This window comes from Mucilaginibacter gossypiicola, from assembly GCF_900110105.1.
Classification (GTDB): domain Bacteria; phylum Bacteroidota; class Bacteroidia; order Sphingobacteriales; family Sphingobacteriaceae; genus Mucilaginibacter; species Mucilaginibacter gossypiicola.
Genome location: NZ_FOCL01000009.1, coordinates 57,672 through 115,342 on the forward strand (window position 1 = coordinate 57,672; position 57,671 = coordinate 115,342).

43 protein-coding genes and 2 tRNA genes (1 of these 45 only partly in view) are annotated in these 57,671 nt (G+C 43.2%); 23 read left to right on the plus strand and 22 right to left on the minus strand.

Going from position 1 to position 57,671, the window contains the following annotated elements; translation table 11 throughout:
* From BMX50_RS25080 to BMX50_RS25095, 4 genes are all read right to left on the minus strand, one after another.
* Nucleotides 1–1,465 carry the 5' end (the start) of a sensor histidine kinase gene (locus BMX50_RS25080; protein WP_143065258.1) on the minus strand. Its footprint begins 2,270 nt before the window's first position, so the window shows 1,465 of its 3,735 coding nt (coding positions 1–1,465); the start codon lies at nucleotides 1,463–1,465; its stop codon lies off the left edge, out of view.
* A gap of 83 nt (nucleotides 1,466–1,548) precedes the next feature.
* On the minus strand, nucleotides 1,549–2,436 hold the full coding sequence (gene fabD / locus BMX50_RS25085) for an ACP S-malonyltransferase (RefSeq protein WP_091216343.1): 888 nt from the start codon (nucleotides 2,434–2,436) through the stop codon (nucleotides 1,549–1,551).
* Between the two features lie 145 nt (nucleotides 2,437–2,581).
* Entirely contained in the window at nucleotides 2,582–3,223 is a 642-nt protein-coding gene (gene folE / locus BMX50_RS25090; RefSeq protein ID WP_091216347.1) for a GTP cyclohydrolase I FolE, read from the minus strand.
* Nucleotides 3,224–3,232: 9 nt separating this feature from the next.
* Complete coding sequence (locus BMX50_RS25095; RefSeq protein ID WP_090534603.1) at nucleotides 3,233–3,649, minus strand: 6-pyruvoyl trahydropterin synthase family protein; 417 nt, start codon at nucleotides 3,647–3,649, stop codon at nucleotides 3,233–3,235.
* A gap of 76 nt (nucleotides 3,650–3,725) precedes the next feature.
* Between BMX50_RS25095 and mqnB the strand changes: the two genes are divergently transcribed.
* The 3 genes from mqnB to BMX50_RS25110 are packed head-to-tail and all read left to right on the plus strand — an operon-like array spanning nucleotide 3,726 to nucleotide 5,665.
* Nucleotides 3,726–4,346 carry a futalosine hydrolase gene (gene mqnB, locus BMX50_RS25100; protein ID WP_091216351.1) on the plus strand — a complete coding sequence of 207 codons (621 nt, stop codon included), beginning with the start codon at nucleotides 3,726–3,728 and terminating at the stop codon, nucleotides 4,344–4,346.
* A gap of 13 nt (nucleotides 4,347–4,359) precedes the next feature.
* Nucleotides 4,360–4,758 carry a hypothetical protein gene (locus BMX50_RS25105; protein WP_091216354.1) on the plus strand — a complete coding sequence of 133 codons (399 nt, stop codon included), beginning with the start codon at nucleotides 4,360–4,362 and terminating at the stop codon, nucleotides 4,756–4,758.
* 1 nt (nucleotide 4,759) lies between these two features.
* Nucleotides 4,760–5,665: a menaquinone biosynthesis family protein gene (locus BMX50_RS25110; RefSeq protein WP_091216359.1), complete on the plus strand. Its 906-nt coding sequence runs from the start codon at nucleotides 4,760–4,762 to the stop codon at nucleotides 5,663–5,665.
* A gap of 75 nt (nucleotides 5,666–5,740) precedes the next feature.
* Here BMX50_RS25110 and hflX read toward each other — a convergent pair whose 3' ends face one another.
* Nucleotides 5,741–6,922 carry a GTPase HflX gene (hflX, locus tag BMX50_RS25115; RefSeq protein ID WP_091216362.1) on the minus strand — a complete coding sequence of 394 codons (1,182 nt, stop codon included), beginning with the start codon at nucleotides 6,920–6,922 and terminating at the stop codon, nucleotides 5,741–5,743.
* Between the two features lie 175 nt (nucleotides 6,923–7,097).
* Between hflX and aat the strand changes: the two genes are divergently transcribed.
* Together aat and ruvC are read left to right on the plus strand one after the other, a co-directional pair.
* Nucleotides 7,098–7,736 (plus strand): leucyl/phenylalanyl-tRNA--protein transferase, encoded by a 639-nt coding sequence (aat, locus tag BMX50_RS25120; RefSeq protein WP_091216367.1) that lies wholly within the window; start codon nucleotides 7,098–7,100, stop codon nucleotides 7,734–7,736.
* Between the two features lie 19 nt (nucleotides 7,737–7,755).
* Nucleotides 7,756–8,346: a crossover junction endodeoxyribonuclease RuvC gene (gene ruvC / locus BMX50_RS25125; protein ID WP_091216371.1), complete on the plus strand. Its 591-nt coding sequence runs from the start codon at nucleotides 7,756–7,758 to the stop codon at nucleotides 8,344–8,346.
* A gap of 190 nt (nucleotides 8,347–8,536) precedes the next feature.
* Here the strand turns inward: ruvC and BMX50_RS25130 are convergent, their stop codons facing one another.
* From BMX50_RS25130 to BMX50_RS25150, 4 genes are all read right to left on the minus strand, one after another.
* Entirely contained in the window at nucleotides 8,537–10,876 is a 2,340-nt protein-coding gene (locus BMX50_RS25130) for a glycoside hydrolase family 3 protein (protein WP_091216963.1), read from the minus strand.
* A 66-nt stretch (nucleotides 10,877–10,942) separates the two neighbouring features.
* Entirely contained in the window at nucleotides 10,943–13,321 is a 2,379-nt protein-coding gene (locus BMX50_RS25135; RefSeq protein WP_208864793.1) for a glycoside hydrolase family 3 C-terminal domain-containing protein, read from the minus strand.
* A gap of 320 nt (nucleotides 13,322–13,641) precedes the next feature.
* The gene (gene recO, locus BMX50_RS25145; protein ID WP_091216385.1) at nucleotides 13,642–14,367 is read right to left on the minus strand and encodes a DNA repair protein RecO; all 726 of its coding nucleotides are present in this window, start codon (nucleotides 14,365–14,367) and stop codon (nucleotides 13,642–13,644) included.
* Nucleotides 14,357–14,728 (minus strand): diacylglycerol kinase family protein, encoded by a 372-nt coding sequence (locus BMX50_RS25150; RefSeq protein WP_091216390.1) that lies wholly within the window; start codon nucleotides 14,726–14,728, stop codon nucleotides 14,357–14,359. Before BMX50_RS25150 ends, recO begins: the two co-directional genes overlap by 11 nt.
* Before the next feature lie 155 nt (nucleotides 14,729–14,883).
* Here BMX50_RS25150 and BMX50_RS25155 point away from each other — a divergent pair, with 155 nt between their 5' ends.
* Complete coding sequence (locus BMX50_RS25155; protein ID WP_091216398.1) at nucleotides 14,884–17,223, plus strand: efflux RND transporter permease subunit; 2,340 nt, start codon at nucleotides 14,884–14,886, stop codon at nucleotides 17,221–17,223.
* Nucleotides 17,224–17,233: 10 nt separating this feature from the next.
* Here BMX50_RS25155 and BMX50_RS25160 read toward each other — a convergent pair whose 3' ends face one another.
* Nucleotides 17,234–20,152 (minus strand): hypothetical protein, encoded by a 2,919-nt coding sequence (locus BMX50_RS25160; protein ID WP_091216405.1) that lies wholly within the window; start codon nucleotides 20,150–20,152, stop codon nucleotides 17,234–17,236.
* Between the two features lie 81 nt (nucleotides 20,153–20,233).
* Between BMX50_RS25160 and BMX50_RS25165 the strand changes: the two genes are divergently transcribed.
* The 5 genes from BMX50_RS25165 (at nucleotide 20,234) to BMX50_RS25185 (ending at nucleotide 28,378) form a co-directional block, all read left to right on the plus strand.
* Entirely contained in the window at nucleotides 20,234–20,719 is a 486-nt protein-coding gene (locus tag BMX50_RS25165) for a hypothetical protein (protein WP_091216411.1), read from the plus strand.
* A 75-nt stretch (nucleotides 20,720–20,794) separates the two neighbouring features.
* On the plus strand, nucleotides 20,795–24,361 hold the full coding sequence (locus BMX50_RS25170; protein WP_091216414.1) for a sensor histidine kinase: 3,567 nt from the start codon (nucleotides 20,795–20,797) through the stop codon (nucleotides 24,359–24,361).
* Between the two features lie 280 nt (nucleotides 24,362–24,641).
* Complete coding sequence (locus BMX50_RS25175) at nucleotides 24,642–25,700, plus strand: sensor histidine kinase (RefSeq protein ID WP_091216418.1); 1,059 nt, start codon at nucleotides 24,642–24,644, stop codon at nucleotides 25,698–25,700.
* On the plus strand, nucleotides 25,697–26,395 hold the full coding sequence (locus BMX50_RS25180) for a LytR/AlgR family response regulator transcription factor (RefSeq protein ID WP_091216423.1): 699 nt from the start codon (nucleotides 25,697–25,699) through the stop codon (nucleotides 26,393–26,395). The genes BMX50_RS25175 and BMX50_RS25180 overlap by 4 nt, the downstream gene beginning before the upstream one ends.
* 279 nt (nucleotides 26,396–26,674) lie before the next feature.
* Nucleotides 26,675–28,378, plus strand: coding sequence for a CocE/NonD family hydrolase (locus BMX50_RS25185; protein ID WP_091216428.1), 1,704 nt, complete (start codon nucleotides 26,675–26,677; stop codon nucleotides 28,376–28,378).
* A gap of 182 nt (nucleotides 28,379–28,560) precedes the next feature.
* Here BMX50_RS25185 and BMX50_RS25190 read toward each other — a convergent pair whose 3' ends face one another.
* The 6 genes from BMX50_RS25190 to BMX50_RS25215 form a co-directional block, all read right to left on the minus strand.
* On the minus strand, nucleotides 28,561–29,319 hold the full coding sequence (locus tag BMX50_RS25190; protein WP_091216433.1) for a 3-keto-disaccharide hydrolase: 759 nt from the start codon (nucleotides 29,317–29,319) through the stop codon (nucleotides 28,561–28,563).
* Between the two features lie 25 nt (nucleotides 29,320–29,344).
* A complete protein-coding gene (locus tag BMX50_RS25195) occupies nucleotides 29,345–31,060 on the minus strand; it encodes a GMC oxidoreductase (RefSeq protein WP_091216439.1) in 1,716 nt (571 codons plus the stop codon).
* 182 nt (nucleotides 31,061–31,242) lie between these two features.
* Nucleotides 31,243–31,977, minus strand: coding sequence for a glucosamine-6-phosphate deaminase (locus tag BMX50_RS25200; protein WP_091216444.1), 735 nt, complete (start codon nucleotides 31,975–31,977; stop codon nucleotides 31,243–31,245).
* A gap of 3 nt (nucleotides 31,978–31,980) precedes the next feature.
* On the minus strand, nucleotides 31,981–33,066 hold the full coding sequence (locus BMX50_RS25205; protein WP_091216449.1) for a Gfo/Idh/MocA family protein: 1,086 nt from the start codon (nucleotides 33,064–33,066) through the stop codon (nucleotides 31,981–31,983).
* A gap of 426 nt (nucleotides 33,067–33,492) precedes the next feature.
* Nucleotides 33,493–33,738, minus strand: coding sequence for a hypothetical protein (locus BMX50_RS25210; RefSeq protein WP_091216455.1), 246 nt, complete (start codon nucleotides 33,736–33,738; stop codon nucleotides 33,493–33,495).
* Between the two features lie 273 nt (nucleotides 33,739–34,011).
* Nucleotides 34,012–36,528, minus strand: a complete 2,517-nt coding sequence (locus tag BMX50_RS25215; protein WP_244281099.1) for an OstA-like protein — start codon at nucleotides 36,526–36,528, stop codon at nucleotides 34,012–34,014.
* Nucleotides 36,529–36,630: 102 nt separating this feature from the next.
* On the opposite strand from BMX50_RS25215, the gene tilS reads away from it, so the two are divergent.
* The 3 genes from tilS to BMX50_RS25230 all read left to right on the plus strand — a co-directional run bounded on the left by tilS (nucleotide 36,631) and on the right by BMX50_RS25230 (nucleotide 39,112).
* On the plus strand, nucleotides 36,631–37,968 hold the full coding sequence (gene tilS, locus BMX50_RS25220) for a tRNA lysidine(34) synthetase TilS (RefSeq protein WP_091216460.1): 1,338 nt from the start codon (nucleotides 36,631–36,633) through the stop codon (nucleotides 37,966–37,968).
* Entirely contained in the window at nucleotides 37,965–38,447 is a 483-nt protein-coding gene (locus tag BMX50_RS25225) for a hypothetical protein (protein WP_091216463.1), read from the plus strand. Before tilS ends, BMX50_RS25225 begins: the two co-directional genes overlap by 4 nt.
* A gap of 122 nt (nucleotides 38,448–38,569) precedes the next feature.
* Nucleotides 38,570–39,112 (plus strand): transposase, encoded by a 543-nt coding sequence (locus BMX50_RS25230; protein ID WP_143065259.1) that lies wholly within the window; start codon nucleotides 38,570–38,572, stop codon nucleotides 39,110–39,112.
* Nucleotides 39,113–39,180: 68 nt separating this feature from the next.
* On the opposite strand, the gene BMX50_RS25235 is transcribed toward BMX50_RS25230, so the two are convergent.
* Nucleotides 39,181–40,062 carry a LysR substrate-binding domain-containing protein gene (locus tag BMX50_RS25235; RefSeq protein WP_091216469.1) on the minus strand — a complete coding sequence of 294 codons (882 nt, stop codon included), beginning with the start codon at nucleotides 40,060–40,062 and terminating at the stop codon, nucleotides 39,181–39,183.
* Between the two features lie 143 nt (nucleotides 40,063–40,205).
* On the opposite strand from BMX50_RS25235, the gene BMX50_RS25240 reads away from it, so the two are divergent.
* Together BMX50_RS25240 and BMX50_RS25245 are read left to right on the plus strand one after the other, a co-directional pair.
* Nucleotides 40,206–41,444: an MFS transporter gene (locus tag BMX50_RS25240; protein ID WP_208864794.1), complete on the plus strand. Its 1,239-nt coding sequence runs from the start codon at nucleotides 40,206–40,208 to the stop codon at nucleotides 41,442–41,444.
* A gap of 373 nt (nucleotides 41,445–41,817) precedes the next feature.
* A complete protein-coding gene (locus tag BMX50_RS25245) occupies nucleotides 41,818–46,281 on the plus strand; it encodes an FG-GAP-like repeat-containing protein (protein ID WP_143065260.1) in 4,464 nt (1,487 codons plus the stop codon).
* 78 nt (nucleotides 46,282–46,359) lie between these two features.
* On the opposite strand, the gene BMX50_RS25250 is transcribed toward BMX50_RS25245, so the two are convergent.
* Nucleotides 46,360–47,322 (minus strand): isopenicillin N synthase family dioxygenase, encoded by a 963-nt coding sequence (locus tag BMX50_RS25250; RefSeq protein ID WP_091216474.1) that lies wholly within the window; start codon nucleotides 47,320–47,322, stop codon nucleotides 46,360–46,362.
* Nucleotides 47,323–47,526: 204 nt separating this feature from the next.
* Here BMX50_RS25250 and BMX50_RS34340 point away from each other — a divergent pair, with 204 nt between their 5' ends.
* Nucleotides 47,527–49,203, plus strand: a complete 1,677-nt coding sequence (locus tag BMX50_RS34340; protein WP_143065261.1) for a DUF6600 domain-containing protein — start codon at nucleotides 47,527–47,529, stop codon at nucleotides 49,201–49,203.
* A gap of 82 nt (nucleotides 49,204–49,285) precedes the next feature.
* Nucleotides 49,286–49,732, plus strand: coding sequence for a thioredoxin family protein (locus tag BMX50_RS25265; RefSeq protein WP_091216483.1), 447 nt, complete (start codon nucleotides 49,286–49,288; stop codon nucleotides 49,730–49,732).
* A 76-nt stretch (nucleotides 49,733–49,808) separates the two neighbouring features.
* Here BMX50_RS25265 and BMX50_RS25270 read toward each other — a convergent pair whose 3' ends face one another.
* Both BMX50_RS25270 and BMX50_RS25275 read right to left on the minus strand, forming a co-directional pair.
* A complete protein-coding gene (locus BMX50_RS25270) occupies nucleotides 49,809–50,654 on the minus strand; it encodes a ferritin-like domain-containing protein (protein ID WP_091216485.1) in 846 nt (281 codons plus the stop codon).
* A gap of 12 nt (nucleotides 50,655–50,666) precedes the next feature.
* Nucleotides 50,667–51,359 (minus strand): ferritin-like domain-containing protein, encoded by a 693-nt coding sequence (locus BMX50_RS25275; RefSeq protein WP_091216487.1) that lies wholly within the window; start codon nucleotides 51,357–51,359, stop codon nucleotides 50,667–50,669.
* Between the two features lie 1,479 nt (nucleotides 51,360–52,838).
* On the opposite strand from BMX50_RS25275, the gene BMX50_RS25280 reads away from it, so the two are divergent.
* From BMX50_RS25280 to BMX50_RS25305, 5 genes are all read left to right on the plus strand, one after another.
* Nucleotides 52,839–53,156 (plus strand): hypothetical protein, encoded by a 318-nt coding sequence (locus BMX50_RS25280; RefSeq protein ID WP_091216493.1) that lies wholly within the window; start codon nucleotides 52,839–52,841, stop codon nucleotides 53,154–53,156.
* 99 nt (nucleotides 53,157–53,255) lie between these two features.
* A tRNA-Val gene (locus BMX50_RS25285) sits at nucleotides 53,256–53,330 on the plus strand.
* A 214-nt stretch (nucleotides 53,331–53,544) separates the two neighbouring features.
* Nucleotides 53,545–53,619, plus strand: a tRNA-Val gene (locus tag BMX50_RS25290).
* A gap of 53 nt (nucleotides 53,620–53,672) precedes the next feature.
* Nucleotides 53,673–53,915, plus strand: coding sequence for a GIY-YIG nuclease family protein (locus BMX50_RS25295; RefSeq protein WP_091216494.1), 243 nt, complete (start codon nucleotides 53,673–53,675; stop codon nucleotides 53,913–53,915).
* A 490-nt stretch (nucleotides 53,916–54,405) separates the two neighbouring features.
* Nucleotides 54,406–55,629: a glycoside hydrolase family 27 protein gene (locus tag BMX50_RS25305; protein WP_091216497.1), complete on the plus strand. Its 1,224-nt coding sequence runs from the start codon at nucleotides 54,406–54,408 to the stop codon at nucleotides 55,627–55,629.
* Nucleotides 55,630–55,768: 139 nt separating this feature from the next.
* Here the strand turns inward: BMX50_RS25305 and BMX50_RS25310 are convergent, their stop codons facing one another.
* Entirely contained in the window at nucleotides 55,769–56,422 is a 654-nt protein-coding gene (locus BMX50_RS25310) for an NAD(P)-dependent oxidoreductase (protein ID WP_091216500.1), read from the minus strand.
* A gap of 240 nt (nucleotides 56,423–56,662) precedes the next feature.
* On the minus strand, nucleotides 56,663–57,436 hold the full coding sequence (locus tag BMX50_RS25315; protein ID WP_091216503.1) for a M17 family peptidase N-terminal domain-containing protein: 774 nt from the start codon (nucleotides 57,434–57,436) through the stop codon (nucleotides 56,663–56,665).
* Nucleotides 57,437–57,671: the final 235 nt, after the last annotated feature.

Here is a 57,671-nt window from a genome sequence, read left to right on the forward strand (position 1 = left end):
CCGGGATCTCCAGCTTTTGTATCAGCGCTTTTCGGGTTTCATGCTCCTTCAGATCTTCAAAATGATTAAGCTTAATTGCCGCTATCAGGGCGCAAACGAACACAATGCCTAAAAAAGAAGTAGCAAAAAGCTGCTCTTTATGGTATATAAAGTTATAGGCCCTTACCAATACCAGCAACGTCCATAACAGGTAAAACAGTGTAAATTCGTGGTAATAAGAAAATACAACTGTAGTTATGGCAATTCCAAACAAAAACAGGAACAACTGGTGAGTTCGGGGAACATTAAGCTTCAGGCATATGGTTAAAATAATTTCATTAAGCAGGTAAAATATCAAAAAACTAAAGCATAACATTAACACCCCCAACAAGCTGAAACCAGTTAGGCTAAGTACATTATTTACATCAAAATTGATTTTTGAGTTGATAACCAGGCCATAAAACAAACTTAACAATGAAGTTGAAACTAGTATAAGCGTTAAAATAGAAACAACAACTATAATATAACCGGTAGTTTTGCTTTGCACATCATTTAAAAACCGGCGCCGTTGCCTGTACGCAAATGTTATAAACCAAAAAATAACCAGGATATTGATGCAAAAATCGCCGAGTGAAGGATAAACCAGGCTTGAGCCATAAAATATGGGGTTGAAAATGCTGAGCTTATACGTAAAGTCGGGCAGGTTATAATGCAGGTTAACAAACCTGAACAATACAATGTATAAAGCCAGGAAAATGATAGATAGCACTACGTACCCTTTTGATGCTACATAATTGCAAATATTATGCATCAGGACACAAAGCGTTATGGCCGTCAGGATCCAAAATGAAAGTTCATAATAAACAAAATCATTATTGGCGCCATTATTTTTAAGCTTTACCGAAAACAGGTAATTGTTATCGCTGCTATGAACTTCGTAGACGTTAATATCTGTAAAATCGGCTATATCAATGTTATCATCGTCCAGCAGATCTTTAGCAAATTTGTTTTGGAGATATTTGTTCTGGAAGGCATAATTGATTTTTACCGGGATAAAGAAAATAACAGAAAAATTCCCCTCAGTTTTCCGGAACGTTTCATAATACCCGTTAGGTTGCTGAATAAACGAGTAGCCTTCCTTAATAGTGTTGGTGCTATCGGGCAACACCTTTATACCGCTCCAAAAGCTTAATTTGTTATTGGTTAAGGTTATAAACCAAATACCGTTTTGGGTGGTAAAATCTTCAATAGCATTAATGGCATCCTGCTCGTTGTTGCGCAGGTTCATCATCTTTTTAAAACGCCCCGTGCCGTTAAGCTGCTTATTTATAAAAGCTTCTTTGTTATGAAGATTATTCTCCAACACCCGGGCAGATTGCACAAGACTGTTTACCGGCGTGTACGTTTTTTGTACAATAATGGCCGTAAGCAGCAAACTAAGCCCTAAAAGAGCAAGCAATAGGCGTATTTTTCCGGATGTAGTCAAGATATTGCTATACTATGGATTTTTTGATTAATACAAGCCTATAACAAAAATAAAAGCCACATGTTGTATGTGGCTTTTAAAAATTATTGCGGTAATGCGGCGCTTGCTGTTATCGCGGTTTTATCAACCTTTTTAACAAGTCCCTGCAGCACGTTACCCGGCCCTACTTCGGTAAATGAGGTAGCACCGTCTTCAAGCATGTGCATTACGGTTTGGGTCCACCTAATAGCACCGGTTAATTGGGCTATCAGGTTTTTCTTGATCAGCTCCGGATCGGTATATGGCTTGGCATCTATATTTTGATAGATAGGGCACACCGGCGATTTGATTTCGGTAGCCACAATAGCTGCTTCCAGTTCAACCCTTGCTGCTTCCATTAACGGTGAATGAAATGCGCCGCCTACTTTAAGTTTTAAAGCACGTTTAGCTCCGGCTTCGGTCATCTTAATACAAGCCTCGTCAATACCGGCAATTGAGCCTGATATTACCAACTGGCCCGGGCAGTTGTAATTTGCAGGCACAACTACTTCACTTATACGCTCGCAAATATCTTCAACAGTGAAATCATCCAATCCTAAAATAGCAGCCATGGTTGATGGCTGTATTTCACAGGCTTTTTGCATAGCATTGGCACGTGCAGCAACTAAACGTAAACCATCTTCAAATGATAAAGCACCTGCTGCAACCAAGGCCGAAAACTCACCTAATGAATGACCAGCAACCATTTCCGGTTGAAAATCATCGCCCAAAACTATAGCCAAAATGGTTGAGTGTAAGTAGATAGCAGGTTGGGTAACGTTAGTTTGCACCAGGTCTTCGGCAGTTCCTTCAAACATCACATCAGTAATGCGGAAACCTAATATTTCGTTAGCCTTTTCAAACAGCTCACGCGCTTTTTCTGACTGATCGTACAGGTCCTTGCCCATACCCGGAAACTGGGCACCCTGGCCCGGGAAAATATATGCTTTCATTGTTTTAGTTTATTGGTTGATTGAGTTGATTAGGTGAGTGGTTGACCAACAGCTACTCATCTAATCAACTTGGCATTTTATTACTTGTTGATTAATATAAATGGTTGATTAGTTTAACTACTCACTCAATCAACCATTCACCTAATCAACTGAGTTTAGACGAAATCAAATTCAAAAACTCAGTCCTGGTTTTCTCTTTCAGGAACTCGCCGGTAAAGGCCGATGTTGTGGTTACCGAATTTTGTTTTTGTACGCCACGCATGCTCATACACAAGTGACGGCATTCAATTACCACGCCAACACCAATCGGGTTCAGGGTTTGCTGAATACAATCGCGAATTTCGTTGGTTAAACGTTCCTGCACCTGCAGACGGCGGGCAAACACATCAACCACACGGGGGATCTTACTTAAACCTACTACGTGTCCATTGGGAATGTAGGCAACATGTGCTTTCCCAAAAAACGGCAGCATATGGTGCTCGCACATGGAATATACTTCAATGTCTTTCACTACCACCATCTGGCTATAATCCTCCTTAAACTTGGCCGAGTTCAGGATCTCTTCGGCATTGAGCTCGTAACCGTGGGTTAAATAAAGCATGGCTTTGGCTACACGCTCAGGGGTTTTTAACAGCCCTTCACGTTCAGGGTCTTCGCCTATCTGCTTTAAAACATTTTGATAATTGTCTTTCAGGCTATCGATCCGGTCGTGGTTATAACGGTCGATCTTGATGTATCCGCCGAAGTCGTCATCGTCGGTATCCTGGCTAAATTGTGAATCGCTCATTTTATAAAATTAACCGCCAAAATACTCGGCAGAATTATTTTCGGTTTCGTACAGCTTCACGGAGTGCAAAAATACACCTTCGTAAGCTTCAATAGGTCCTTTTAACTGGTTAAATATCTCAATACAGAGCAATTCGGTCGATGCCATTTTGCCTGCCATAAAATCAACATCTTTATTAATGTTTTTATGGTCAAGCTTTTCGATAACGTACTCGTTGATAATTATCTTCAGCTCTTTTAAGTCGATAAGATAGCCTGTGGCGTGCGTGACCTCGCCCTTTACAGTTACAAACAGGTTGTAATTGTGACCATGCCAGTTGGGGTTTGCGCATTTGCCAAACACCTCAAAGTTTTTTTCAGCGCTCCATTCCTCACGGTACATCCGGTGAGCGGCATTAAAATGTTCCTTGCGCGTTATATGTATCATCATAACAAAAGTGGGTGCAAATATACAAAACAAAAACAGGTGAGTTGTTTTATATTAGCCGTCAAAATAATGCAATATGCTTATACTCATTGTTGCAGCTACCAAATTTGAAGTTGAGCCTTTAGCTAATGCCTTCGGCAGTAAGGTTGATATAGTTGTAACCGGCGCGGGCATGGTGCCAACAGCTTTTGGCATGACCAGGCAATTAAGCAACCATACCTACGACCTGGCGATTAACCTTGGCATTGCAGGCAGTTTCGACCGTAATTTTCATTTAGGTGATGTGCTGGAGGTTACCGAAGATACATTTGCCGAACTTGGGGCCCAGGATGATGAGGATTTTATCCCTATTAATACCCTTGGTTTCGGCGAAAGCGTTTTTACCCCAACAACATCGCTTGACCAGGTTTATCCTAACTTTTTCCTAAAAAAAGCAAAAGCTATTACTGTTAATACGGTTCATGGCCATGAACCATCTATCCAAAAAATACAGCAACGGTTAAATCCGCAACTGGAAAGCATGGAAGGTGCGGCTTTCTTTTACGCCTGCCGGCAGATGAACATACCGGGTATGCAAATCAGGGCAGTGTCAAATTATGTTGAGAAACGTAACCGGGAGGCCTGGAACATTGGGCTGGCCATTAAAAATCTGAATACATTTGCCGTCGACCTGGTGAGCCAGATCATTAACAATTAAATAAAAGTGAATTATGGGCCTCTTTGATTTTTTTTCAAAAAGCAAACCTGTTTACACACCCTCTACCTACTTTTTAAATCACGATTTAAAAGACAAGTACTTTTTTCGCAAAATGCCTTTTTATTACTTAAACGATGAGGTTGGAATTGTAGCTATGGATAATAAAGCGCCAAGGCTGATTACTTTTGATCCTTGGCCCCAACAGATTTTTTTGCATGCAACAGGCAAAATAACCACCCATGATTTTCTGATTGAAATGGCAAGTGTATATCGGGGCAAGGTTCCTGAACGTCTCGATAAAACTATTATTGAAGAATTAGAGCGACTTATCAAAGAAGAAATCGTTGATATTGCCGACGAACCTAATAAAATCAATCCCGAATATCTGACTCCTATAAAATTTAATAAATAACATGAAACTTACGCTCGGATTTTCGCCCTGCCCTAACGATACTTTTATTTTTGATGCACTTATTCACCATAAAATTGATACCGAAGGCCTGGAGTTTGAAGTATTTTATGATGATGTGGAAACGCTTAACCAAAAAGCTTTCCGCGGCGAACTGGATATTACCAAACTCAGCTACCACGCTTTTGCTTACGTAACAGATAAGTATGTACTGCTTGACTCGGGGAGTGCATTAGGATTTGGCGTAGGCCCCATGCTCATTTTTAATCCACCGATTACTCGTTTCTTTAAAGATGATGACGATAAAGAAGTTTTTAGGGGCGAATCGGGCACAAGCGAAAAAGTTGACTTAATACCTATCGTTTCGCGGTCAAAAATTGGCATTCCAGGTAAATATACTACAGCTAACTTCTTGTTGAGCCTTGCTTTTCCTGATGCAACCAACAAAACAGAGTTTGTTTTTTCTGAAATAGAAAATTCGGTATTAAACGGAACTATTGATTTTGGATTGATCATCCATGAAAACAGGTTTACTTATCAGGACAGAGGTCTTGCCAAACTAATCGACCTTGGCGATTACTGGGAAAAGCGTACAGGCTGCGCTATACCGCTTGGAGGCATTGTAGCTAACCGTAATTTACCATTGGATGTTCAGCATAAAATTAACCGGGTATTGCGCAAATCAGTAGAGTTTGCTTTTGCCAATCCAAAGTCAGGATTAGAGTTTATCAAGCAACATGCCCAGGAAATGAGCGAAGAAGTAATGTACAAACACATCGAGCTGTATGTAAACCAATACTCGGTTGAGCTTGGCGAAGAAGGCCGCAAAGCTATCAACCTGATGTTTGATACTGCTTTGGAGAAAGGGATTATACCAGAGGTGAAGCAAGGGATATTTTTGACCGATTAACCCTCACACAGGTGTACTCATAAAAAGAAAGGGATGCGTTAAAACGCATCCCTTTCTTTTTAGCGGAGCAAGTTATCAATACAATAAAGCATCATACGGATACCTCTCCGTATGTATCGCCTTCACTTCTTTATATAGTAAAGCCCTGAATTCTTCAACGTTTTCTTTTTTAGTTGCCGAGATAAATATAGCTGGTGCGTTGTTTTTAGCCATCCAGCTTTGTCTAAAATCTTCCAATGTTAATGGCTCTTCCTGCGATACCTGGTGATCTTCGGGTTTAAATGCATCTATCTTATTAAATACAGTGATGATACGTTTATCTATCGCACCTATATCTTTTAGGGTTTCGTTAACCGTACGGATCTGATCTTCAAAATTAGGATGTGAAATATCCACCACATGGATCAGGATATCTGCTTCACGGGTTTCATCAAGTGTTGATTTAAAACACTCAACCAAATGGTGAGGCAGCTTGCGGATAAACCCTACAGTATCCGACATCAGGAAAGGCAGGTTTTCTATCACAACTTTCCTTACCGTGGTATCTAAAGTAGCGAACAGTTTATTTTCGGCAAATACTTCCGATTTTGCTATCATGTTCATGATAGTTGATTTACCTACGTTGGTATAGCCTACCAGTGCCGTACGTACCAATTGATGACGGTTTTTGCGCTGGGTTTCGTTCTGCTTATCTATCTGCTTCAGTTTATCCTTTAATAATGATATCTTATTCAGGATCAAACGGCGGTCGGTTTCAATTTGCGACTCACCCGGTCCACGCATACCAATACCACCCTTCTGGCGCTCAAGGTGGGTCCAGAGGCGGGTAAGGCGGGGCAGCAGGTATTGTAACTGTGCCAGTTCAACCTGGGTTTTGGCCTGGGCCGTTTGTGCACGGCTCGCAAAAATATCCAGGATGAGGTTATTCCGGTCCAGGATCTTTACCTGCAGTTCATTCTCAATATTACGCAATTGCGAGGGCGACAGGCCATCGTCAAAAATAACTATATCAATTTCTTCTTCTTTAACGTAAGCCTTAATGTCTTCCAGCTTTCCCGAGCCAACAAAGGTTGCCCTGTCCGGGCGCTGCAGTTTTTGAGTAAAGTGGGTTACTGTTAACGCCCCCGCGGTGCTGGCCAAAAACTCCAGCTCTTCAAGGTGCTCCTTCTCTATCTCGTCGGTTTCATTAGGAGTTATTACACCAACAAGTACAGCTTTTTCCTGCTTCACAGCAGTATCATAAAATTTTTGCTTCATTAATTACAATATATCAATCCAAATGCCAATTAAATAAATGTACGTAAACAGGGTTGTGAAATAAAATTTTAATGTCAAAATAACATGGTTAAGGCTAATTGATGACAGTACAGTAATTATGCAATATCCAAAATAAAAAGCTGGTGATACGCCGTAAAGCATAAATTTGCGCCTGATGATATTCAGGCTCGACGAACGTTTAATATTTCCAAAGCCCGATCTGGCAGAACCAGACGGGCTTTTGGCTGTTGGCGGCGACCTGAGCACTGAGCGCTTGTTGCTGGCCTATCAAAACGGAATTTTTCCGTGGTATAGCGATGATACGCCTATCCTGTGGTATTCGCCCCATGAGCGTTTTGTGTTATACCCTGATGAATTAAAAGTATCCAAGTCCATGCGGCAGGTATTACGGTCGGGTAAACTGAGGGTTACGGTTGATACCTGTTTTAATGAGGTTATAACAGCTTGTTCAACCGTGCCGCGTGAGGGTCAGGACGGCACCTGGATAGTGCCCGATATGATAGCCGCTTATAACCGCCTGCATGCGGAAGGCTACGCCCATTCGGTTGAAGTATGGCAGGAGGAAAGTCTTGTTGGCGGCCTGTATGGCGTACATGTTGGTGATGTTTTTTGTGGCGAAAGTATGTTTAGTCACGTTAGCAACGCTTCAAAAACTGCACTTATCCACCTGTGCCAAACAGGGCTTTACCAACTTATAGATTGCCAGGTACATACCGGTCACCTCGAATCGATGGGCGCAAAGATGATAAGCAGGGAGCAATATATGGACGTATTGCTAAATAATTTAGTTTGATTAACTACCTTTGATCCATATGCAACAAGCAGTAAGTTTAAAGGAAAGGATCATTTTAGGCATCGACCCGGGCACAGCGGTTATGGGCTACGGAATACTTAAGGAAACCGGCCCCAAAATTGAACTGCTGGCTATGGGCGTCGTTAAAATGCCCGCCACAGATGACCATATGCTCAAACTGCAGCGTATCTTTGAAAAAACTGTTGCACTTATTGATAACTACCATCCCGATTGCCTGGCCATCGAGGCACCTTTTTACGGTAAAAATATACAGGTAATGCTTAAGCTCGGTCGCGCCCAGGGCATGGCGATAGCAGCAGCATTATCACGTAATGTAGAGATCACGGAATACGCCCCCCGTAAAATAAAGCAATCCATAACCGGTAACGGCAGCGCTACCAAAGAGCAGGTTGCAGCCATGCTGCAAAGCTTGTTAAAATTTAAAGAAACTCCTGATTTTCTGGATGCAACTGATGGCTTGGCGGTTGCTGTTTGCCATTCATTTCAACGGATCCCAACTGGTTCGGGGTCAAGCAAGGCGGGTTCTAAAAAATCTTACTCTGGCTGGGATACTTTTGTAAAGGATAATGCCAAACGGGTTGTGAAGTGAGGTGATTCTGTCAAAGCAGAATACTTACGAAGTTTTGAAAACTTCGTAAGTCCGGATTCTACAGTTTCCCAAAATACTGAAAACGTCATTGCGAGGAACGAAGCAATCCCCGACTTTACAGGGCGGACCTGAAAGTCGGGGATTGCTTCGTTCCTCGCAATGACGTCGTTATGTTTTGAATATTTGGATCTTATGGCTTCACCACGCTCTTCACATACTTATCCACGCGCCCGTCTTTAATCACCCCTTTCCAGTTTAAACCGAAACCAAAATCATATTTATTGCCTTGTTCATCAACATAGCATTTCATATCGTGTGGTACATCTTCAAACTGTGCTTCAACGGTTTTCATATCTGCAGGCATTTGCAGCGGTAACAATGCAGAAGGTTCAGCTTTACCTGTCATGATATCAAGCGAGGCTTGGCCTTGTACACCAAAATCAACGATAATGGCGCTGGCATCCTTTTCAAATTCCGAAAACACCATCGGGTTGCTCATGTTAACAGATACAATAACCGGCTTGCCTTTCATTTTGGCATACGTGTCGGTCACCATAGCCAGATCGGTAACATTGATAGCGGTGCTTGATTTGCCCTTGTAAGTACGGTTGGTAAATTTCTCCAGCGGGTCGCCGCCTGCTATACTGGTGGTACGGGCATCGGTAGCTGTGTATGAGCCATATTGAAGATTAACCGGCACATAGCCTGTTCCTCCATTTTTCGCATCGGCGCTATTATAGCCGCCACCGCTGTTGGGGCTGGCAATGAATACTAAGGCATAATCAGCTTCATCCGGATTGTCTGTTACTTTAAAATACTTTTTAACAGTTTCCATATTTACTGGGTATTCCAGCTTTTCGGGAGTTTCCATCCCTAAGAAATTCCTGCCGGCCGGGGTGAACTTTTTAGGTACATATACAGTTTTGCCGCTTTGCAAAGGCAAAATATTAGCCTTGTTTTTCAACATCACTATCGATTTAAGCTGCGCCTGGTAACCGGCATCCATAAACTCAGGCTTACCCACAACTTGTTTGGAAACTTCAGGTTCCAGGTAAGGGTTTTCAAATAAACCTGTTCTGAAAATATTGCGCAGCAACCTCACGGCCGACTGCTCAAACCTTGCCCGCATAAATGCTTCGCCATGCTCTTTTACGCCGATTTGGTAAGCTTCGGTAACCGGGGCTACTTCGTTGTTACCCCCAAACTGATCAACACCGGCCATGAGCACCTTGTAATGGCGCTGCGCAACGGAAAGCCCTTCAACACCCCATGATTTGCCCGAAAGGAACGAATCTACAGTAGTTTCATCGCCGGTAACCAGCCAGTCGGTACAAACAACGCCATCGTATTTATATTTTTTACGGAGCAGATCATTAATGATGTACGAATTGTAGTTATTGGCTACATTTTCATGGTTTTTGGTATCCTGGTTATAGGAGATGGTATAGTAAGGCATTACCGCAGCCGCCATGCCCGTTTTACCATTCAACTTAAATGCGCCTTCGGTAAAAGGGATCAGGTGCTGCTTAAAATTATTGCCAGGATAAACCGCATACTTGCCATAAGCATAATGCGCATCCCTGCCACCTTCACCTGCACCGCCGCCGGGCCAGTGTTTCACCATGGCGTTTACGCTGTTGTAACCCCATCCATTTTTAATTTCTTTTTCGGCGGCCGAAGTCTGGAAGCCATCAATATAGGCGCGGGCCATGTCGGCAGCCAATTGCGGATCCTCACCAAAAGTACCGCTCACACGTGCCCAGCGTGGGTCGGTAGCAATATCAACCTGTGGTGAAAGCGCTGTTGAAATGCCCAACGCCCTGTATTCCTGAGCTGCGATATGACCGAAGTTTTTTACCACTTCCGGATCAAAGGTTGCGGCCAACCCAAGCGAGCCCGGCCACATGGAAATAGCGCCACCCGCACCTGCATTATATTCAGCAGTAGCTACGGTGCCATGACGAGGATCGGAGCTGTTATTGTTGGGAATACCCAAGCCCAGGCCTTCAACAAATGCCTGCGCGTTGTTGTTCCATTGAGCTGCTATTTCGGGGCTTTGTACCGATGTTACCAGTACATGCCTCACATTATCCTTTGCTAAAAACTGCTTTTGCTGATCGGAAAGATCAGACGCCTTAGCACCGCTTTCAGCAAAAACTTTATTGTTATAAGTACCGGCAAACGGGCCGCCCGCCGCCGCGGGAATAGGCTGGTGACGGCTGTACAGCATCAAGCCTGCAATTTGCTCAACGCTCATTTTTGAGGCGAGGTCTTTAGCACGTTCATCAACCGGCAGGCGCCAGTCTTCATATTTATCCAGCTTACCGTTCTTGTTGAGGTCTTTAAACGCGAAGCCATCAACAGTTAATATTTTTACGCCGGACGTGGTGGCGTAGCCCAGGTTTTGCCCTCCGGTATTGGTAACAAAAGCAATATCACCCGCTTTTCTTTCTGTCCACTTGGTTTGTGCTATAGCAACGGTTGCCGGCAGCAGGGCCAGCAGGGTTATCAATTTAATTGGTTTGGCCATGATCATTCATGATTCTGGTTAAAGAAAAAAGCCCCTGCAAAAAATATTGCAGAGGCCGGGTTGGTTTTACTTTAGTTTTAGTTCGTTTATGGTTTGTTGAGGCACCAGCGCCTTGTTTACTTTTTCGACAGTGATATCTTTAGCCAGGCTAAAAGACGCGGTTTCCTCTATTTTGCGTGATGATGAACCTATTTTCACTTTGTAGCTTCCTTCGTCGGCTATCCAGGCTTCCCTGTCGGTATAGAACGAAGCCAGATCTGATGCCTTGATGGTAAATGTTAATGTTTGTGATTGGCCCGGAGCCAGCAGTTTGGTTTTGCCGAAAGCTTTCAACTCATCCTCTGGTTTATCCAAATCTTTTTTAGGGGCTGCAAGGTATAACTGTACAACCTCTTTACCTGCTACATCGCCGATATTTTTAACGGTTACGGTTGCCGTGATTACGTTTTTGAAAACCTTTGAGCTCAGTTTCAAATCGCTGAATTTAAAGTTGGTGTATGACAAGCCATAACCAAACTCATAGGCCGGGGTAACTTTAGCTGCATCGTAATAACGATATCCTACGTAAATACCCTCTTCATAAATAACCTGTGTAGGTTTTCCTTCAGGTGTGCCGGGGAAGTTATTTGCCGATGGTACATCTTTATAATCGGCAGGGAAGGTGGTTGCCAGCTTACCCGATGGATTTACTTTTCCGCTCAGCACATCGGCAATAGCATTTCCTGCTTCCAGACCAGGTTGCCAGGCTAATAAAATACCGTCGACTTTGTCTCTCCAGGCGGTAACGTCAATTACGCCACCAATATTTAGTACAACAATTACTTTTTTGCCTTTTGCATGAAAAGCATTGGCAACACTGTTGATCAATCCTTTCTCGGCATCGTTCAGATAATAATCGCTTTCCAGTTTACGATCGGCGCCTTCACCAGCGTTACGGCCTATCGTAATCAACGCCTCATCTGCCCCGTTGGCTTCCTCAGCAACAATGGCGTTCACATCCATTTCGGGAATAGGCGCCGGATGATCAAAAAAGTTTTTAGGCTTAGGCTGTTTAGCCTTCATATCAACCAGGTACGCCTTATAATTATTAGACAGCGTTTCCTGTAGTTTAAAGCTGGCATTGGCCAAACCCTGCATTAATGAAATGGTGTATGCTTTATTCACGTCGCCGCTTCCGGTGCCACCAGCAATAATATCATATGAGGTATTGCCGAAAACTGCTATCCTTTTACCTGCGCCAAACGGAAGCGCATGGTCGTCATTTTTTAGAAGTACCATACCCTGAGCCGCAGCTTCACGGGCAACTACAGCATGACCAGCCAGATCCGGAGCATCAGAGTATTTATATTTTTTGAAGGTTGGTGACTGAACTATCACATTCAGGATACGCTCCACATTGGTATCAAGCTGCTGAGCGCTAAGCGTACCATCTTTTACCGCAGCAACTATGGCCTCAGATTGGGTTGGATTGCCCGGCATCAGCAAGTCGTTACCGGCTTTCATTTGGGCAACCGCATCTTTACCGCCAAACCAATCGGTCATGACAAAACCTTTAAAACCCCATTCTTTTTTCAGAATAGTAGTGAGCAGGTCTCTCCTTTCGGAGGTAAAAGTGCCGTTTAATTTATTATATGATGACATCACCGTCCATGGCTGTGCTTTTTTAACAGCTATCTCAAATCCACGTAAATACAACTCGCGCATGGCACGCTCGCTTACGATGGTATTAATGGAGTTACGATTAGTTTCCTGGTTATTGGCAGCATAATGCTTGATAGAGGTACCTACTCCGTTCGATTCTATACCGTTAACAATGGCTGCAGTCATACTGCCGGCCACCAGGGGATCTTCAGAATAATATTCAAAATTACGGCCGCCAAGTGGGTTACGATGAATATTCATACCTGGTGCAAGTAATATATCCACACCATATTCGCGCACTTCGTTACCAAAAGCAACACCTACTTTATTTACAAGCTGTGTATCCCAGGTTGAGGCCAACAAAGTTGCTACCGGGAACGCCGTAGCATAATAGGTTTTTGATTTATCGCCATTGCGGATAGGCTCGATCCTTAAACCGGCAGGCCCATCGGATACCGTGATTGACGGAATCCCTAAACGGGCAATAGCATGGGTGCGGCCTGCAGCGCCGGGCACTTTTTCGGGAATGTTATAAGCGTCGGGGTCAGACGGAGGCAATTTAAAGCCGCCGATATCTATCGGCTCATTCTTTTTATCTTTTGAAGGCGGCGGTACTCCGGGCATTTTAAAACCCATCCCCACAACCAGTTTCGATTTTTCTTCGAGTGTCATGGCCGCGACAATCTGTTTGATGTTAGTCGCGTTTAGTTGCGGCGCCGGGGCTTTACTTTGGGCTTGTGCTGCCTGGTGGATGCCACCGGCAAGCAAAACACCTGCCCAAGCAACGTGTAATTTGTAGCTCATTCTCATGTTTAAAAATTAAATAGGTTAAAGGGGCTAATTGGTAATAACGACAATTTGATTATTCTCTTTGTGTCATTATTACACAATAGTAAAAATTAAGTTTTACAATAGCAAGTTTTATCGATGAATGAATGAAGAATGGGGATGGAGAAGAGAAATGGGATGATGGAGAATCTTTTAATCGTCATTGCGAGGCACGAAGCAATCGCGAACTATATAGGGCGGACTTGCATAGCCCTCTGTCTATTGGGGATTGCTTCGTGCCTCGCAATGACGCTTGTTTAATGGTAAGCGAATTTAACGCTCAATGAAGTCGGCCCCTACGCCAACACCTCTTCCAGCACATCTGCCGACTTAATATTGCCGAAGCCTTCTATATGCATGGCATAATATTCCAGCAGCTTTTGTACCAGGTAGCGGCGTTCATCATTGCTTAGTTTAAGCTGAAGCATGTCTTCAAAGCCGGTTTGCAGTACTAAAGCAAAATTCCGGGTATGCGGGGGCGAGAGGTATGAAATGCTTTCGGGCTTGTAACGGGTGAATTGGCCGTTTTTAATGTCGAAATAATCAGCTTCGTCGGCCATGTATCGGTCTGGATAAAATCCGAGGTAGCGGGTAAGACGAGTTAAAAATACCAGGTGAAAGTTGGCCACGCTTTCGGTTTGATGATCAAGCCATTCAATGGCGCTAAAAATAAAATCGAACAGGTTTTCATCCGGCGACTGCTGCTTTATGGCTTTATACAGTACCTCATTCAAAAATATAGCTATGCAACTTTTAATAACATCATAAGGAATAGTAAGCAGCACCGGCGCATTTTTAAGTTCGGAAATGCGTTGCACACTGCCGGTATTTTTATGATAAACCACCAAATCGAGCAGGTGCAAGGGTTGCAGCATATTCCGGCCAATCTTAGCCTTGGGCTTTTTAGCACCGTTGACGATATATGATTGTAAACCAAATTTTTCGGTAAAGATCTGGACGATTACGCTGCTTTCGCCGTAATCTGTAGCACGGAATATAATGCCACGGGTTTTATGCAGCATACTTTGTTATCAATAATATAATCTTCGGCAAAAAAATTATTACGCCCGTTATCAGCGCAAATAAAGCCGCCACAACAACAGCGCCGGCAGCTACATCTTTTACATGCCCGGCTTTCTCGTTGTATGTCGGCGAAACAAGATCGGTTAATGTTTCGAGCGAGGTGTTAAATAATTCGGCAATAAGTACAATAGCGATACTAACCATGAGCCAAAGCCACTCGGCAGTTGAGATCCTGAACAGGAAACCCAGAATTACGGCTATAGTACCGGCCACCAAATGGAACCTGAAATTAGGCTGAGTATGAGCCGCGTATCCTAAACCCTTAAACGCAAAACCAAAACTGCGTATCAACCTTTTCATGTTCAAAAATACAAAGTTTAGCTATAAATGCAGATAGGCGCATAAGGAGCTGTGTAAACTGCCCGTTAACTCTTTGTCACATTATCACTATCATTAATAGGCAGATAACGCATTTTTCGTAGTTTTGCGCCTCTCTTTTACATATCACGTTAATAATGTTCTGGAAACATATAGCTTCTGCAATCCTTAAAAACAGGCTCATAATTTTTATTTGCGTTTTGGCGCTTAGCGCCTTTATGGGCTACGAAGCTTCAAAAGTAAAGATCACTTTCAATGGCGGCAAAGTGCTTCCGGTTACCGATTCGGCTTTTATCCGCTACGCCGAGTTTAAGAAAACCTTCGGACAGGATGCTTCGTCGATGGTTATAGGCATTAAATCGCCCAATATTTTTGATAAGGCTGTTTTTAACGACTGGTACCAGATTGGCGAAGAGTTAAAGAAAATAAAAGGGATCAAAGCAGTAATCTCGGCGGCCAATATCTACAACCTGCAAAAGGATACCCTTCAGCATAAGTTTGTATTAAAACCATTGGTTACCGGTGCGCTGCAAACTACAGCGGCTGTTGATAGTGTAAAACAACAGCTTACATCAATGCCTTTTTATAAGGGACTGATTGTAAGTAACGATGGTCAAAGCACCCTTATGGCAATCACTTTTGATGATAAAATCATCAACACGCCATTCCGCGTACCGATCATCAAAAAAATCAATGAGCTTGGGCAGGTATTTGAAAACAAACATGATATCAAAGTACACTATTCGGGCTTACCGCTTATCCGTACTGTAGTTGGCGATTTGGTAGCCCATGAGTTTTCGTTGTTTCTGAGCCTTTCGGTTATTATTACCGCTCTCATCCTATTATTATTTTTCCGTTCGGTATTCCCGGTTATTTTCCCGGTGCTGATCGTGATATTAGGTGTGATATTCAGTCTGGGCGTGTTGCAGATGATGCACTATGAAATGACCCTGTTAACCGGTATCATCCCACCGCTTATTGTGGTTATCGGGATCCCGAATTGTGTATTCATCCTCAATAAATATTTTCATGAGTATGGCATCAGCGGCAATAAAATGGTAGCTTTGGAAGTAGCTGTTGAGCGTGCAGGTATCACCACTTTTATAGCCAACGTTACTACTGCCATAGGTTTTGGCGTGTTATGCTTTACTAATAGCGAACTGCTTACCCAGTTTGGTTTGATAGCTTCAATTGGCATTATGGGCACTTTTGCTTTAAGCCTTATTTTAGTTCCCATCATTTTCAGTTTCCTTCCTGCTCCGAAAGCCAGCCAAACCGGTATTAAAGACAGCAAACTAATGGACGGCCTGCTGGCCACTTTAGATAAACTGGTGCATACCAAACGCAAAGTAATTTATTTAACCACCACCATATTGGTCATCATTGCCATTGCGGGCATGGTCAGAATTAATATTAATGGTTACGTGGTTGATGATTTGCCTCAAAGCAACAACACCCTGCACGATCTTAAATTTTTCGAATCGAATTTTAACGGGGTGCTTCCTTTAGAGGTTAGTATCGATACCAAACGCAAAAACGGGGTGATGAATTTAGCCACCATCCGCAAGGTAGAGAAACTGGAAAAACTCATCTCTTCCTACCCTGAATTTAGTCGTTCGGTATCATTGATCCAGGTGCTAAAGTTCAGCACACAGGCGTTCTATGGTGGGAACCCGGAGTATTACCGCTTGCCAGACGGATTGGAGCAAAACTTTATCCTCAACTATGCCGGAAACTCGGGTAAAGGGACAAGCGGTTTGCTGAAAACCTATCTTGACAGTACACATCGTGTAACCCGCGTTACTTTTGAAATGGTTGATGCGGGTTCAAAAAAAATGAATACTGTACTGGCTGAATTGCAGCCACGTATTGATTCAATTTTTAACCCAAAGAAATTTCATGTTGAGCTAACAGGATCGAGCATCATATTTATAAAAGGCACAAACTACCTGTTGAAAAATCTATACGAAAGCCTGGCCTGGGCTATTGTGCTTATTGCAGGTGTAATGTGGATCCTTTTCCGCGGCATAAAAATGATTGCCATATCGCTGGTACCCAATATTATTCCACTTGTAATAACTGCAGGCATTATGGGTTTTTTCGGCATCCCGCTTAAACCATCAACCATATTGATTTTCAGCATCGCAATGGGGATCTCGTCCGATCAAACCATTTATTTCATTACCCGCTACCGCCACGAGTTACGTTACAGCAAAAAAAGCATCTCGCAAATAGTTTCAGACACCATCCGCGAAACCGGGGTGAGCATGATTTTCATTGCCTCCGTTTTGTTTTTTGGTTTTGGCATCTTCGCGATATCAAAATTTGGAGGCAGCGTTGCCCTGGGCGTATTGCTATCTATTACCCTATTAGTTGCGATGATCAGTAACCTGACATTACTACCCGCGTTTTTACTTTCGCTTGAAGGTGGCGTTGACCGGGACAAGATCAAAGGCCCGGATATTGATGAAGCTTAAGCCAGAGCTTTCATGGATTGGTATTAGCTGCTACTTTTATTTTACCATAAGTATAACCAACGCTGCCATCCATATTTGTGCCTTCTAAAATATAGGTATAGGTTGATGGCTTATCGGCGGTATAAAATGATATGGTTGCCTTTCCATCTGTACCGGTATTTATATTCGGCTCCCAATGTATGGTTGAGCGCAAATCCGGAGTTTGCTTATTGGTATCATTAGGCAAATAACGAGGGCGATAAAACCGGGAGGGAACGCTTAATGCCAAAGGTTTATATAAATAAGCCCCGGGTGTATGCGCTATCGCCGGCCCTTTACCACTACGTGTGGTGATCTCAACAAAAGCTATCTGAGATGGATTTAAAGAATGCTTCCAGTCCTCAAGAACATATCTCCAGAAATACTCCCAGCTATATTTGCTCGACTTATTAACCTCAATCCCCTTAACATCTTCAGCGCTATTTGATTCAAGATAGTTTTTAATATCATTTCCATTCGGCTCATTAAGTGACATTATCTTAATAATACTACCAAAGGAGATCCCGTCGACTATTAACATCATGGGTTTGTTATCTATCAAATACCACGGAATGGTAGGTAATGGAGGCTCAAGGACAAATTGCGATATCGCGTTAACTTCAGCAATTGATTTATCCTGCAAAGCAAACCTTAAGTTATACTGCTTGGTTAAAGTCCCCCATCTCAGGTTTGGAACATGTTCTTCTAAAAAATTCAGCAGGCTCTTTCTCCCCGCTTTCACCATGTCGGCTTCATCAAAAGCCAAATCAGCATTACCTGCGCCGTTTAAATTTTGCGAGCCTTTAACTATTTTTTTTGCTGTAATTTTTACCTCTTTCAAAGCCTTAGTGTTAGCAGGCAGGTTGTCGGCCAGGTTTTGCCGCATCAGGTTATTTTTTAAACTATTGAACAAGGTAGTGTCATTGCTTACATACCAGGGCATTGGTGTGGGGCCGGCAGATGCCAGCAGTACAGGCGGCGGCGCATCGTCCATGACAATACCAACATTAAAATTTTTAGCGGTTTTAATAAAATAAGCCGGGGTATCTGCAAACGGAAGATTACGAAACGCAAACCTGCCATTTTTATCGGTAAGCATATCAGTTACAACTATTGGCGATTTTGAAAACAGTTGCACTTTAGTTTGTTTAACAGGTTTGTTAAAAACATTAATTACACGGCCTTTGACCGCCATCTCGGTTTCGGCAGCGTAACCAGGGTTGTCCTTGCCATCGGGCCAGTTGTAACTTACCCAGCCCTGTGTAAGCAACAGGTTATCAAGTGCCTCTTTGGCTTGTGAGTTATTGGCGGCAAGGTAATAGTTGGGTTGCTCCACAGAGCCTTTCAATTCGGATGTAAGCAGCATGTGGGTAATAATATTCTCGCTGTTCAGGCTATCCTGATGTACCTGCGCGTCATCGGTAACCGCTATCGAAAAATTGCCTGCGAGCGGATTGCCGAGGGCATCTTTCGCGTTAATGTGCAATGCTATACTATCGCGCGGGTTATAAGCCATTTTATCTGCATTAATGTTTAAATGCAGGTTGTCATGCCTGTTAATGAAAATCAACCGCTCGTTTAAAGGCTTACTGTTTTTATCAAGCAGCAAAAAATGGGTAATACCGGAGGGGAAAAGCTTTTTGTTGATTTTTTGACTGATGGACTCGCCGTTTTTAAAATCAACCATTGCCCCATAACAAATAATTTCGCGGGCTTTACCTATCAGAAAATAGCTTTCGCCCGAGCGGGCAATTTTATCAGTAGCGGAAAGCAGCACTTTTACCGAATCTTCATTAGTGGGATTGATCACATTCAGAACGATCCCTTCATTTTTAACATCTGGCAATGGAAATTCACGGATTGCGCCACCGGGCAGGGTTACTTTAGCTGTATAGTTTTCGCCCGTATTAACAACCGGCAGGTTAAAACTTCCCATGCCTAAATGCTGCGTTGAAAAATTAGCTATTACCTGTTTTTCGTGATCAAGTATCAGGCCCGAAACGTTGATGCCTTTGCCATCCAACCCTATGGCCTTAAACCCAACGTGTGCAGGTAATCCGGCTACGAGCTCACCTCCCTCGGGCATAAACTGAATATCGGCATCCAGGGGACGGTTAAAGTTTAGCGGGATATTTACACGGTTACCTGCACCATCGCCGGCAATAATGCGTATATCTCCCGACTTGGCCGGCAAGTTAAAGGCGATATCTATTATTCCCTTTTCGTCGGTTTGCAGGCTTTGCCTGTACAAACGCCTTTTTGCTTTCATTACCGACAATTGTACAGGCTTATCGGCCATAATTGTTTTGTACGCGTCACTAAGCATCAGTTTAACGTGGGCCTGTTCCTTACCATTGGTTATTACGCTTGAGCAAGTGTAGTTTGCCAGCCAGTTGCTGCCTGCATCATCGACAATGGTAAATTTTTTACGAAAAAAACAATCCCGGTTAAAATTCTGCAGCCATTGGGTATAGGCAATAAGTGTGTAAGTACCTGCCGGTAAATCCTTAAGGCTGATGTTACCCCAACTGAGCCCGTTTTCAACAGGCAGGCGTTGTCTTTTTACCACTACATTGCTATCAGTAACAATGCTCACATACATGATACCGCTTTTGGCCGATAGGTTGAGTGTAGGTGCATTAAAAAGATAAGCCTTAAACCACAAGGTGTCTCCGGAAGTATAAACGTTTTTATCCAGTTGAAGGTAGATCTTCTCGGCCGGGTTTTGACGCGTGACACTATCCAGCATCGATTTCATTTCAATTAAGCGTAAAGCAGGAACTTTTTCCTGCGCATAGCACTGCATACTCATAAACGAAACTATTGCAAAAAAGATCGCGCAGGTATGTGCAAAACGTGCACGCATGATGGCAAAACCAAATACCCGAATGGTAAGGCTGCTGTTTTTCAATTTGGATATATTTAGGTTTATAATTGGGTGATATAAAGTTAATTATTATTCACAACAAATAAAAGGTTGTATATTTATATTATGCCGAAAGAAGAAGTTGCCGATCTGCTTTTCTTTTTGAGAATGTTTCCTTCCGAAGTGAGGGAACGGGCCTTATGGCTACGCGATTTTGTGTGGGACTTGTACCCGCAGGCCAATGAGCTTATTTATGATAATTATAATGCCCTGGCTGTAGGCTGGTCCCCTACCGAAAAAATGAGCCACATATTTTGCTCCTTCGCCATATACCGCGGTATTAATTACAATACGCATTTCGGTTTTTACTGGGGGTCGGAACTTTCCGATCCGCAGAAACTCCTTATTGGTGAAGGCAGGCAATACCGCTATTTACTGGTGAATGATGTTGAAGCATTTCCGCAGCAGGAAATAAAAAAGTTGGTTGATGAGGCCTGGCAAAACTCGCTGGCAAAAGTCAAAGAGCCCAAACAAATAACACAAGGGAAAACCATTGTAAAAATGGTATCTGACAATAAGCGGGAAAAGAAACTTAAAGCTCCTAAAAACTAAGCCCAAGGCGCATAAACCCCTCATTTTATTTTACAGGATAAAATATTTACTTTAAGCCTGTAAACTTATACCTTAATGAAAAAGATCACATTGCTGATTTTATGCTGCTGCTTAAGTCTTTATGCCGGTGCACAATCAGCTCGTTTATATTTCGACAGGCTTGATATTAAAAAAGGGCTCCCTGAATCAAACGTGGGCTCTATTATTGAAGACAGCCAGGGATATATGTGGTTCTCTACACAAAACGGCTTAGTACGTTATGACGGTTACCACTACAAGGTATACAAACTTGGCTCACCAAAACTGAACAAGCAGGTATCAACGCTGGTGTTTGATATACTTGAAGACCATAACAAAACCTTATGGGTAACCACCCTTGCCAACGGAATTTTCAGATATAACCGTACAACTGATTCTTTTACGCAATACTCCTACCCTGCAAGTATAACCTACGGGCAGCTGATCATGGGAGTTATTGACAAGGCCGGTAATTTATGGGGCCGTTTTGAGTCGGAGATCAATGGTCAAAACATTATGAAGTTTGAACCCAGTACCGGGCAATATCAACTTTTCGGAAACCGGCAAAAGGGCATTCATCATATAGGAGCAACAGTTTATTACAACCCTGTTAAAACTGCCGATGGCAATATCTGGTTTGGCTCAAACAATGGCATATACCGTTACAATGGTGCAGGCAAAGGCTTTAGTGCGTATTTAACCTCTAATGATACCGCTAAAATGCGGGCTGCAAACCCCATTTATGAAGCCAAATCTGAGCCAGGTGTACTCTACATGAATACATTTCATGGTCGTGATGAAGCCCTGAAATTTGCCCGGTACAACATTAGAACCGGTACGCTTAAAGAATATGGCCAGGCTAATGCAAAAGATAGCCTGTTGAGCGCAGGTATTTATAGTTTTTATGAAGACAAAAGCAAACGTTTATGGATAGGTACTAATAAAGGTCTTTCAAAATTTGACAGGCAAACCCGCACATTCAGCAATTACGCGCCGGTTGACACCATAAGTGCAGTTAACAAAAACTTATTTATCAGTTTCAGGGAAACGCAGGATGGAAAACTCTGGATCTCGTCATCGGCCGGTTTGGTTTATTTTGATCCCCTGACATCTGCATTTAAGCGTTACCTCACCGATCCGGATGATCCTGGCGCCATACCGAGCCTGGGCATAGGCGGCAAAACAGTTGACCATACCAATACACTTTGGGTTGGTTTTGGAAATGCGGGTGTAGCCCGTGTAAACAAACTAAAAAGCGCTTTTACCATATTTAAAGGCAGCCCTGCAAAAACCGGCACTTATCCCGGCAAGCTTGTAGCTATTAAAACATGGCCCAATGGCGATGCCTGGTTAACCACGCGGCAGGGGATATATAAAGGCAACATCATCACCAACCAATACCAAAAGGTATATAATGTAAGCCCTAACGAAGGTTATTTTCCGGGTTTTTGCTACGGACAAAACAATACATTATATGTAGCAACTGAAAGTGGGCTGCTGGTGTACAATACCATCACCGGAAAAAAAGAAAAATACAGCAGCATTCCCGGCGATACTACTTCCCTTAGCAGCAACTTTATACACACGCTGTTCCAGGACCATACCGGGATCTTATGGATAGCTGTAGATGTCAATGCCGGTATCTGCTCTTTTAATCCCGTAACCAAAAAGTTTACCCGCTACCCGCACCGGGACAGTTACGAAAAAATCACCTCAAAAAACAAATACGCGCTTGATGACAACCGTGCTATTACCTTTTATGAAGATCATGAAAACAACCTTTGGATAGGTACCAACTTCGGTGGCCTTAATCGTTTCGACCGTAAAACGGGGCGCTTTATATCCTATTTTAATAATGACACCCGAAACGCTGTTTGTGTAGATAACATTTTTGAAGACAAAACCGGCAGACTTTGGGTAGGCACTTACCTTGACGGCATATTTGAGTTTGACCGTAAAAAGGAAGCTTATGTAAGGCATTTTAATGAAGATTCCGGCTTGATATTTAACTCGGTAATGGGCATTAATGAGGACAACGAAGGCCGCCTGTGGGTTATAACCGAGCGGGGCTTTACACGGATAGATACCCGCACCATGAAGCTTAAAAATTTCTTCATGGACGATATTTTACCCGGGAAGGATATTTTCAGGGGAATTGATAACGTTAACAAGCTTACAGATGGCCGGATGGCTTTCCCATTAAACAATGGCATTGCCGTTTTTAACCCCGAAGATTTGAATGACAGCCCCTATCTGCCCATTGTACATATTGAAGATGTTATCTATAGTAATCCTTCGGCAAGTGAAAAGGCATTTAACAAAACTTTAGCATATGGCCACAAAACGCTCGAAATACCCTACGATCAAAACCGGGTGCAGATCGACTATATTGGTCTGCAATATGATAATCCGGAACAAAATGTGTATGCCTACAAACTGGAAGGCTATGACAAAAACTGGGTGAACGCGGGGACTGATCGGTGGGTGACCTATAATAACCTTTCGGCCGGCACATATGTATTTCGCGTAAAAGCGGCAAACAGCTCGGGTAAATGGAACAACACCGGCGACAGTATCACCATCATTATCGCTACAGCCTGGTATTTGCGCTGGTGGGCATGGTTAATATATGTAATATTGTTCGCTTCGGCGGTTTACGCTTTTATTGCCTATCGATCACGGCATCTTAAACGTGAAAACCAGTTGCTTGAAGAAAAGGTTCAACAACGCACCAACGATTTGAGCCTGGCCAATAAAGAGCTGAGCGAACAACAGGAGGAGATCACCACCCAACGTGATCGGCTGGCCGAGGCTGTCGATAACCTCAAAACCACCCAACAACAACTGATCCAGGCCGAAAAACTGGCTTCATTAGGTGAGCTTACCGCCGGAATTGCGCACGAGATTCAAAACCCGCTTAATTTTGTAAACAATTTTTCGGAGGTAAGCATTGAGCTGATAGATGAAATGGAGACGGAGCTAACCAATGGCGACACAGAAGAGGCCAAAGCCATTGCTGCAGATATAAAGCTCAATCTTGAAAAGATCCATCATCACGGTCAACGCGCCGACGGCATTGTAAAAAACATGCTGCAGCATTCAAGGGCAGGCTCCGGCAGCAAGGAGCCGGTAAATATCAATAACCTTACAGGCGAATACTTTAAACTGGCTTATAACGGGCTGCGGGCCAAGGATAAAACTTTCAATACAACCCTGACTACCAACTTTGATGAAAATCTTCCGTTAATCAATATAGTACAACAAGACATTGGCCGGGTATTATTAAACCTGTTTAACAATGCTTTTTACGCCGTACATCAAAAACAAAAAACAATAGGCGAAGCTTACAAGCCAGAGGTCATAGTCACAACAGTCGCCCTGCCCACTATAGGTAAAGCAAGTTCGGTGATCGTCTCGGTGCGCGATAACGGCATGGGGATTCCTGATAGTATTAAGGAAAAGATCATGCAGCCGTTTTTCACCACCAAACCAACGGGGCAGGGAACAGGTTTAGGGCTGTCGCTCAGTTATGACATTGTGGTTAAAGGCCACGGCGGCAAAATTGAAATTGACAGTAAAGAGGGGGAATATACTGTATTTACGGTCACATTACCGGTAGGGTAATCTTACCAAAATGTCATTGCGAGCGCAGCGCGGCAACCGCACGGAAGCATAGCCGCCCTGTATAGCATGCGATTGCTTCGTCGTTCCTCCTCGCAATGACATGGTTTATATTTTATCTTCGTGTGTTTAACAAAGTTTAACCCGTAACTGTCCTGACTCTTGTATCTAAAAGTCTTGCCTCTCTTCCGCATTTATCCCCCAAATCCCTGCACTCATGTACTTTATCTTTTAACTGTATAATAGTTTTTGTTGCTTTGGTAATAAATCGGCAGCAAGCAAATTGAAACAACAGGTAACCATATCGCTTTATTGGAAATGTCAGCTCATCGGCTGGTCGGTTGCAGCGCTTTACTGGGGTTATACGGGATTTAATCAGCCGGGATTTAACTGGCTGCTGGGTATTCTTCAATTTATTACCGATGTTGCTGTTTATATCCTCATTACCCATTTGTACCGTTGCCTTGCCTTAAAATTGGGATGGCAAAACCTGGGATTAAATAAATTATTGCCCCGGTTGGTACCCGCGGTTGTTGTATTAGGGTTGGTTTACCTGTTTGTAACCGTTTCAAAAGTTTACCTTTTCAGGGTTTGGTTTAAACCAGGGTTTTCGGAACCGTTCGGTGATTTTTTTGATTTCTATCGCGATAGCATTTTTGTGGCCGGGGTACGATTAATGTCGATCTGGCTGCTGGCTTATCATCTATACCACTATTCAAAGCGGGAGATCAATATCGCCAAAGAAAACGCCCGGTTAGCGGTTATTACCCGCGATGCACAGCTTAATAACCTGTCGGCACAGCTTAATCCGCATTTTTTGTTCAACTCTTTAAATAATATTAAAGCTTTGGTTATTGATGACCCTAAATCAGCAAGACGGGCAATTGACCTGTTGGCCGATCTGCTGCGTAATTCCCTTTACCGCGGTGATAACCAAATGATCTCCGTAAAAGAAGAGCTTGAAGTGGTTGAAGACTACCTTGAACTGGAAAAGCTCCGGCTTGAAGAGCGCCTGCAATACCATATTGAGGCAAACAATCAACCGGAAAATATGATGCTGCCCCGCTTGTGTATTCAAACCCTGGTTGAAAATGCAATTAAACATGGCATCGGTCAATTGAAACAAGGCGGACTTATTAATACACGGCTAAACAATGAGCATAACATTTTAACCATATCGGTAAGCAATCCCGGCAGGTTAAACCCTGTTGAAGACGGCAACGGCCTGGGCATTAAAAACCTGAACGAGCGTTTGCAATTACAATACAAAGGCGCAGCCCATTTCACCATCAGCGAAGTCGATGGCATAGTAACGGCAACCATTAAAATTCCTGTAGCATGAAAAAGATAAGGGTTTTGATCATTGATGATGAACGCGCCGCCCGAAGTGAAATAAGGCGCCTGCTGGCCGGTTACCCCGACATTGAAATTGCAGGAGAAGCTGTCAACGTAGATGATGCCCTGAAGATGATACAAGAGCAAAAGCCAGAGCTACTTTTTTTGGATATCCAGATGCCGGAAAAATCAGGCTTTGACCTGCTCGAATCATTGGAAGAGGTGCCATTGGTGATATTTACAACGGCCTATGATCAATACGCGCTTAAAGCCTTTGAGGTAAGCGCGCTCGATTATCTCGTAAAACCCATCCGCGAGGAAAGATTTGAAAAAGCCATAATACAGGCAAGGCAGCGGCTCGGCAAAACCGATCCTACCGGGCAGATCTTTGTGAAAGACCGGCAGCAGTACCATTTTATTCAATGGAGTTCGGTACACCTCATCGAATCGATGGATAATTACGCCCGCATCTTTTTCGGCGATAAAAACGTGTTCCTGAAAAGCTCGCTCAATCAGTTGGAGGAAAAATTGAACAGCACTATCTTTTTCAGGATCAACCGGGCGCAGATCATCAACCGGCAATACATTCAAACCATAACAACGATGGATGGCCGTTTAAAAATAACTATCAGTACAGGCGCCCAACTTGAAGTTTCAGAACGGCAATCGGCAAAATTCAGGCAATGGGCAGCGGGTAAGTAAATAGCGGATGGATAAATATTAAATAAAAGAAAAGGTCATTTCGATTGAGCAGGGATAGGTTGAGCGTCGGAGCGAAAGAGAAATCTTATACGCCATACAAGACGATTACGCATGGTTTAAGACAGGACGTATAAGATTTCTCCTCACCGCTCCCGCGCATTTCCCGAAAGGCTCGTCGAAATGACATTTGGCTTTATTAATCAATAAGATGTTTAAATGTAATCTCTCCAAAAAGAAAGTATAAGCTAAAAATCATAAACGCATTATTAACCACTTAAAATGATGAGAAAATTCTTCTCCCTGCTCCTGCTATGCCTTATTTTCGGCAGCATAGCATCGGCACAAAACAAAAAAGCCGCAGGACCTTACCTTAGGGATAGCGTACTGCTAAAAACACACGACGGTGCATTTGTTACCGTAATGATAGCCCGCAAAAAAGGGGTAACTGAAAAACTACCGACCATTTTCCAGTTCACCATTTATGCCCGTCGCAGCGATACGTCAAAAATCCAGGAGGCTGCAGACAGGGGCTATGTTGGTGTAATGGCCTATACCCGCGGCAAATGGAACAGCCCCGGTGAGCCGCTGGCTTATGAAACCGATGGCCGCGATGCTTATGACGTGATCGACTGGATCAGCAAGCAACCCTGGAGCGATGGCCGGGTGGGCATGTATGGCGGGAGTTACAACGGCTTTACTCAATGGGCGGCTACAAAAAAGCTTCATCCCGCGCTTAAAACCATTGTGCCATCGGCTGCCGTAGCGCCGGGACTTGATGTACCCATGACCAATAACGTGCAAATGAGCTTTGTTTTCTCATGGACGTATTATACCAGCAACAATAAATTCCTTGATGAAAAAGATTACAACGGACCGCAGTGGAACCAACTGTACTGGAAATGGTATAACGCAGGCTTAGCTTACCACTCGCTCGACAGCCTTACCGGCAGAGGAGTTAATCATATGTTCGGGCATTGGGTGGCGCACCCTACTTATGATCAATACTGGCAGAACATGATCCCTTATAAAAAGGAATTTGCAGATATCAACATACCAGTATTAACAACCACAGGGTATTACGACGGCGGGCAGATTGGCGGCATGTATTATTATCGCGAGCATCTGAAATATAATGCTAATCCTAATCATTATGTGATCATTGGGCCATACGGGCATTTCGGTTCGCAAGGGCATCCCGATTCCGTTTTTAACGGTTACCGGATCGACGATGTAGCCCGGATCAACATTCACGAAATTATTTATAAGTGGTTTGATTACATTTTCAAAAACAAACCCAAACCTGCTTTTTTGAAAGATAAATTCAACTTTGAAGTTATGGGCAGCAATGAGTGGAAGCACGTGCCCTCGCTAAAGCAAATGAGCAATGATACCCTAAAGTTTTATCTTGATAATTCACGTTTAAATCCTGCTAAACCATTAAAGAAAGCTTTCGCATCGCAAAGGGTCAATTTTGCCAACCGGGATAGTATCAGCAGCTATTACTTTTTAAACCAGCTTATTTACGATACGCTGAACACCGGCAGTAGCCTTGTTTTTAAAAGTGATCCGCTTACCCAACCGCTTACTGTCAGCGGTGCATTTTCGGGGGTGTTAAAAACCATCATCAATAAAAAAGACATGGACTACCACGTGGTTATGTTTGAGGAAATGCCCGATGGTAAATACTTTTACCTCACCTACTTTATGGGCAGGGCGAGTTATGCTACGAACCCTGAGAAACGGCATCTGCTAAAACCTGGACAAATGGAAACTATCCCATTTACCAACTCCTACATCACCAGCAGACAATTCAGTAAAGGCAGCCGCATAGTGATCCTGCTCAACATCAATAAAAGCCCTTTTGAACAGATCAATTATGGAACAGGAAAAAACGTGAGTGATGAAACTATCCGGGATGCTAAAGAACCGCTACAAATAAAGTGGTTTAACGACAGTTATATTAATGTGCCGGTACTGAGGTAGGTAAGAAACAAGACGTCAGGAGCCAGGAAACAAGAAGTTAAAAAATACCTATGTTTTCAACTACGTCATTGCGAGGAACGAAGCAATCCCCGATTAGCAAAGCGGCTGTGCAAATCCGCCCTGGATAGTTTGGGATTGCTTCGTTCCTCGCAATGACGTTTTTTTAGCTTTCTAATAAAGCATTACAATTTCTTGATCTCAATATTCCTGTACCAAACATCAGCCCCATGATCCTGCAATACAATGTGCCCTGATTTAAAAGTACCGAAATCGGGCCATTGTTTAAATTTACTGCCCGCTACCAGTTTTTTCCAATTATCGTCCCAAAGGGTGGTTGACAAAACATGCTCGCCATTGATGGTAAAATCAAGCTTGCTGTTGTTGCAAACTATCTCTACCTGGTTCCATTCTCCGGCAGGTTTAACTACTTCTTTTGATATGGAAATCAGGTCGTACAGATCACCTGCACGGTGTTTAATCAATTTGCCGTCTTCGTTTTCTTTGTTATCAACCACCTGGCATTCGGGGCCGGTAAAATAGGTGTATTTGTATTTGGTTGTATCTTCCTTAACATGAAAAAGGATACCGCTGTTACCTCCTTTTGAAATCTTCCATTCCAGTTTCAGATCAAAATTTTCATATTCACCATTGCTAACCATATCACCGCCGTTTTTGCTTTGCCAATCGCCTTTTTCCGAGGCATCAAGGTGCAACACACCATCTTCGACCTTCCAGGCTAAGCCAGGCGCCGGTTTACCGTAAGCATGCCAGCCGTCGGTAGTTTTACCATCAAATAACGGCTCAAATGCCGAAGCTGTACTGTCGCTTTTTTTGTTGGTATCAGCAACAACGGTGCTGTCTTTATTATAGTTTTTTGGTGTGGATGAATGGCAGCCACTTACGGCTATGGCTGTTAGCGCTATCAAAAATAACTTGTTCATTGGTGCTATGTTTAATTAGTAAGTTTTAAATATTTCCCTTTTTAAATTCCCCAACTGCATAAGTAGCAGCCCGGGCTGTTAAAGCCATATACAAAATTGAGGGGCTTTGGTTTCCGGTAGTTGTCATACAGGCACCATCGGTAACAAACACGTTTTTACATAAGTGCAGCTGGTTCCACTGGTTCAGCAGCGATGTTTTGGGATCTTTGCCCATTCTTACCCCTCCCATTTCATGTATATCCAGTCCTGGTGCCTGTTTGTTCTCGTGCTTTTGAATATTGGTGCATCCGGCTTTTTCAAACATATCGGCAGTCTGGGTTAAAAAGTCTTTAATCATGCGTTCATCGTTATCATCATACTCAACAGATGTGATCAATAGCGGGATACCCCATTGATCTTTTTTATCCGGACTTAAACGCACGTAATTGCTGGCCTTAGGTATGGTTTCGCCCTGCAGGTACATATAAGCGCTCCAGCCGCCCGGTTCGGTAAGCGAATCTTTGTAGGCTCCTCCTATTTCGCCTTCGGCTGTTTCTTTTGGCCCCCGGTTTCGGTAAGCGCCCATAAAAGTGGTGAACCCGCCTTTATAGTCGGTTTCCTGTTTATGCAGATTGCGATAATTGGCCAGGATCAGTTCCGTTGGGTTTCGGCCAAAATAATAGCGGTCTAAAAAGCCATCCATATCGGCCGTTACCGATGCCCTGTAGTTTTGAAAAGCGATGTATTTGCCCAACAAACCATTATCATTGCCAAGCCCGTTCGGGAACCTGTTTGATTTAGAATTAAGCAGGATCAAATTGGTATTCAATGCCGAAGCATTCATGAAAATGATGCGGGCTTTGTATACAAACTCCTCTTTAGTATTGGTATCAATAACTTTTACCCCGGTAGCTTTGCCAAGTTTTTCGTCATAAATAACAGAATGAACTACCGAAAAAGGCCGTATAGTTAGATTTCCCGTTTTTTTGGCCCAGGGCAACGTTGAGCTAACCGAACTGAAATAACCACCAAAGGGACAACCGCGCATACACAAGTTGCGCGCCATGCATTTAACCCTGCCCTGATCTATATGGATCTGCTTAGGCTCGGTGATATGCGCCCAGCGGGCATGTACCAGGTGCCTGTCGGGATAATTATCTTTTATTTTTTTGCTAATGTGCCCCTGCACCGCATTCATATCAAAGGGGGGCAAAAACTCACCATCGGGCATTGCTTCAATGCCATCTTTGTTACCACAAACGCCTATAAACTTTTCTACATGCGAATACCATGGCGCCACGTCATCATAACCAATAGGCCACTCAATGCCGTAACCAAAACGTGCCGGGTTTTCAAACTCATACTTACTCCAGCGCTGGCAAGCCCTCCCCCATGTAAGTGATTTACCGCCAACCTGGTAACCACGAATCCAGTCGAACGGTTTTTCCTGTATGTAGGGGTGATCTTTATCTTTTACAAAGAAATGGGCATCATCTTCACCGTAACCAGCGGCGCGACTAATCAATGGGTTTTCTTTCAAAAAAGCCTTAGTCATTTCTCCCCGGTGCTTAAACTCCCAGGGATCCATGGTTGCTGTGGGATAATCCTTAATATGCTGCACATCCCGGCCCCGTTCAAGTACAAGCGTTTTTAAGCCTTGCTCGCAAAGCTCCTTGGCTGCCCACCCTCCGCTGATTCCCGAGCCTATCACAATGGCATCATAAGTAAACTCACCGGCAGTATTTTTAGGTTCGTCAGGCATTGGTTCAATTGGTTATGGTTAATAAACTATTTAATGGCAAATAGGTTTTATATAGAGCTGAAAGCAAAAGGCTCAAAGCACAAAGCATTCAGCCCTTAAAAGCTAAAAAACATAAAGCAGAAGGCTTAAAGCTTTTTAGCTTTCGGCTTTTGCCTTAAGCTTTAAGCTCATCATAACAGTTTTTATACTGTTATGCTCAGTTGTGCTGCCGCGGCATCGTCCATAAACACCTGCGCATTCTGCAGCGTTTTAAATATAGAAGCAGGCACATCGTTAGTAACACATCCCTGCAATGCCTGGGCAATAATGGGTGCCTTTTTACTTCCGCTGGCTATAAGTACCGGTACCGCGGCTTCGGCCAGATGACGCAAGCCGAGGGTAATACCTTCGGTTAAAACAGTATCAGTAGTAAAATACTTTTGAGCAACCTCTATAGTAATAGGAGCCAATGCCGAGTGATGTGCATACGAATGAAAATCGGCACCAGGCTCATTAAGGCCGATGTGACCGTTAAGTCCCACGCCAACCACCATCATATCCAAGCCGCCAAGTTTATCGATATGCTTATTCATAGCCTGGCATTCGGCATCCAGATCATCGGCCACAGCATTAAAAAACTTCATCTTAGCGGGCGAAATACTAAGCGGCTTAAAAAAATGCTTTTCGAGGAAGTAAGTACAACTGCCGTCATTAGTGCGATCGAGGCCAACCCATTCATCAAGTCCCACAAAGTTGGTTTGGCTAAAATCAACCAGGCCGCGGTTGGCATATTGAACCAGGTAGCTGAACATGCCGGTTGGCGAATCGCCGGAAGGGAAACAGATCAGCGCATCGGGCTTTTGATTAACCAGGGTAACTACCAAATCGGCTGCAGATTTCGACATGGTATTATAATCGGGATATATATGTAGTTTCATTTTCTATTTGTTATTGAGCCAAAGATTTACCGGTTTATCAATCTTTGCCGAAAACGGCAGCTCAATTTTTTTGCCTGCACCCGCCGACGCGTAAGCCGCGTAAATAAGTTCGAGCACGGCCCTGCCGTCTTCACCTGTTACCAGCGGAGTTTTGTTGTTTTGTACACAATCAATAAAATGCTTCAACTCATGCGGATACCCCTGGTTAAAGGCCTCTTCAAAAATGGTGAAACTCCATCCCTGCGTGGTGTCTGATTTTTCCATGGCGTAGCCATAACCATCACGACTGTATGTTACCGCAGCATTGCCCATAAACAGATCGGCATAAATAACGCCGCCAAGACCATGAATCTCGCAGCGATCATCCATACCGCCATGTTTAGCCCAGCTGTTTTCAGCTACAGCAGTCACACCGTTTTCAAACTCAACAATTATGACCGAATTATCCTCGCCTTTTGTACGGCCTTTATGAAGCACGGTACTCATACTGGCATAAACGCTTTTAGGTTTGGCATTGTCCAGCATCCACCTAAACCAGCCTAATGCATGACAGCCCATATCCATGATCACACCGCCGCCCGAAAAATTGATATCATAAAACCAATCCGAATGCGGGCCAGAATGTTTTTCGCCCTGTTTCAACATATAAATATCGCCGATAGCGCCTTCTTTTACCAGGTGCCTTGCCCGCTCATATTTTGGCGCAAAACAAAGCTCTTCGGCGTACATCAATTTTACGTTATTGGCCTTACAAACGGCAATCATTTCATCGGCTTCTTCAAGGGTAACGGCAAGCGGTTTTTCGATGATAACATGTTTGCCTGCTTTAGCTGCCTTGATGGTAGCTTCGGCGTGCAGGTAATTGGGCAGGCAGATATCTACCACTTCACAACCTGATTCGGCAAGCAGTTTGTCAATATCATCAAACCATTGGGCTATGTGATATTTTTCGGCAAAGGCTTTGGCTTTTTCGGGGTTACGGGCGTAACAGGCCACAACATCGGCTTCGGGGATAAAGCGATGGTACGATTCCATGTGGATATCGGTAATAAAACCGGCACCCAGTATGGCTACTTTAGTTTTGTTCATAAAAAGTATATATAATAACGCTGATAATTGGGACAGCGCGCAGGATTTACCTGGTTCAGAATACTATTCAAGATTAGCGAATAATATTTAAAAATTGAAAACTTTTGGAAGATGTATGTTAGTAAGCCGCTACCAGCCAGGCAGGGTTGTTTTACATCGAAGTCATTAGCAAAATGCTTATCATGCTGAGGGACGAAGCATCTTCTTCGCCCTGTACAGCGGCTCTGCCTTTTGAAGAAGATCCTTCGCTATCGCTCAGGATGACAAATTAAAAATAGGTGTCATGCTGAGCCTGTCGAAGCATAGCGGGGTGGGCCTCTGCGCACGTCCTTCGACAGGCTCAGCATGACAGGCCCTCCACACCTAATGTCATCTTACCTTCACAGAACCTGATTTTTCTCACTCAAGATGACAAAGACTTATAGCCTACCCCTCCATGATGTGTTTTTTAATAAACTCAATTGTTGATTCGGGCAGGGCATTGCCGCTGGCCTGGGTAAGACTGCCATCGGGCTGCAATTCCAGCTCGGCGTTGATGTTGTTATCGATAAAAACATGCAGCTTATTTTGTTCTTTTTCAACACGGCAAGTAAGCTCACGCTCTGAGTAATTAATCAGGAATTCGTATTTCCCATCTTTTGCGGCCGGAGTGGTGTCTTTTTGATCGATCATGGCGGTAGTGTTTATTGAGATAACACGCCATGATAAATGATGTTTCCTTTATCGACAAATAAAACAGCTGTTTAAACACGTTTTAAAAAGAGGCAGAAAAAAAAGAGATAGCCCGCCGGCTGTCTCTTTTTTAAATTTAAGTTGACTGACCTCATTATTTATCATAAAGAACTAATTGGTTAGATCGATAATAACAATTAGTCAAATATAAGCACTATAGAATTAGTAGACTAATTTTTTTGATAAAAAATGTTACTTTTTTTTCATTTTGGGTCAGTTTTTCTTAACAGATGGCGTTTTGTTAACAATACTGTCCTTTTTCTGCCCATTTCCGGGTAGTTTTGGCGCAAAATTTCTGTTTATCGTATCCTTTTTAAATTTTATCGCATTATTCTTTCCCGTATCAACTTTTAGGGTACTATCCTGCATGTTTTTTATTCCGGGGCCCTTCAGACTATCCGTTTTGAGGCTCACCCCCGGCTTAGCACTTCCGGGTTTAGCAGGAGCATTTTTTGCCGGAGATTTAGTCGCCGGTACTTTCCTACTGCGCTTTTTAATGATGTCTTCTTTTGATGCGGGGCGCTCTTTAGGTTTCCACAAAAAGCCTTTTAATATCTTATCATCTTCTTTAACCTTTTCAATAGGGATATACCGGTTTTCGGGCTTGGTTAAAAAGTAGATATCCGTAGCCTGGTTCTTTTTAAAAACGGTACGGATCCTGCTGCTCAACGATCGCTGCATGCCCGAAACTTTACCACTGTCGCGCTGAAAATAAATTGTTTCGGCATTACCAAACGTATACATCTGGTCAAGCTTATCATCCTTAAAATATCCCCGCATTTTTTTACCCGATACCTGGTTAAAATGCGTTGAATCATCTTTTTCAATATTCACGATAAATGCCGACGGAAACAGTTCGATATTATCCAGCTTTTTATGTCGCATTTGCATGTATACGGTATCGCCGCTCAACTGCGAACCCTGTGTCCAGATAATAGGGTTCACATACATACGCATGGTTGAATCGCTGTTACTATAAAATACCGAATCGGATTTAGCCTGCAGATCTGATTTAAAGATCTTAACATGGTGATGGCCGATAAGCATCCGCACGCGTGCCGTATCCTTCAAATTAACCGGGTATTGTTTAAAAACCGGGTCGCGCTGCATCTGTTCACGGGCTATGCTATCCTGCTTCGCTTTTTTAATGGCCGCAAGCGCATCCTTTTTGCGCTGCAATGAATCATTTACAGGCTTAGGCTTTCCAAAAAAGTCGCGGTGAAAGTAGCTGGTATCTTTAGGTACCTTAATATAGTAAGCAGTGAGGAACTTCGACGATTTTTTATCGGCTGCCACTTTTCGCTGCTTTAGTGTGGTATCACGCAAAGTACGTTGACGCTCCTGGTAAATTTTCTGGTTTTTATAGGTCATGATCTGCGTTTCAATGGTATCGGCAGTCATGTATATCGAATCGCGTTTGATGTGGCCGGTATCTTTCACCGCAGCTTTTACAGGTATAAGTTTTCCTGTTACTTTAGCAACGCCCGGCTTAATAGCATCAGCCACTCCGGCCAGGCTGCCAATGTTTTTTATGCCAACTTTATCTTTGTTATTTTTTAATGCCGGAGCTGCGGCTTTCAGCGCAGAATCAATCAGCTTTTCATTCCCTTTTTTAGCCTGCGTTGCTGCTTTTATCAATGCATCGGCATTGGCATCTTTATTATTTTGTAAAGCGCCCTGCACCAACTTAGTTGCCATATCAACATTGGCACTATCTTTTTTACCTATAGCAAAAGGCTGCTTAATAGGCATGGTATTGGCCGGGGCCTTGTGGCTGCTGTCGGGCTTTATGGCGCCGGCAATTTTGGTAAGATCGGTTATATTTTTAGCAGATGCTTTGGCATTCTTATTTGCAACAGGTAATTGCTTAACTGTGGTATCGGTTTTACTGGTATCCTTTTGCTCGGAGATCAATACCACGTAAGCATTTTCGGTAACAACGGTTTTTTCCTCGGCCCTGAAATAAGTACCCAGGTCCCCTTTTATAGTTACTTTTTGTTCCCTGTCTTCAAAGGTGATATTCTTTACTGCGCGGCCGTAACCTTTCAGCTTATCGTAAAAAAGACTGTCGCCTTTTAACGATTTGGTGCCTTGCCTGTATGAGTTTTTCTTACCAAAATACGCCTGTTCGGTAACAGTGTTATATAAACCGTTCTCGGTATACAGGGTATCCTTGTCTTTAGTACCGTAAATATTGGTTGGGCCGAAAAAATAGGCAATACGTGTGCCCGTGTTATACTTAAGGGTATCGTTTTTTATCAATGCATCGGGCGTAGTAAGTACCACATCGTACCTGAAATATGAATCGCGGCTGAAAGCAAAATAGTAACCGTTTTTACTGGTAAGCACGTTATCCTTGTTCACCAGCTTTCCACCACCGGTATAGGTACCTATGCGGCTGGCTGTATTATAGGTAAGATAGTTGGTAGTAAGCGTAGCATCACGATCAACCATTTTAACATTATCGGTAAGGATGGCCGTTTTGGTATTACCGTTGTAATTAAGCTTATCCGAAAATATATTCAGCGTATCGCCCTGGTTTATGTTTACGTTACCAAAAGCATCAAAAGCATTTTCGTTTGGATAAAAGTAAGCACTATCTGAGCGAAGGAGCGAGTAATCCTGCTTAAACACACCTTTATACACCTTGATCAGCTGCCTGCCGTTAACCTTTGTGCCGGTGCTTCGTTCAGATTGTATCAGGTTTACAATTGATTTTTTTTGAGCCATAGCTGCAGTTGCTATCGCCAAAAACAAAAAGCATAAAACGTATTTCCTCACAATGGCAAAATTAGTTTTTTGTTGGGGTTATTAAATTAATAATTTTGATGAATGCTGCCAGTTAATCAGTTTGTTAATTTTATTGAGCAAAACAGCTTATTTACACCCACTACCAAAATATTGGCGGCTGTAAGCGGCGGCATCGATTCTGTTTTAATGGTGCACCTGCTTAATACTGCAGGCTATGATTTTGGCATTGCCCATTGTAACTTTCAACTGCGCGGTGATGAAGCCCTGCGCGACCAGGCCTTTTGCCATGATCTGGCAACAACCCTCAATGTACCTTTTCATACTGTTAACTTTGATACAGAGCAATACGCTGCAGACAACAAGATATCCATACAAATGGCAGCCCGCGATTTGCGTTATCAGTGGTTTGACACTATAAGTCAGCAATCAGGTTATGAGGTTGTTGCGCTTGCTCACCACCAAAACGATACTATCGAAACAATATTGTTAAACCTTACACGCGGTACCGGAATTGCCGGCTTGCACGGCATTTTACCAAAAAACGGTAAGCTGGCGCGCCCGCTATTGTTTTTGACACGGGATGAGATACAGACCGTTGTTACTGCCGAAGGTTTAAATTTTGTAGAGGACAGCTCCAATGCTTCAGCCAAATATGCCCGCAATAAGATCAGGCTGGAGGTTGTACCAAAGCTGAAGGAATTGAACCCAGCGCTCGAAAAAACTTTTGAAAACAGCCTGCTCCATTTCCGCGACCTGGAACTATTGCTTGAATTTAAGCTTGATGAAATAAGACAGACGCTGCCGCAGATACGTGATGATGCTATCTATTTTCCAATTAACGAAGTAAAAAAACTTAGCCCCAAAAGGCTGCTTCTTTTTGGATTGCTGGATGAGTACGGTTTTAACGAAGCTACCATTGATGACCTCATTGCATCGCTCGATAAACACTCCGGCCGGATATTTGAATCAGGAACACATACGCTATTCCTCGATCGCGATAGTATTATCCTTAAACCCAAAGCTGCTACACCTCCTGCCGAAGTTATTATCAACGCTACAGACCACGAGGCAAATTTTGGCGTTTATAAGCTTAACCTGTTACATGATGATAGTCCGCTGATTATAAAGAATAATCCCTTTGCGGTATCCATTGATGCTGATAAGCTGGTTTATCCGCTAAAAATGCGTACATGGTATGAGGGCGATTCTTTTTTCCCTCTGGGAATGAAGGGCAAAAAGAAACTGAGCGACTTTTTCATTAACCAGAAAGTGCCGCTGCACCAAAAGGAGGAAATCCCTATCCTTGTAAATGGCAACGGTGAAATTATGTGGATTGGCGGCTATCGCTCCGACGAAAGGTATAAAGTAAGTGATAACACTAAAAAAGTTACTATCTTCGAACTGTTTAAACTAACATGAGCGATAAATCCGTTTTTACCGAAAAACAATACCTTGGCCGGGAATTTATACCGCTAACCATACGCCTGGTTTTAGCCATGTTTTGTTTTGCAGCCTACTTTTTTACCGACGAACGCGAACGCAACGGCGATTTGCTGGTTGTAGTAGGCTTTTCCATCATCATTATTTCTATCATTCTGGGCTTCCTACTGCATTTCCGCACCCGCGTAGAAAACAAAAGTGTTATGCTTGATGGATTATGGACAACCAAACTGGTAAAAATAGATTTGAACAGCATTGTTAAGGTTGAAAAAGGCACTTACAGCCGTTACATGTTCAATAACCCGGTTTATAACCTGCACACCAAAGGCACTATTCGCTTTTTCACATCGGGCAACGAAGCCATTCATCTTACCGATCGCGATGGCCTGCTTTATATCATCGGTTCCAAACACCCTAATGAGTTTTTAAGGGCGATAAGGGAAGAGATGAGAAAGTAATCCGCGTTAGTCGCAAGGCCACGGCCACAGGGGAGTAAAGAAAAAACGCCAATTCTTCTATGTAGAGACGCATAATTGCGTCTCCCGTAGGACAAGCAAAAATTATATCTTGGATGATGCGCATGGATGATAAATATCAAGGTAAATACCGCACATTGTCGCCTCGCTTAACGGGATGGGATTACGGATCACATGCTTTATATTTTGTAACTATTTGTACGCTCAACCGAGTCCCATATTTTGGTGATATCTTGTCGCGGGAAGACAACGGAGAAGGATTTTTACAAACCTCAATTATAGGTGATGCCGCTCATGTTAATTGGTTAAAAATCCCCGAGTTTAACCCATATGTTGAACTTGATGAATTTTTAATAATGCCTGACCATTTACATGGAATACTGTTTTTCAACAAACCTCATAAATCTACCTGGGAGGTAAATAAATTTGGAGTTCAAAAAGATAACCTGGCTTCTGTACTTCGCGGTTATAAATCATCAGTAAAAAAATTTGCGAATGATAACAACATCGATTTTGCATGGCAGCCTCGCTATTATGACCGGGTAATTAGAAATGACCGTGAACACATTAATATAAAACAATATATCTATGATAATCCAAATAATTGGGTTAATGGTAAAGAAGATTTCGACAATTTATATATCTGATTAAGGTTTATATGGAGGCTCTGTATACTCGGAGACGCAATTATGCGTCTCTACACAGAAGAAGGCCTCTATTCACTCTCCATCACCTTCATCAACTCCTCAATAAATAAAATAGCTGCCCGTTTACGGTAAACACCTTTTTGCCAGAGGATGTATGATTGCCGTTTGATATCTTTTGATTCGATGGGAATGGCGGTTACTTTATTCCAGCCTATGATGGCTTTTTCGTTCAGGATAGTTGCCCAATGACCATTCTCAACCAGGGCCAGTAATGAATGCACATCATTAAGCTCAATTTTAATATTGGGTACTATCTTTTTGCGGTTGAACAGATCATTAATAAAATCGCGCGAACTGAAACCTTTTCCCGGCAGGATGAGGTCAAGCTTAGCCAATTCTTCAAGACTTACTTTTTTGAGCTGGGCCAGCGGATTATTTTTTGAAACCACCATGACCACGCTCGAGCTAAACAATTCCTGCATTTCCAGGTCTTCATCATCGCTTTCGTTATGGAAGGCGAGGATCATATCCAGCTCGGCCAGCCGTAGTTTTTTTTCCAGTTCCTCGGGGCTGCCATAAGTGATAAAAATCTTGATACCGGGATATTTGGTACTGAACGGTGCCAATGCTGGTAGCAACAAAGAAGTAAAAGCATATGAAACACCGAGGTTTAACTCACCGATGGTGGCATTCTGCAACTCGCTGATGGCTTGCCTGCTTCGCTGCACATCGTTAAGAATTTTGCGGGCATGGGTTAAAAATATATGCCCGGCTTCGGTGATACGTACATGTTTGCCTATCCTGTCGAACAGCAGCATGCCCAGCTCCTCTTCAAGTTGCTTGATTTGCTGTGATAACGTGCTTTGTGTTATAAACACAGCTGCCGCTGCCTCAGTGAAGTTCATGGTTTCGGCAGCCTTAACAAAGTATTGCAGTTGACGCAATTCCATAATCAATCGTTTTTCCCTATCAATCCTATTAAAATAATCTATTTTACAAATGTATTGATATGGGCGATATTTGCAGCATAAAACAATTCAATAGTCTTGCATTAAGTACTCCCCTGAATTTGCTTTTGTTATGAATTGAACAAATGAATGTGTTTCGCTCTTTAAAGTACCGTAATTTTAAACTGTTTTTTTACGGTCAGTCAATCTCCCTCATTGGCACATGGATGCAAAAAACGGCAGTGAGCTGGCTGGTTTATCGCCTTACAGGTTCAGCCCTTTTACTGGGAATAGTAAGTTTTGTGAGCCTGATCCCATCGCTTATATTAGCTCCTTACGCAGGCAGTATTGTTGACAGGCATAACCGTTACCGCATTTTGGTTATTACCCAGGTGGTATCCATGCTGCAGGCTGGGGCATTTGCTTTCATGATCTTTTTCAAGATCTATAATATACCAGCTATTATTGGGTTAAGCCTGCTGCAGGGTATTGTAAACGCCTTTGATGTTACCTGCCGCCAATCGTTAATGGTGGATATGGTTGACGACAAAGCAGATCTGCCTAATGCCATTGCCCTAAACTCAACCATGACCAACCTCGCACGTATTGCGGGCCCGGCCATCGCAGGTATCGTATTGAGCGCTTTCGGCGAGGATGTTTGTTTCTTCGGTAATTTTCTGAGCTATATCCCCGTACTCACCTGTTTATTTATGATGAAGCTGAATACCATAGTACCGGTACGTTCAAAAAAAAGCATCTGGACAGAGTTGCAGGAAGGCTTCAGATATGTATCAGGCGACAGCGACCTGAGCAGCATGATCCTGATGCTTACAGCAAGCAGCCTGTTTGTGATACCATTTAATACACTGATGCCGATATTCGCCAAAGACCTTTTTAATGGCGATGCCAAAACTTTCAGCTGGTTTGAGAGCGCAGCTGGTTTAGGTTCGGTGATCAGCGCGGTGTACCTGGCAAACTTAAAGAGTAATAAAAACCTGGTAAAGATCATGTCGATAGCAAGCCTCATCTTCGGTACAAGTGTGCTGATGGTGGCTTATGCAGGGAAACTACCGTTTGCCTTGGTATTCATGGTATTTACCGGGGTTGGTATGATGGCGCAAACATCAGCCATTAACACCTACATCCAAACACACGCTATCCCGGCTATGCGGGCAAGGGCTATCAGCTATTATGTTATGGCTTACCAGGGCATGATTCCGGTAGGCAGTTTGATGGCCGGCTGGCTGGCCAACGAGCTCGGTCCGCGTAGGGCTGTTTGTATTGAGGGAATCATTGGCGTATTAGCTACCGCATTGTTCGTATTGTATAAAAGAAGACAAGCTGCCGGTGAAAGTGTAGAAGGAAAAGCAGCGTTGGCCAAATAAATTTATTTCATCTACCTGTTTAAATTTCAAATGCAAAAGCCTTTTCAGTTTTGAAAGGGCTTTGTTATGAAAGCGTTATTGGTTCAACGCCATATTAGCCCCGCAGCAGCATGATTTAACGCTTGCCCAAATTCATCAGTAGGCCGCAATTGTTTATGCTGATTTAGTTTAACCGATAAATTATGGCATTTTCTTAATAGCGTGCGGTAAAGCAGGTTTACAATTTGGACGTTCTACCAGAGAGCCCATTACTTCTTTTGAATGCAATGTGATTTTTATCAACCATAAAAATTAAACAGCATCATTTTGCCTATAGCGAAAGTTTGCCAAATCATAATTGGTTTTATATATTTATACCAGCCTTATCCAAATTATGAGTAAACTTTACGTATCATTTTGTCTGCTTTTCCTTTTAGCATTCCCTATATTTTTATCTGCACAATCTTGGAAACCCTTTGGTGCGGATGAAACTGTTGGCCCTGGCCCGGGTTTCGCGGCTTCTAACACTATTGCTATTTCGCCAGATGGCACTCCTTATATTGCTTTTACCGATAATGCCAACGAAAACACCATTACCATAAAAAAATTTGACGGCAAAAAATGGGTACAAGTGGGTATTAGTATTAATGATGGTTATTATTCCTCGGGGCCTGCACTTGCATTCGGAACTGATGGTGCTCCGTATATTGCTTATATGCCCAGTATTGCTGATAAAAATTATGTTACGGTTGCCATCCGGAAACTTGTAGGCGACAACTGGGTAAAAGTTGGTTACCCCATTGGCACGGGCATATATCCCAGCCTTGCCGTTGGTCCGGACAATACGCTATACTCAGGGTTTTCCACAGCTTATGGCGGCGGCTTAGCTGTTAGGAAGTTTACCAACGCCTGGGAAAATGCAGGTGATCTGGATGATGTGTCAGGGTCGCCGCTGGTAAGCAATAAGATCGCCATTACTGCAGATGGCACTCTGTACGCGGCCTACGCGGCTATAAAAAATAAGAATAGAGTATCAGTAAAAAAATTGGTAAACGGCAAATGGCAGCTTGTTGGCGAGAATGGGTTTAGCAACACAGGGGCTACTAATGTTACCATGGCGCTAACTGCCGATGGCACGCCTTACGTAGCTTACCAGGATTCAACTGTAGGAAGCGCCGCAGTGGTGCAGCAGTTTAAAAACGGGGCGTGGACAGTGGTTAGTACAACGGGGCTTTCAAAAGGTGCTGCCAATTATATTAATATGGCCATGGCACCGGATGGTACGCCATACATCACTTTTTGCGATGCGGGCGACAAAGATAAACCGGTAGTGAAAAAATTGAGCGGAGGCAACTGGACAAGTGTTGGCCCTACTTACCTGCCGGAATATAAGGCGACTTACACCAGTATCGCCATTTCCAAAAACGGCATACCCTATCTCACATACTCTGATTATAATATGGGATCAAAGCCATTGGTGAAAATTTTCACCAATGGCCAGTGGACAAACGTTGGGGCAAATAGTCTATCCATCGGGGCATCAAGCAACGTAATTTTGAAAGTGACCAAAACAGGTTTGCCTTACGTAGCCTTTAATGATGCATTTAACAACGGCAAAGCATCGGTTAAACAATATGTGTCAGGAAGCTGGCAATATACGGGCACGCCAACCATATCACAGTCAGGCATTTTTTCAGCAAATCTGGATATGGATATTGGGCCGGACGGGACACCATATGTGATTTACCGCGATTCGAGCCAATCCTCATGCGTGGTTAAAAAATATAATGGCACAGGCTGGATAAATTTAGGAAGCAATATTGCCCCATATGGTGGTAATAATTTTAAAATAACTGTTGCACCCAACGGTACACCTTATATAGCTTATGCTGATAATCAATATGGAGACTTAATATCGGTGCAAAAATTCAGCAACGGGAGCTGGGTTTATGTAGGCAAGGCCGCATTTTCTGCAAATAATGTAGCTAACGTTAATATCGCCATTGATAAAAATAATGTACCCTATGTTGCTTATTTGGATGTTTTATCTAACAGGCCCAATGCCAAACGCTTTAACGGAACCACCTGGGTAACGGTCGGAACGGAAAACTTTATCCAGGATGCTGTGCGGGATATTAACCTTTTGATAGGCCCGGACGGCACTCCTTACATGGCATTTTATGATATCACAACCGAAGAAATTATCGTTAATACATTTACTAATAATAGCTGGCAGCCTTTTGGCGGCCCTACCGGATCGTACAAGCAGTCAAACGCGCCCAAAATGTTATTTAACCCGAGCGGGCAAATGTACCTTGCTTTTTTACAGTATAATTCATTAAACAGCTATACCGATGGACAACTGCTTAAATTAAGCCAGGGCGCATGGTCTGATGCCGGCAGCGCCGGGATGATACCATATTCAGGCACCGATCATTCTATAGCTTTCGCCCCCAACGGCGATCCGGTGTATGCCTATATAAATGGCCTCATCTACGTACGCACTAAAACCGTCGACAACATGTTAGCCCCCCCGGTAGTTAACACAATTTTACCCAGCCTGGGCAGTATTGGCACAATAATAACTATTACCGGTTATAACTTTAGCAACGCCTCATCGGTGAAAATCGGCACCAGCAATGCGGCGTCGTTTACTGTAGTTTCGCCAACAATCATTACAGCTACAGTAGGTATGGGCGCCACCGGTCCGGTCACTATAACCACACCAAACGGTACAGTCGCTTTTAACCAGTTTACATACACAGCACCGCAACCGGTTATCAAGTCTTTTTCTCCTTTTTTTGGCGATGTTAATTCAATAATAACAATCAAAGGCGAAAACTTTAACCCAACCGCTGCCAACAATTTAGTTTACATTGGCGCTGTAGCAGCCACGGTTATCACAGCAACTAATAACACCCTAACCGTAAAAGTGCCCGAAGGTGCAACTGCCGGGCCACTTACCGTAACCGTGAACCAATTAACCGCATATGCCCCGGGAGTTTTTAATGTCACTTTTAAATCACAAAACACCTTTACCCCAGCTACATTCGCTGTTAAACAGGATGTCGGTAACGTAAACCAGGCATCATGGGTAAGCGTGAAAGATATGGATACCGATGGCAAGCCCGATGTTATAATCAACGGTGGGGGCACATCGGTTTTAAGCAATATCAGTACAAGAAATACACTGTTTTTCAAAAACAACTTTAACGAAAACCGGGGCGGTGAATACATAACCACCGGCGATTTGGATGGGGATGGCAGAGCCGATTTGGTGACTGCAAACGGAGTATCCGTCCAAACCTATAAAAACAATAGTACACCAGGTAATACCTCGTTCCTAACCTATGGACAAGTTATACAACCGGCCGACTATGCGCGTGGTGCTTTAGTGGGAGACATTGATGGCGACGGCCGGCCCGATCTTGTATCTTTCGGCGGTATTGGTGTTGCCATGGGCGTGTTCCGGAACGGCGGTACAGAAAAGGACTATACTTTTTTTGAAGATCAAGTTACAGTTACCAATGAAAGTTTTTTGTTTGATGCTAATTTATCAGATATTGACGGTGACGGTAAGCCTGATTTGGTAGTTATATTGCCAGACTTTTTAAATTTGGAAGCTTACGGCTATATAACAGTTTTCAAAAATACCAGCACTATTGGCAGGATCTCTTTCGTTCCTGTGGTATTCCCAACCAGATTATATACGGGCAAAAGACCGGGCAACATTGCTGTAGCTGATATTGACAATGATGGCAAGCCTGAAATTATTGTGCCCAATACCAAATCAAATACCGTTTCGGTTTTTAAAAACACCAGCACTAAAAATCAAATCAACATTGTTAAAGGCGTTGAATTTGCAGCAGGCACAGGCCCTGCTTCAATCGCCGTTGCAGATTTGGACGGCGATAGTTTGCCCGATCTTGCAGTTGCGAATCTCAGCAGTATATCTGTATTAAAAAATACAAGCACAGCAAACGGAATTAACTTTGCGGCTAATGTTGACTATAAAACCAATTACCAGCCAAGCAATATTGCGGCCGCCGACCTTGACGGCGATCAGGCTCCTGAATTAATTGTTTCAAATTATCTTGGCAACAATGCCACAATATTTAAAAATAACATTATCCAGTTTAACTTACCCACCAATAACTTTATCATATCTATCGTAAGCGCTACCTGTAAGGGCAGCGCTAATGGAGCAATTAATATCGGCGCGGCTCAAGCCTTCGGTTACACCGCTACGCTTACCGGAAACAGTTTAAACAAAACACTGCCATTTACTACCACCGGAACATTTAATAATCTGCCCGCCGGCACCTATAATTTGTGCATTACCATGGCCGAGCAAAGTGGTTATAAGCAATGTTACGACGTAGTGATTTCGGAGCCCAAAGATCTGGCGGTGTATTCGACTGTGAACACAGAAGACAAAACAGTAAACCTGGCACTAACAGGTGGAACGATATATAATATCAACCTCAATGGTATTAACTATACCACTACTAATAGCAATATCAACCTGCCGCTTAACGCGGGCAACAATAAACTCGGTGTAACTACCGATAAAGAATGCCAGGGCATAATACAAAAAATAATAAACCTGTCGGGCGTTATCAGTCCATATCCGGTACCGTTCCAAAATACGCTAAATGTAAATATTGGCCTTACCCCGGTAAACACCATATCTGTACAAATATATGCCGTAAGCGACGGCCGCCCGGTGTACAACAAACAATTCAACAACCAGGCCGGGGTATTACAACTGGATGTTACAGGTTTTAAAACCGGGGTTTATTCCCTGCATCTAAGGTTGGATGGTAACGAAAATATTTTTAAAGTAATTAAGCAATAAGTTAGGATTATTGCAACTCTACAATATTGCGCATCCACAAAAAAGCCCTCTCAAAACTGAAAGGGCTCCATAATGCTTTTACATCTTCAAACCAATCTCTCTCAAGCGCTCATCCAAATACTCGCCTGCAGTAATATCGGTATATAGCTTAGGATGCTGTTCATCAATACATGAATCCAGGCTGGTTAAATCCATGCCCGATTTGGGATGAAGGAAAAACGGCACCGAAAAACGGGAAAACTTCATCAACTCGCGGGGCGGGTTCACCACGCGATGTGTGGTTGATTTCAGTTTATTATTCGTTAAACGTTGCAGCATATCGCCAACGTTAACCACCAGGTCTTCGCCGTATGCCTTAACCGGGAACCATGTGTTATCGCGGGTTAGCAGTTCGAGTCCATCGGCACTGGCACCTATTAATAAGGTGATCAGGTTGATATCTTCGTGGGCACCGGCGCGTACAGCATCATCAGGCACCGAATCAGGATCGGTTATAGGGAAATAATGCAGGGTGCGGAGTATCGAATTACCGTTATGAACTTTATCGTCAAAGTAGTTTTCGGGCAGTTCGAGATAAACGGCAATTGCACGGAGCAAATGTTTACCGGCGGCTTCAAGTTTTTTGTAAACCTCGATGGTAGTTGGGTTAAATTCGGGTAGCTCGTTAACAGTTACATTATCCGGATACTGTGCTTTTAGTACATCATCATCCGTTACGGTTTGGCCTATCTGCCAAAACTCCTTCAGGTCGGGGGTTTTAAAGCCTTTGGCCGTCTCTTTGCCCTTCCCTGTGTATCCCCGCTGGCCTGCTAATCCAGGAATTTCATATTGCTGTTTTACTGCATCCGGCTCGGCAAACAACGCCTTTACCTGATCGTAAAGCTTATCTATCAACTCTTTACTTAAACCGTGGTTAGTTATAGTAACAAAGCCGGTTTCGTTAAAAGCCTTGCCAATATCATTTGAAAATTGTTTGCGTTCTTCGGCTGTGCCGTTTATATAGGTATTTAGATCCAGACGTGGAATAGTTACTGTGCTCATAGTTGTAGTTTATAAAACAGGTAGCAAAATTATTTAATTTTTAAGCGTAGTACACAAGATAGCAATAAAATTTTATCCCCATAATTACGCTGACTGAGTTTGTTTTAACGTGTTAAAACAATTTTTGCTTTAAACGTTTTATACTTCTGCCTGTCATATATTTAGCAACAACAATATAACAGGCTTTTTTTAAACACTATTATTATGAAATTCATCAATAAAATATGCGGTATCAGCTTAATAGCATTTTTGATAATGCTTGCCGCGCCAAACATAAGCAAAGCCCAGGAAGGAGGCTACGTATCCGATCAGGAGTTTTACGACGAACTTGATCCTTACGGCACCTGGGTTAGCGACCCGCAATATGGAAACGTTTGGGTACCCGATGCCGGTGACGATTTTAGGCCCTATGCCACCCGCGGCCACTGGGTAGTAACCGATTATGGTAATACCTGGGTATCTGATTATGAATGGGGCTGGGCACCTTTCCACTACGGCAGGTGGCGTTATGATAATTATTATGGATGGGAATGGATCCCGGGCCATGAATGGGCACCGGCATGGGTAAGCTGGAGGCATGGTGGCGGCTATTATGGCTGGGCTCCTCTGCAACCAGGTATCAGCATCAGTATATCTTTTGGTAACAGCTATAATGTGCCCGATAATTACTGGGTTTGCGCACCACAAGCTTATATTAACAGGCCAAACATTTACAACTATTATGTGCCACGTACCCGCGTGGTAAACATTATCCATCAAACAACCATTATTAACAACACCTATGTTAATAATAATCGCACTTATGTAACCGGCCCAAGAATTAACGAGATCAGGCAGGTTACCAATAACCGCAACGTGCGTGTTTACAATATCACCAATGTTAACCGGCCAAACGGCGGCGGCAGGGTGGTAAACAATACCGTGAATATTTATCGCCCCGAAATAAGGAAAGCACCGGATGCAAGGCCTGCAAGGGTAGTAAACGCTGCGGCTTACAGGCAACAAAACCCTAATAACGGCATAGCTAACAGGCAAGCTGGCAACGCAACTATCAACCGCAATAATGCAGCCCGCTTAAGGGAAGTTGCCCGTAATGAAAAGCCCGATAATAAAATAGTGCAGGTTAATCATGCAAGCCCGGCAGCCCGCCCTAACCAGGCAAACGGGGCACGTCAAAACCAACCAAACGCAAGGCCGGGAGATAACCAGGCGCAGCGTCAGCAACAGGCACAACAACGCCAACAGCAGCAACAAGCCCAAAGGCAACAGCAGGCAGATCAAAGACAAAATGATCAAAACCAGCGCCAACAGCAACAGCAGGCACAGCGTCAGCAGCAATTGCAGCAACGTCAGCAAGAGCAGCAGGTAAAAAGCCAGCAGCAAAACCGGTCTCAAGCCCAACAAGAGCAGCAAGCACAACGTCAGCAACAGGCTCAACAACGCCAGCAACAACAGGAGCAAAGACAACAGCAATTGCAGCAACGCCAACAACAACAACAAGCTCAAAGGCAACAGCAGGAGCAGCAACGTCAGCAACAACAGCAGGCTCAAAGGCAACAACAGGAACAACAACGCCAGCAGCAACAGCAACAACAGCAGGCCCAAAGGCAGCAGCAACAACAGGCCCAAAGGCAGCAGCAGGAACAACAACGACAGCAACAACAGCAAGCTCAAAGGCAACAACAGGAACAACAACGCCAGCAACAACAGCAAGCTCAAAGGCAGCAGCAGGAACAACAACGCCAGCAGCAACAGCAACAACAGCAGGCTCAAAGACAGCAACAACAAGCGCAGCGTCAGCAACAGCAACAAGCCCAAAGGCAGCAGCAGGAACAACAACGCCAGCAGCAGCAAAGGGAAAGACGCCCTGAAAACAGGTAAATAAATTATAACCGCTACAATAAACAGCACGTATAAAGCATTATATACGTGCTGTTTTTATTTATAAACGTTACTATTAATAATGAAGAAACTCCTGCATATCAATTATTTTATCATTGCACTCATTCTTGTACTCAGCTCTACGGTAAAGGCACAGGATAACGTAAGTAAGTCATCAACCCAGATCAATTTTATTGAAAACTCCTGGACCGAAGCCTTAAAACAAGCTGCTCGCCAAAACAAATACATTTTTGTAGATGCCTATGCCAGTTGGTGTGGTCCCTGCAAAATGCTTAAGGCTACCACATTCAAAAACAACAAAGTAGCCGACTTTTATAACGACAACTTTGTAAATGTAGCCATTGATATGGAAAAAGGACAAGGGCCGGCCCTTGCTGCCCAGTGGGGGTTGCAGGCCTACCCTACCATGATCATATTTACCAGCAAAGGCAAACCTGTTTCAGGAACTGTGGGCTATATCAAAGCAAACGACCTCATAAAATTTGGCCAGCAGGCATTGAACAAATAGTTCAGTCTTCAGGTATAAAAAAAAAGACCGGCGCTATAAGCAACCGGTCTTTTTTTAACTCAATTAACAACTTTATTTAGGTGTAGATAAAAGTACCTACTAATAAAGCTAACACCTGGTCCATAGATAAAGGCTCATCAAAGGCAGCGGTAGCAATAGCAACCGAAGTAGTAGAGCCAGAAACACTTGGCAATGTGGTAACATTAACCGGGCCCTGGGTAACATTTTGCTCCCCATCATAATTGCCATTAACTTGCGACACGCCTGTATCATTACCCAAAGTAGCTGTACTGGTGATCCACGGAGAAACGCCCAGCAACTGACGAATGGCTGATGCGTGGCGGGCCTCTACTGCGTGAATAGATAACGCAGCAGTCAATATATCCTTATTGCCCAACAAATTAGGTGCCTGCCCTTTGTAGGCGCGTACACCTGTATCTTCAAATGCCAATGCCACTTTCAAAAACAAGGTATAATTGCTGAACAAACCTTTAAACGGCCCGTTGCCTGTGCCGCCGCCGGCAGTAAAATCAAACTTAGGCGAAGTAACCGGCGTACCGCCCGAAGCAGTAATAGCTGTTTTCAGGAATGCAACGTGCTGGTTCTCGTCGTCTTTTACTGTGTTGATATAAGAAGCACCTGCCGCAGGGATCAAACCTGCAGAGGCAGCGCCTGTATTATAAAATGATGATTCGAGATACTCAAGCGTTAAGGCATAATTTAAAACCTCCACCACCGTTGGGGCAGCAGCCGCACCATATGCCCTTTTGAGCATAGCGCCCATAGCAAACGGCACCGCTGCCAGGGCTACTTTTGAACCGAAGCTGGTTATATTTTTGATGGCTGCACGACGCGGGTTAAGCCTGTCGTTCAGCTCCGGATCAAATTTTTCTATTTCGTCTATTATATTAAATAAATTCATGGCGATGTTGGATTAAGCTGTGTAACTGTAATTTGTTGCGCTCACTTTAGTTTTCAGATAGGTGTTTGCAATAGGCAACACCTCAGCAATGGTGGCCGATTTGTTTAAGCCGTTGCTGTCAACCTGATCATCGGCCGCAAATGAGCCTGCAACCAGCATATTGCTGATCAGCGCCGCATGCCTGGCCTCAACCGATACAATTTTACCTGCAATGGTTAAATAACCGGCATCCTGGATCAGGTAACCGGCACCGTCATAAGCTTTAACACCGGTATCCTCAAATGCCTTGGCCGCGCCAAGCACTGCAGATTTTTTGGTAAAATCGATAGTGCTAAAATCGACAGTAAGTGCAGGGATCGCGTTACCGCCTAAAGCAGCTTTGAAAAACTCGCGGTGAAGTACCTCGTGATCGCGAATACTGGTAAAAAGCGCTTTTTCATCAGATGTCATGCCCGAATATGGTGTAGTAATTACCTGGATATAAAATGCGGCTTCCAGTTGTTCGAGCGCATACGCATAATTGAGGATAGCAAGATCGCCTTTGGCACCTATGTCAATGCCTCCACTAACTATTACCTTATGATCTTTGTGGCATGCTGCTGTAGCTAAAAGGCCGGCTGATGCCACGCCTAACCCCGCATAGCGTAAAAATGACCTTCGGGCCATGTTTACTCCGCCTATGCTTTCTTGTTCAGATGTTTTCATAGAGTTCGATTTTTTTGATGCTATAATTAGTTGTTTTGTAGATGGATATACGCCTGTAACAACGTGACGGATTGTAATTAGTTGATAATTAACACACTCTTAATTAGAGTAATTAACTTTCAGTAAAAACCGGGGGACTCTATTTATGGCGTAAGGTTTTAGAAAAACTCAGGAATAATAAAAAAAGGCCGAAAAACTCTCGCAGTTTTTCGGCCCTACATCTACCTATGAAAACAACCCTATGAGAAGGGTATTAATACCTATCCAAACCCGATGCCAAATCATAAAACCGCCTTTATACCCCTATAAATAAGCTTTTTAAAGCTACAACATACAGTTAATGTGGAAAGCAATCCCAAAACCGGGGATTATAAGCTACTGTTAGCTAAATATTCTTAATTAAAAAGCAACGGAATAAAATGAATTTAAATTTTCATTAAATAAAAAAGGCCGGACAACTCTCGCAGTTATTCCGGCCCTACATCTACCTATGAAAAACAACCCTTTGAGAAGGGTAATAAACCATATTCAAACGGGATGCCAATCTCAAAAATCAGCTTTAATTGCCTAATTGGCAGCTTTTTAAAACCAAAACAAGTCTCAATGTGTAGAAATGACACCCTGAACCGGGAATTAATTTCCCAATGGTTAATTTTGGTAGAACTCATTTTAATTTTCAGGCAAAACAGAGCATACAATAAAAAAGGCCGGACAACTCTCGCAGTTGGTCCGGCCCTACATCTACCTATGAAAAACAGTCCTTTTTAGTAAGGACATTAACTCTAATTCAAACCGGATGCCAGATCTAAAAACATATCGTAAAGCGCTAAAAAGCGTTTTTTAGATTCACATTGGACTTAAAGTGTGTAAATACATTCCGGGAATGGTGGTATTATTTTCCCAAAGGTTAAAACTTTGCAAATTGAGAGGGAATTGATCTCACAGGTATTAAAATAGAGTATGAAGCTAAAATAATATCTCCACCACATCATGCTGAACTTGTTTCAGCATCCCACAAGAAAGGTAAACGATTTGCTTAGCACATGGCTTAGCGAGTGAGGTGTTGAAACAAGCTCAACATGACGATAATTTTTTAATCTTATCATCAGTAGATGGAACGACGAAGTGGTATTGCTTTTACGTAGTAATATTTAATCCAAACAACTTCTTACAGCCAACCCAGGTAAATAAAAAAGGTCGAAACACTCTCGCAGTATTTCGACCCTACATCTACCTATGAAAAACAACCCTTTGAGAAGGGTAATAACATTTATTCAAACGAAATGCCAATTGACAAACAAGTGCTTATTTGCTTAAAAAACAGCTTTTTAATATTACCTAAATGTTAAACTGTAGAATTTTTCCCCAAACATGGGTGCGATTTCCACACCCTGGGAAATGGCTAAAAAAATCAAACAATTCCGGATATTAAATGCTTAATAAAAGAAACCATCCCATTTAAACTTTGTTAACCCCATTATGGACTACAATGTATATTTACTGGCAACCGATCCTCAAAACCCCTGCAGGGATGTGATCCACTCCAGGGATACACGCCTTAAGGTAAAAGTTTATTGCCTTGATGAAGAGCGGTTCAGTCCGGATGATAACGAAATCCAGCTTTACGGATATGCCGAACATAAGCTCTATGCCTTTGAAACCGTGAATGTTGCCGCAGAAGACGCACTTGATTTAGTAGGCGCCATACAATGGTATGCCCATTATATCGAATTTCCCGAGATGGAAATCCTCCCCGAAGATCCCCGCCCGCGTGCCCAATACCGGGATGTGAAGTAAACAGCATTCTTATTTATTGAAAATCAGCCATATAAAAATTTTTCAAATTTTATTTTGACAAACAAACATCAACTCCTATATTTGCAGTCCCAAAAGCAAGGGAGCTTAGCTCAGCTGGTTCAGAGCATCTGCCTTACAAGCAGAGGGTCACTGGTTCGAACCCAGTAGCTCCCACAAAAAGCCTAACAGCAATGTTGGGCTTTTTTATACTTGCACTCCTTGCAAATACTTCACAAAAGTATTTGCATTATATGGCAAAGTGATTTAACTTCGCCGCTCGGTTTTACTAAACATATGGTAAAATCAAAAACAAAGGGAGCTTAGCTCAGCTGGTTCAGAGCATCCCGATTTTATATCGGGAGGGTCACTTGAACGAAGAAGCAAAAAAGGGAGCTTAGCTCAGCTGGTTCAGAGCATCTGCCTTACAAGCAGAGGGTCACTGGTTCGAACCCAGTAGTTCCCACGAAAAGCCTAACATTTTTGTTAGGCTTTTTTATTTTAACCTAACCAATCGCTATGTATTTTGCCTATATACTTTTCTCACCTGAAAGAAATAAATACTACATCGGTTCCTGCCAGGATATTGAAGACCGCATTCGCAAACACAACACAAACCATAATGGCTTCACTGGCAAAACTGGTGACTGGGTATTAAAATGGAAAGAGCAGCATTTGGATAAAGCCTCAGCCTTAAAGAGGGAAAAGCAAATAAAGAATTGGAAGAGCCGAATAATGATAGAGAAACTCATCCGGGCTTAGCTCAACTGGTTCAGAGCATCCCGATTTTACATCGGGAGGGTCACTGGTTCGAACCCAGTAGTTCCCACAGAGAAGCCTAACAGCAATGTTAGGCTTTTTTATTTTAATCTAAAAAGCTGATTAAATTTGATTGTTTTTTAACTGTAGCGTCTCCCGCATGCTATTTACGGTAGTAAAATGACATGCAAAGCTACTTGTCCTACAGGAGACGCAATTATGCGTCTCTACCCGAAAAAATCTCGAATCGTTTTTAAACAGGTACTAACCACTCGCTAATATCTCTTACCTGTATTTTAGCTCCTGCAGTTCCATTCTCAAAATACATCGCGCAAACGTTTGCTCATATCAAGAGGTTTTTGACGCCTTTTTTGCATGATATACGACACCGCCCCTAAATTTTTCAATTAAAAAAACACAAACATTTGCCCCCAGTCATATTAGCGAGTTCAATACGCTTGTCAACGACCGCTTTCCGCTTATATTTATGCCTATGAATTTCACCCGTCGAACCTCAAGAATTATATTCCTGATACCTTTCCTTGCTATTTTTATTGCGCTCCAATCAACAGCACAAGTGACAAAAGCGCCAATAATGGGTTGGAGCAGTTGGAACAATTTTCGCGTTAATATTGATGAGCAAATGCTAAGGCAACAAGCTGACGCAATGATAACAAGCGGTTTGTATGATGCGGGCTACCGCTTTATTAATATTGATGACGGCTACTTCGGAGGCCGCGACATGAATGGGAAATTATTTGTGGACACCCGCAAATTCCCATCAGGTATGAAAGCACTTGTTGATTACATCCACTCTAAAAAACTTAAAGCTGGCATTTATACCGATGCTGGAAAAAATACCTGCGGTTCGATATGGGATAAGGATGAGAAAGGCGTAGGATCGGGAATATACGGGCACATTGACCAAGATTGTAACCTGTTTTTTAAAGACTGGGGCTTTAACTTTCTTAAGGTGGACTGGTGCGGAGGGGAAGTCCTGAAGCTTGATGAGCAAACAGAGTACACGAAAATTATTTCGGCAACGAAAGCCATTGACAGCAATATTGTTTTCAACGTTTGCCGTTGGAAGTTTCCCGGGGAATGGGCCATCAACAAAGCGGATTCATGGAGAATATCCGGAGACATCAGCGCGAAGTTTTCGTCTATCCTCGCGATCATAGATATTGATGCCGGATTAGATAAATATGCATCATCCGGCCATTACAATGATATGGACATGCTACAGGTAGGTCGGGGCATGAGTTATGACGAGGATAAGACTCATTTTTCTATGTGGTGTATGCTTAATTCGCCATTGCTGGCCGGAAACGACCTTCGCACCATGTCTAAACAAACCATCGACATACTTACAAACAAAGAAATAATCGCATTAAATCAAGATCCCGGCTTTAAGCAGGCGAAGAGGATATTTCGCGAAAACAATGTTGATGTTTGGGTAAAGCCCCTGGGAGTAAATAGCGATAATTCGTGTGCTATTGCTGTCATGAACCGCAGTGATCATGAAACCGTTTTCGATTTGTCGGCAGAAAAGATTAACATCAGTTCCAAAAGCAAGTTGCGGGACTTATGGATGCATAAAAACCTTGGACAAATAGGCAGATCAAAAAAAATCACCATCCATAAACACGGCGTCGTTGTTTTGCGAGTATCCCAAAACGTGTACCCCTATTACATGCTAAGAATTGAAAATCCATAAGTCAAATTTCGCTATCAGGCGTAAATTCAAGAGAAAATGATTAGAGACTGATAAAACAACCGGCTAAAATCCCCTACACTTAAACCCAAAACATTTTAATGTGGTGATACTCATAACCGCCGAATTCTTAACGGGAATATTACTGATAAATAACCGGGCAAGCCCTTATATAACGCTTGTCGGTTACCTGGTTCAACAAAAAGCGGGCGACGGCCTCGCGGCTAATGATTAGCCGGGGCTTTGGCTTTCCACTAATACTAACTTTTATTGGCTTATTCCTATTCAGGTTAACCAGCCCAACTGGGCGAACCACGGTCCAATCCAATCTGCTACCTGTCAGCAGATTTTCCTGCATACCATGATCTGCATAGGCCGGACCGATATTACTATGATCTATCAGCCAGCGAAACCATCCGGGTATGTCCTGCCTTGACTCATTAACTCCCCAGGCCGAAGTAATGATGATCCGACGTGGTGATTGTTCTCCGATACCTATTACCTCCCTAACCGTTTCCGAAAGCAGGTTCACCGGCGTACGGAGCTTTGACCATGGCCAGTCCGATGTACGGGATATATTCAGCGTACTGATAATCGCTTCACAACCGAAGGCCGCTTTTCGCAACTGTGCCATATCAGTCGGCAATCCTTCAAACAAAAACAAGGCTGGCGAACTTATGTTTATCTTATTGCGGTCGCGCACCAACGCATGTACGATGTGGCCTTCTGAAAGCGCCAGACGCAGCAAATGCGCCCCGGTACGACCAGTAGCGCCCAGGATAAGCAGGGTTGCCATGAAACTATAATTCTATCGATTAATGTTATAGTGTAAGTAAATATCGATATAATTATAAAAACTCACCCGCACAAAAAGCGCTTTTCAATACAGCCTGAACAATACATCAAAAGCATTGATATTATCGTCCCTAAGCATTTCCAACAGTTCGTGACCAGCGGGAGGGGTATCAAATTGCTGCATCCGCCAAAATTAACAACCTACGTAAAGTTAACTAACAAGCTGATTGTAAGACTATGGTTAATTCCCCTTAGCAGTACTAACAAAAGCTTTAACTGCATCAGCCGTAGTTTGAAAGAATGCCGGCCCGGCAAGTAATGTTATTTGAGTTATAGGCTTAGCCGAGCTCAACGAATGACCTTTCAAAAAAAGCTCAGTTTCATAAGCATTTGTAGCACCTTTAATAACATTCACCGCAACAGCGCCAGTAGGTGAGTCAATCCCCGCATCTTTTAAATCACTGGCGTGCGAATAACTGCTTACCCCAAGCCTCAAAGCTTCACGCATTTCTACACGGCCAACGCACGTCATCAGTTCGGGATTAAATGCTCTGCGGTCTCCAAGCCCTATAATCAACAGTTTCTCGGCGGGCATGCTGCCGGCGGGCGATGTTATTAATATGGTTTCCAGTGCCCGGCCTTCAAACCTGCCGCTCTTTCGCAATTCGGTGAGTATTCCTTTTAAAGCATCATCTATGTGCACCAGGCCATTAAGGTTGCGCGGCAATGCGGGCGGCGAGTTAAAAATATCTCCTTCGGTATATTCAAAAACGCAAATAACCTGAAGTGGCGTTTGCTGATTGGACGGGGATTGAACTGCGGTAGCTATATTAATGCCATCTATTTGCCCCAATACTGCCGATGTTCCTGACTTGGGTAATGCCGAAGCATTTGTTTGTGCCCAACTGTTTGTAAAACTTGTTAAAATTATGACTACGATGGCTATGAACAATCGCAACAAATTTACATGAGATTTTATAGCCGTTTTCTTAGTTGTTGTAATGGTGCGTTCCATGATGACGATGTTTAAATTGATAATATGATCTCGTTATTGTTGCGTCAAAAATGGAAGAAATGAACAAACAAAAAGATGACTTAGATTAAGAAATGAAAGCCCCCTAAGAAACTGTTTAAAAACGAATGGAAAGTTTTTTGTAGGGACGCATCACATGCGTCTCCCCGCAGACGGGCCGATTCAAAAGACTTCTAATCCCGTCGGAAATTGCACGCGGGAGACGCATGTGATGCGT

What these genes read in the sequence shown, in the direction of transcription:
- BMX50_RS25310 (WP_091216500.1), bottom strand. Translation starts at nt 56,422, where the DNA reads ATGGCAACCCTGCTTATCCTGGGCGCTACTGGTCGTACCGGGGCGCAT.
- fabD (WP_091216343.1), bottom strand. Translation starts at nt 2,436, where the DNA reads ATGAAAGCATATATTTTCCCGGGCCAGGGTGCCCAGTTTCCGGGTATG.
- BMX50_RS25275 (WP_091216487.1), bottom strand. Translation starts at nt 51,359, where the DNA reads ATGAAAACATCTGAACAAGAAAGCATAGGCGGAGTAAACATGGCCCGA.
- BMX50_RS25270 (WP_091216485.1), bottom strand. Translation starts at nt 50,654, where the DNA reads ATGAATTTATTTAATATAATAGACGAAATAGAAAAATTTGATCCGGAG.
- folE (WP_091216347.1), bottom strand. Translation starts at nt 3,223, where the DNA reads ATGAGCGATTCACAATTTAGCCAGGATACCGACGATGACGACTTCGGC.
- BMX50_RS25150 (WP_091216390.1), bottom strand. Translation starts at nt 14,728, where the DNA reads ATGAAAAGGTTGATACGCAGTTTTGGTTTTGCGTTTAAGGGTTTAGGA.
- BMX50_RS25165 (WP_091216411.1), top strand. Translation starts at nt 20,234, where the DNA reads ATGCCGAAAGAAGAAGTTGCCGATCTGCTTTTCTTTTTGAGAATGTTT.
- BMX50_RS25230 (WP_143065259.1), top strand. Translation starts at nt 38,570, where the DNA reads ATGGATGATAAATATCAAGGTAAATACCGCACATTGTCGCCTCGCTTA.
- BMX50_RS25225 (WP_091216463.1), top strand. Translation starts at nt 37,965, where the DNA reads ATGAGCGATAAATCCGTTTTTACCGAAAAACAATACCTTGGCCGGGAA.
- BMX50_RS25245 (WP_143065260.1), top strand. Translation starts at nt 41,818, where the DNA reads ATGAGTAAACTTTACGTATCATTTTGTCTGCTTTTCCTTTTAGCATTC.
- BMX50_RS25195 (WP_091216439.1), bottom strand. Translation starts at nt 31,060, where the DNA reads ATGCCTGACGAACCTAAAAATACTGCCGGTGAGTTTACTTATGATGCC.
- BMX50_RS25185 (WP_091216428.1), top strand. Translation starts at nt 26,675, where the DNA reads ATGATGAGAAAATTCTTCTCCCTGCTCCTGCTATGCCTTATTTTCGGC.
- BMX50_RS25135 (WP_208864793.1), bottom strand. Translation starts at nt 13,321, where the DNA reads ATGAGCTACAAATTACACGTTGCTTGGGCAGGTGTTTTGCTTGCCGGT.
- aat (WP_091216367.1), top strand. Translation starts at nt 7,098, where the DNA reads ATGATATTCAGGCTCGACGAACGTTTAATATTTCCAAAGCCCGATCTG.
- recO (WP_091216385.1), bottom strand. Translation starts at nt 14,367, where the DNA reads ATGCTGCATAAAACCCGTGGCATTATATTCCGTGCTACAGATTACGGC.
- BMX50_RS25095 (WP_090534603.1), bottom strand. Translation starts at nt 3,649, where the DNA reads ATGATACATATAACGCGCAAGGAACATTTTAATGCCGCTCACCGGATG.
- BMX50_RS34340 (WP_143065261.1), top strand. Translation starts at nt 47,527, where the DNA reads ATGAAATTCATCAATAAAATATGCGGTATCAGCTTAATAGCATTTTTG.
- mqnB (WP_091216351.1), top strand. Translation starts at nt 3,726, where the DNA reads ATGCTTATACTCATTGTTGCAGCTACCAAATTTGAAGTTGAGCCTTTA.
- hflX (WP_091216362.1), bottom strand. Translation starts at nt 6,922, where the DNA reads ATGAAGCAAAAATTTTATGATACTGCTGTGAAGCAGGAAAAAGCTGTA.
- BMX50_RS25215 (WP_244281099.1), bottom strand. Translation starts at nt 36,528, where the DNA reads ATGGCTCAAAAAAAATCAATTGTAAACCTGATACAATCTGAACGAAGC.
- tilS (WP_091216460.1), top strand. Translation starts at nt 36,631, where the DNA reads ATGCTGCCAGTTAATCAGTTTGTTAATTTTATTGAGCAAAACAGCTTA.
- BMX50_RS25155 (WP_091216398.1), top strand. Translation starts at nt 14,884, where the DNA reads ATGTTCTGGAAACATATAGCTTCTGCAATCCTTAAAAACAGGCTCATA.
- BMX50_RS25110 (WP_091216359.1), top strand. Translation starts at nt 4,760, where the DNA reads ATGAAACTTACGCTCGGATTTTCGCCCTGCCCTAACGATACTTTTATT.
- BMX50_RS25265 (WP_091216483.1), top strand. Translation starts at nt 49,286, where the DNA reads ATGAAGAAACTCCTGCATATCAATTATTTTATCATTGCACTCATTCTT.
- BMX50_RS25315 (WP_091216503.1), bottom strand. Translation starts at nt 57,436, where the DNA reads ATGGAACGCACCATTACAACAACTAAGAAAACGGCTATAAAATCTCAT.
- BMX50_RS25280 (WP_091216493.1), top strand. Translation starts at nt 52,839, where the DNA reads ATGGACTACAATGTATATTTACTGGCAACCGATCCTCAAAACCCCTGC.
- BMX50_RS25295 (WP_091216494.1), top strand. Translation starts at nt 53,673, where the DNA reads ATGTATTTTGCCTATATACTTTTCTCACCTGAAAGAAATAAATACTAC.
- BMX50_RS25170 (WP_091216414.1), top strand. Translation starts at nt 20,795, where the DNA reads ATGAAAAAGATCACATTGCTGATTTTATGCTGCTGCTTAAGTCTTTAT.
- BMX50_RS25130 (WP_091216963.1), bottom strand. Translation starts at nt 10,876, where the DNA reads ATGGCCAAACCAATTAAATTGATAACCCTGCTGGCCCTGCTGCCGGCA.
- BMX50_RS25105 (WP_091216354.1), top strand. Translation starts at nt 4,360, where the DNA reads ATGGGCCTCTTTGATTTTTTTTCAAAAAGCAAACCTGTTTACACACCC.
- BMX50_RS25180 (WP_091216423.1), top strand. Translation starts at nt 25,697, where the DNA reads ATGAAAAAGATAAGGGTTTTGATCATTGATGATGAACGCGCCGCCCGA.
- BMX50_RS25250 (WP_091216474.1), bottom strand. Translation starts at nt 47,322, where the DNA reads ATGAGCACAGTAACTATTCCACGTCTGGATCTAAATACCTATATAAAC.
- BMX50_RS25190 (WP_091216433.1), bottom strand. Translation starts at nt 29,319, where the DNA reads ATGAACAAGTTATTTTTGATAGCGCTAACAGCCATAGCCGTAAGTGGC.
- ruvC (WP_091216371.1), top strand. Translation starts at nt 7,756, where the DNA reads ATGCAACAAGCAGTAAGTTTAAAGGAAAGGATCATTTTAGGCATCGAC.
- BMX50_RS25240 (WP_208864794.1), top strand. Translation starts at nt 40,206, where the DNA reads ATGAATGTGTTTCGCTCTTTAAAGTACCGTAATTTTAAACTGTTTTTT.
- BMX50_RS25205 (WP_091216449.1), bottom strand. Translation starts at nt 33,066, where the DNA reads ATGAACAAAACTAAAGTAGCCATACTGGGTGCCGGTTTTATTACCGAT.
- BMX50_RS25210 (WP_091216455.1), bottom strand. Translation starts at nt 33,738, where the DNA reads ATGATCGATCAAAAAGACACCACTCCGGCCGCAAAAGATGGGAAATAC.
- BMX50_RS25200 (WP_091216444.1), bottom strand. Translation starts at nt 31,977, where the DNA reads ATGAAACTACATATATATCCCGATTATAATACCATGTCGAAATCTGCA.
- BMX50_RS25235 (WP_091216469.1), bottom strand. Translation starts at nt 40,062, where the DNA reads ATGGAATTGCGTCAACTGCAATACTTTGTTAAGGCTGCCGAAACCATG.
- BMX50_RS25305 (WP_091216497.1), top strand. Translation starts at nt 54,406, where the DNA reads ATGAATTTCACCCGTCGAACCTCAAGAATTATATTCCTGATACCTTTC.